43 protein-coding genes and 6 pseudogenes (1 of these 49 running past the window's edge) are annotated in these 57,671 nt (G+C 59.9%); 24 read left to right on the top strand and 25 right to left on the bottom strand.

Annotation, left to right across the window (positions count from 1 at the left end; genetic code table 11):
- Positions 1-10 (top strand): annotated as a pseudogene (locus tag ACFOGH_RS19935) (IS3 family transposase) (it extends 1,235 nt beyond the left edge of the window).
- A 62-nt stretch (positions 11-72) separates the two neighbouring features.
- Here the strand turns inward: ACFOGH_RS19935 and ACFOGH_RS19930 are convergent.
- Together ACFOGH_RS19930 and ctrA are read right to left on the bottom strand one after the other, a co-directional pair.
- Positions 73-1,428, bottom strand: coding sequence for a sensor domain-containing diguanylate cyclase (locus ACFOGH_RS19930; RefSeq protein ID WP_380074957.1), 1,356 nt, complete (start codon positions 1,426-1,428; stop codon positions 73-75).
- Positions 1,429-1,708: 280 nt separating this feature from the next.
- Positions 1,709-2,416: a response regulator transcription factor CtrA gene (gene ctrA / locus ACFOGH_RS19925; RefSeq protein WP_380074956.1), complete on the bottom strand. Its 708-nt coding sequence runs from the start codon at positions 2,414-2,416 to the stop codon at positions 1,709-1,711.
- Between the two features lie 605 nt (positions 2,417-3,021).
- Here ctrA and ACFOGH_RS19920 point away from each other — a divergent pair.
- The 3 genes and pseudogenes from ACFOGH_RS19920 to ACFOGH_RS19910 all read left to right on the top strand — a co-directional run.
- Positions 3,022-3,141: pseudogene (locus tag ACFOGH_RS19920) on the top strand (IS3 family transposase); the annotation flags it as partial.
- Positions 3,142-3,610: 469 nt separating this feature from the next.
- Positions 3,611-5,302 carry a putative bifunctional diguanylate cyclase/phosphodiesterase gene (locus ACFOGH_RS19915; protein ID WP_380074955.1) on the top strand — a complete coding sequence of 564 codons (1,692 nt, stop codon included), beginning with the start codon at positions 3,611-3,613 and terminating at the stop codon, positions 5,300-5,302.
- Positions 5,303-5,465: 163 nt separating this feature from the next.
- Positions 5,466-6,696 (top strand): IS3 family transposase gene (locus tag ACFOGH_RS19910; RefSeq protein WP_380074954.1). Its coding sequence is split into 2 segments (ribosomal slippage): positions 5,466-5,726 and positions 5,728-6,696, totalling 1,230 coding nucleotides; the frame shifts between segments, so codons are not numbered across the junction.
- A 116-nt stretch (positions 6,697-6,812) separates the two neighbouring features.
- On the opposite strand, the gene ACFOGH_RS19905 is transcribed toward ACFOGH_RS19910, so the two are convergent.
- From ACFOGH_RS19905 to ACFOGH_RS19895, 3 genes are all read right to left on the bottom strand, one after another.
- On the bottom strand, positions 6,813-9,152 hold the full coding sequence (locus tag ACFOGH_RS19905; RefSeq protein ID WP_380074953.1) for a calcium-binding protein: 2,340 nt from the start codon (positions 9,150-9,152) through the stop codon (positions 6,813-6,815).
- Between the two features lie 230 nt (positions 9,153-9,382).
- Positions 9,383-10,183, bottom strand: coding sequence for an NAD(P)-dependent oxidoreductase (locus ACFOGH_RS19900; RefSeq protein WP_380074952.1), 801 nt, complete (start codon positions 10,181-10,183; stop codon positions 9,383-9,385).
- Positions 10,173-11,102: an SDR family NAD(P)-dependent oxidoreductase gene (locus ACFOGH_RS19895; RefSeq protein ID WP_380074951.1), complete on the bottom strand. Its 930-nt coding sequence runs from the start codon at positions 11,100-11,102 to the stop codon at positions 10,173-10,175. Before ACFOGH_RS19895 ends, ACFOGH_RS19900 begins: the two co-directional genes overlap by 11 nt.
- A gap of 63 nt (positions 11,103-11,165) precedes the next feature.
- Here ACFOGH_RS19895 and ACFOGH_RS19890 point away from each other — a divergent pair, with 63 nt between their 5' ends.
- The 3 genes from ACFOGH_RS19890 to ACFOGH_RS19880 all read left to right on the top strand — a co-directional run bounded on the left by ACFOGH_RS19890 (position 11,166) and on the right by ACFOGH_RS19880 (position 13,505).
- Complete coding sequence (locus tag ACFOGH_RS19890; RefSeq protein WP_380074950.1) at positions 11,166-12,086, top strand: LysR substrate-binding domain-containing protein; 921 nt, start codon at positions 11,166-11,168, stop codon at positions 12,084-12,086.
- Positions 12,087-12,181: 95 nt separating this feature from the next.
- Positions 12,182-12,655: a carboxymuconolactone decarboxylase family protein gene (locus ACFOGH_RS19885; protein WP_380074949.1), complete on the top strand. Its 474-nt coding sequence runs from the start codon at positions 12,182-12,184 to the stop codon at positions 12,653-12,655.
- The gene (locus ACFOGH_RS19880) at positions 12,645-13,505 is read left to right on the top strand and encodes a sigma-70 family RNA polymerase sigma factor (protein ID WP_380074948.1); all 861 of its coding nucleotides are present in this window, start codon (positions 12,645-12,647) and stop codon (positions 13,503-13,505) included. Before ACFOGH_RS19885 ends, ACFOGH_RS19880 begins: the two co-directional genes overlap by 11 nt.
- A gap of 373 nt (positions 13,506-13,878) precedes the next feature.
- Here the strand turns inward: ACFOGH_RS19880 and ACFOGH_RS19875 are convergent, their stop codons facing one another.
- Positions 13,879-14,724 carry a helix-turn-helix transcriptional regulator gene (locus ACFOGH_RS19875; RefSeq protein WP_380074947.1) on the bottom strand — a complete coding sequence of 282 codons (846 nt, stop codon included), beginning with the start codon at positions 14,722-14,724 and terminating at the stop codon, positions 13,879-13,881.
- 188 nt (positions 14,725-14,912) lie between these two features.
- Here ACFOGH_RS19875 and ACFOGH_RS19870 point away from each other — a divergent pair, with 188 nt between their 5' ends.
- From ACFOGH_RS19870 to ACFOGH_RS19855, 4 genes are all read left to right on the top strand, one after another.
- On the top strand, positions 14,913-15,317 hold the full coding sequence (locus ACFOGH_RS19870; RefSeq protein ID WP_380074946.1) for a DNA breaking-rejoining protein: 405 nt from the start codon (positions 14,913-14,915) through the stop codon (positions 15,315-15,317).
- Between the two features lie 20 nt (positions 15,318-15,337).
- The gene (locus ACFOGH_RS19865) at positions 15,338-15,613 is read left to right on the top strand and encodes a hypothetical protein (RefSeq protein WP_380074945.1); all 276 of its coding nucleotides are present in this window, start codon (positions 15,338-15,340) and stop codon (positions 15,611-15,613) included.
- 172 nt (positions 15,614-15,785) lie between these two features.
- A complete protein-coding gene (locus ACFOGH_RS19860) occupies positions 15,786-16,415 on the top strand; it encodes a CPBP family glutamic-type intramembrane protease (RefSeq protein ID WP_380074944.1) in 630 nt (209 codons plus the stop codon).
- Positions 16,416-16,423: 8 nt separating this feature from the next.
- Positions 16,424-17,491 (top strand): hypothetical protein, encoded by a 1,068-nt coding sequence (locus ACFOGH_RS19855; RefSeq protein WP_380074943.1) that lies wholly within the window; start codon positions 16,424-16,426, stop codon positions 17,489-17,491.
- A gap of 7 nt (positions 17,492-17,498) precedes the next feature.
- On the opposite strand, the gene ACFOGH_RS19850 is transcribed toward ACFOGH_RS19855, so the two are convergent.
- From ACFOGH_RS19850 to ACFOGH_RS19830, 5 genes and pseudogenes are all read right to left on the bottom strand, one after another.
- The gene (locus ACFOGH_RS19850; protein ID WP_380074942.1) at positions 17,499-18,176 is read right to left on the bottom strand and encodes an MFS transporter permease; all 678 of its coding nucleotides are present in this window, start codon (positions 18,174-18,176) and stop codon (positions 17,499-17,501) included.
- 571 nt (positions 18,177-18,747) lie between these two features.
- Positions 18,748-19,584, bottom strand: a pseudogene (locus ACFOGH_RS19845) (IS91 family transposase); the annotation flags it as partial.
- 15 nt (positions 19,585-19,599) lie between these two features.
- Positions 19,600-20,034: pseudogene (locus ACFOGH_RS19840) on the bottom strand (nucleotidyl transferase AbiEii/AbiGii toxin family protein); the annotation flags it as partial.
- Positions 20,027-20,644 (bottom strand): type IV toxin-antitoxin system AbiEi family antitoxin domain-containing protein, encoded by a 618-nt coding sequence (locus ACFOGH_RS19835; RefSeq protein WP_380074941.1) that lies wholly within the window; start codon positions 20,642-20,644, stop codon positions 20,027-20,029. The gene ACFOGH_RS19835 and the pseudogene ACFOGH_RS19840, both read right to left, overlap by 8 nt.
- A 4-nt stretch (positions 20,645-20,648) precedes the next feature.
- Positions 20,649-21,023 (bottom strand): XRE family transcriptional regulator, encoded by a 375-nt coding sequence (locus ACFOGH_RS19830; RefSeq protein WP_380074940.1) that lies wholly within the window; start codon positions 21,021-21,023, stop codon positions 20,649-20,651.
- 126 nt (positions 21,024-21,149) lie between these two features.
- Here ACFOGH_RS19830 and ACFOGH_RS19825 point away from each other — a divergent pair, with 126 nt between their 5' ends.
- From ACFOGH_RS19825 to ACFOGH_RS19815, 3 genes are read left to right on the top strand one after another with little or no spacing between them, the layout of a single operon-like run.
- On the top strand, positions 21,150-22,727 hold the full coding sequence (locus ACFOGH_RS19825; protein ID WP_380074939.1) for a recombinase family protein: 1,578 nt from the start codon (positions 21,150-21,152) through the stop codon (positions 22,725-22,727).
- A complete protein-coding gene (locus tag ACFOGH_RS19820; protein WP_380074938.1) occupies positions 22,721-23,614 on the top strand; it encodes a ParB/RepB/Spo0J family partition protein in 894 nt (297 codons plus the stop codon). Before ACFOGH_RS19825 ends, ACFOGH_RS19820 begins: the two co-directional genes overlap by 7 nt.
- The gene (locus ACFOGH_RS19815) at positions 23,611-24,546 is read left to right on the top strand and encodes a plasmid partitioning protein RepB C-terminal domain-containing protein (protein ID WP_380074937.1); all 936 of its coding nucleotides are present in this window, start codon (positions 23,611-23,613) and stop codon (positions 24,544-24,546) included. Before ACFOGH_RS19820 ends, ACFOGH_RS19815 begins: the two co-directional genes overlap by 4 nt.
- A gap of 256 nt (positions 24,547-24,802) precedes the next feature.
- Here the strand turns inward: ACFOGH_RS19815 and ACFOGH_RS19810 are convergent, their stop codons facing one another.
- From ACFOGH_RS19810 to ACFOGH_RS19800, 3 genes are all read right to left on the bottom strand, one after another.
- Positions 24,803-24,985, bottom strand: coding sequence for a Pam3-gp28 family putative phage holin (locus ACFOGH_RS19810; protein WP_380074936.1), 183 nt, complete (start codon positions 24,983-24,985; stop codon positions 24,803-24,805).
- A 274-nt stretch (positions 24,986-25,259) separates the two neighbouring features.
- Entirely contained in the window at positions 25,260-28,337 is a 3,078-nt protein-coding gene (locus ACFOGH_RS19805) for an SNF2-related protein (protein WP_380074935.1), read from the bottom strand.
- A complete protein-coding gene (locus ACFOGH_RS19800) occupies positions 28,330-31,287 on the bottom strand; it encodes a hypothetical protein (RefSeq protein ID WP_380074934.1) in 2,958 nt (985 codons plus the stop codon). The genes ACFOGH_RS19805 and ACFOGH_RS19800 overlap by 8 nt, the downstream gene beginning before the upstream one ends.
- Before the next feature lie 381 nt (positions 31,288-31,668).
- On the opposite strand from ACFOGH_RS19800, the gene ACFOGH_RS19795 reads away from it, so the two are divergent.
- From ACFOGH_RS19795 to ACFOGH_RS19780, 4 genes are read left to right on the top strand one after another with little or no spacing between them, the layout of a single operon-like run.
- On the top strand, positions 31,669-34,122 hold the full coding sequence (locus ACFOGH_RS19795) for a UvrD-helicase domain-containing protein (protein ID WP_380074933.1): 2,454 nt from the start codon (positions 31,669-31,671) through the stop codon (positions 34,120-34,122).
- Entirely contained in the window at positions 34,119-37,322 is a 3,204-nt protein-coding gene (locus ACFOGH_RS19790; protein ID WP_380074932.1) for a helicase-related protein, read from the top strand. Before ACFOGH_RS19795 ends, ACFOGH_RS19790 begins: the two co-directional genes overlap by 4 nt.
- 16 nt (positions 37,323-37,338) lie before the next feature.
- Entirely contained in the window at positions 37,339-39,195 is a 1,857-nt protein-coding gene (gene drmB, locus ACFOGH_RS19785) for a DrmB family protein (protein WP_380074930.1), read from the top strand.
- Between the two features lie 4 nt (positions 39,196-39,199).
- Positions 39,200-40,879: an AAA family ATPase gene (locus ACFOGH_RS19780; RefSeq protein ID WP_380074929.1), complete on the top strand. Its 1,680-nt coding sequence runs from the start codon at positions 39,200-39,202 to the stop codon at positions 40,877-40,879.
- Between the two features lie 16 nt (positions 40,880-40,895).
- On the opposite strand, the gene ACFOGH_RS19775 is transcribed toward ACFOGH_RS19780, so the two are convergent.
- Positions 40,896-42,449 (bottom strand): DNA cytosine methyltransferase, encoded by a 1,554-nt coding sequence (locus ACFOGH_RS19775; RefSeq protein WP_380074928.1) that lies wholly within the window; start codon positions 42,447-42,449, stop codon positions 40,896-40,898.
- A gap of 67 nt (positions 42,450-42,516) precedes the next feature.
- Between ACFOGH_RS19775 and ACFOGH_RS19770 the strand changes: the two genes are divergently transcribed.
- Both ACFOGH_RS19770 and ACFOGH_RS19765 read left to right on the top strand, forming a co-directional pair.
- Positions 42,517-43,008, top strand: a complete 492-nt coding sequence (locus ACFOGH_RS19770; protein WP_380074927.1) for a very short patch repair endonuclease — start codon at positions 42,517-42,519, stop codon at positions 43,006-43,008.
- Positions 43,009-43,360: 352 nt separating this feature from the next.
- Entirely contained in the window at positions 43,361-43,588 is a 228-nt protein-coding gene (locus ACFOGH_RS19765; RefSeq protein WP_380074926.1) for a hypothetical protein, read from the top strand.
- On the opposite strand, the gene ACFOGH_RS19760 is transcribed toward ACFOGH_RS19765, so the two are convergent.
- A complete protein-coding gene (locus ACFOGH_RS19760; protein WP_380074925.1) occupies positions 43,563-43,793 on the bottom strand; it encodes a hypothetical protein in 231 nt (76 codons plus the stop codon). The two genes, ACFOGH_RS19765 and ACFOGH_RS19760, sit on opposite strands and share 26 nt — an antisense overlap.
- 18 nt (positions 43,794-43,811) lie before the next feature.
- Between ACFOGH_RS19760 and ACFOGH_RS19755 the strand changes: the two genes are divergently transcribed.
- Positions 43,812-44,354 carry a DUF3489 domain-containing protein gene (locus tag ACFOGH_RS19755; protein WP_380074924.1) on the top strand — a complete coding sequence of 181 codons (543 nt, stop codon included), beginning with the start codon at positions 43,812-43,814 and terminating at the stop codon, positions 44,352-44,354.
- Positions 44,355-44,580: 226 nt separating this feature from the next.
- On the top strand, positions 44,581-49,689 hold the full coding sequence (locus ACFOGH_RS19750) for a RecQ family ATP-dependent DNA helicase (protein ID WP_380074923.1): 5,109 nt from the start codon (positions 44,581-44,583) through the stop codon (positions 49,687-49,689).
- Positions 49,690-50,105: 416 nt separating this feature from the next.
- Here ACFOGH_RS19750 and ACFOGH_RS19745 read toward each other — a convergent pair whose 3' ends face one another.
- The 9 genes from ACFOGH_RS19745 to ACFOGH_RS19705 form a co-directional block, all read right to left on the bottom strand.
- Positions 50,106-50,588: a hypothetical protein gene (locus tag ACFOGH_RS19745; RefSeq protein ID WP_380074922.1), complete on the bottom strand. Its 483-nt coding sequence runs from the start codon at positions 50,586-50,588 to the stop codon at positions 50,106-50,108.
- Entirely contained in the window at positions 50,563-50,886 is a 324-nt protein-coding gene (locus ACFOGH_RS19740; RefSeq protein WP_380074921.1) for a hypothetical protein, read from the bottom strand. The genes ACFOGH_RS19745 and ACFOGH_RS19740 overlap by 26 nt, the downstream gene beginning before the upstream one ends.
- Before the next feature lie 127 nt (positions 50,887-51,013).
- A complete protein-coding gene (locus tag ACFOGH_RS19735; RefSeq protein WP_380074920.1) occupies positions 51,014-52,024 on the bottom strand; it encodes an exonuclease domain-containing protein in 1,011 nt (336 codons plus the stop codon).
- 75 nt (positions 52,025-52,099) lie between these two features.
- The gene (locus ACFOGH_RS19730) at positions 52,100-52,999 is read right to left on the bottom strand and encodes a NaeI family type II restriction endonuclease (protein WP_380074919.1); all 900 of its coding nucleotides are present in this window, start codon (positions 52,997-52,999) and stop codon (positions 52,100-52,102) included.
- A gap of 66 nt (positions 53,000-53,065) precedes the next feature.
- The gene (locus ACFOGH_RS19725; RefSeq protein ID WP_380074918.1) at positions 53,066-54,025 is read right to left on the bottom strand and encodes a DNA cytosine methyltransferase; all 960 of its coding nucleotides are present in this window, start codon (positions 54,023-54,025) and stop codon (positions 53,066-53,068) included.
- 184 nt (positions 54,026-54,209) lie between these two features.
- A complete protein-coding gene (locus tag ACFOGH_RS19720; protein WP_380074917.1) occupies positions 54,210-54,869 on the bottom strand; it encodes a hypothetical protein in 660 nt (219 codons plus the stop codon).
- Positions 54,866-55,519, bottom strand: a complete 654-nt coding sequence (locus ACFOGH_RS19715; RefSeq protein WP_380074916.1) for a DNA methyltransferase — start codon at positions 55,517-55,519, stop codon at positions 54,866-54,868. The genes ACFOGH_RS19720 and ACFOGH_RS19715 overlap by 4 nt, the downstream gene beginning before the upstream one ends.
- On the bottom strand, positions 55,470-55,964 hold the full coding sequence (locus ACFOGH_RS19710; RefSeq protein WP_380074915.1) for a DNA cytosine methyltransferase: 495 nt from the start codon (positions 55,962-55,964) through the stop codon (positions 55,470-55,472). The genes ACFOGH_RS19715 and ACFOGH_RS19710 overlap by 50 nt, the downstream gene beginning before the upstream one ends.
- 71 nt (positions 55,965-56,035) lie before the next feature.
- A complete protein-coding gene (locus tag ACFOGH_RS19705; RefSeq protein WP_380074914.1) occupies positions 56,036-57,031 on the bottom strand; it encodes a helix-turn-helix domain-containing protein in 996 nt (331 codons plus the stop codon).
- 278 nt (positions 57,032-57,309) lie between these two features.
- Here ACFOGH_RS19705 and ACFOGH_RS19700 point away from each other — a divergent pair.
- Both ACFOGH_RS19700 and ACFOGH_RS19695 read left to right on the top strand, forming a co-directional pair.
- Positions 57,310-57,510: pseudogene (locus tag ACFOGH_RS19700) on the top strand (type I restriction-modification system subunit M N-terminal domain-containing protein); the annotation flags it as partial.
- Positions 57,511-57,544: 34 nt separating this feature from the next.
- A pseudogene (locus ACFOGH_RS19695) lies at positions 57,545-57,671 on the top strand (IS3 family transposase); the annotation flags it as partial.

Here is a 57,671-nt window from a genome sequence, read left to right as displayed (position 1 = left end):
GGTTGCCTAGTCATTGAACATACCACCACCCGGTAAACCCGAGGCGGTTCAAACAGTTTTGCGGAACCTATGTCAGCTTGAAGCCAACACCGCTGCTGCGCCGCCATTGCGCTTTGCTTCATACATCGCTCGGTCAGCACACGCAAAGAATTCGTCAACTGTTTTAATCCGTAGGCAGCCAATATCGACACCCGCGCTAAGCGTAATCTCATGGCCTATTGCCAAAGACACTTCACGGGCTTTGGCGATGGCAGAGAAGGCAATGGACATCGGCAATGCGTCAGAACCTGGATCTACAACTATTGCAAGAAATTCATCACCGCCAGTCCTTGCCAACAAACCGTGTGGCGAAATTGCACAATCGAGTGCATTTGATACAACCTGTAACAGCTTGTCGCCGAAAGCGTGCCCGTAAGTATCGTTGATCTTCTTAAAATGATCAATATCTAGCATGATGAAAGCAATCTCAGAAGTCTGCCTTTCATCGGATTGAATGCGAACAAGATAGTCGTCCAGAGATCGACGGTTCAGCAGGCCAGTCAAATAGTCACGTCGCGAAATGCGCTCAAGTTTGTCATGCGCTTGGGTTAACTTCTCTAATCGATCTACGGCGATCCGGTTCAGCTCATCTAGACGGACCGACCGCATAAGGTCGTCTGTAACATCCCAATTGACTCCAATAATGCTAAAACCATCGAGTCCATCCTTTATAAAGCCAACTCGGCTACGGATATGTCTAACTTCCCCATCTAATCTTATAATTCTATAATCCAAAAAATAGTCTAGCATTTTCTCTTCACCCTCTTGCGTGGACGCCAAAACTCGGGCACGATCATCCGGATGGATTGATCTCTCCCACATATCACGCGGAAGGGGATCAAGAGTTGCAGGGACGCTGTAGATTTCTCGCATTCGGGCGTCCCAACAGACCGATTCGGTCTGATAATCAAATTTCCAAATGCCAATCCCAGCCATCGTTACCGCGATTTCAAGCTGCTTAGCATTTAGCGCTCGCGCTTGCTCGGCCTCCTTAACTTCTGAAATGTCGCTGTCAATGCCGACGAAACGAGTCGCTCGACCAGAGAAATCGTGGTTAAGCGCTCTTCCCCGACACATAATCCAAATCCATCGGCCATTCCTATTGCGCTCTCGATATTCGAACGAAACTAAATCTGCCAAACCTTGGTTGATCAATTCCGTGTTGTATCTGGCAATGCCTACATCATCAGGGTGAATAGAAGAAAACCATTCCTCGTCGTTCGCCGGAAGTGGATCAGTTGGCGATAAATGGCGAATTTCGCGCCAGATCGACGAATATCGTTTTTCGCCAGTGATCAAGTTGTAGTCCCAAACCCCAAGGGAGGCAGATTTCACGACAGCGTGCCAGTATGAAGCTGCATCTTCAAGTCCGAGGGTTAGATCATCCATTTCGACTCACATTTCAAGGTGAAAAAATCTAGCGCATTTGCCTGACATTTTAGAGCGAAAACTTAAATTAATTCGATGCAGAACATCTACATCGAGTTGCGGCCGCAACTTCAAAATATATCTCTTGGTCAATATTCCACATTGCCTTAAACTGAGTTTCTAGAGCGAATATATGATCGGTTAAATGCAATGGAGCAAGCTAACAGTTGTTCCTCCGCTCTAGTCTCTTACAGATATAGGATCGACATCACCGCTGAGGTGTCAATTGCTACCAGTCCTGCTAAGCGGAAATCTGCAGGCGATTTTCGATTGTGCCAGGATCCCGCATCGCATAGCCTCGGCCCCACACGGTTTCGATGTAACTCTGTCCCCCGGTCGCATCAGACAGCTTCTTGCGAAGTTTACAGATGAAAACGTCAATGATTTTTGTCTCCGGCTCATCCATGCCACCGTAGAGGTGGTTCATAAATGCCTCTTTCGTAAGGGTGGCTCCTCGCCGGAGAGCAAGAAGCTCCAAAATCTGATATTCTTTACTTGTAACCCTCAATCTTACCCCTTCAACGTCGACGGTCTTGGCTTCGATATCGACCAGAATCTTGCCGACGCGGATCAAGGGTTGAGCATGCCCCTTAGAACGCCGGATGATAGCCTTGATACGGGCAACTAACTCTTCACGATTAAACGGTTTAGACATGTAATCATCGGCTCCAAATCCGAAGCCCCTGATTCGATCGTCAATATCGTCAGATCCTGAAAGGATCAGTATGGGCGTTTCGACTCGAGCTTGACGGAGGTGCCGGAGAACATCATAGCCCGACATGTCCGGCAGACTCAGATCCAACACAATCAAGTCATAATTATACAACTTCGCAAAATCGATACCCTCTTCCCCGAGATAAACGCAATCAGCTTTCAAGCTCGCTCGGGTCATCATCATTTCGATGCTGCTCGAGGTTCTAGGATCGTCTTCCACCAACAGGATGCGCATTGTCCAAAATCTCCATTCAGGCCGTCCGTTAACTATTGTGGCGAAGAATAGTTAACAGAGCATTAAGGCAGTTCAGCGGGTGCTTGGTCCCCGCTTGATCAAGCCAAAGCGCCTCTGCCGAAATGGTCGCGCTCTGGAGGATGCACTGCCATCAGGATGTTGCCCCCCCCCCCCACCGGTCGTCCTTAAGCAGTGCATACACCCCATGTTTTAAGGAAATAAGGGGTTTGCGGTGATGGCCTCTGAATAGATGTTGTGGTTGCCGTCAGCCCCGTATCCGCAGGCTGCATCTATGTCATGCTTGTCATGCAGCACATTCAGTGGAGGACGGTCTTCTGTGGTTGCTGTCCTTGAAGCAAGAGGATTTAGACGTTTTGGTCGGATCGAGCACGATCTACTGTCAGGCTTCGTAATGCAGCCCTCTTGAAGGCCGCGGGCCGATATGGCGATCAGCATGATCGGGTCCAAATTTGTTCAGCGAGCTGCAGGGCTCGTCGGTCCTAGCTTGTTTTTCCGATCCTGATCTGTTCGATCATTTCCCATATAATCTAGGTCTTCTCACTCAGTTTTACTTTCTACATAGATGAACGGCTCATGCTGCCATCGAAGCCATCGAGGAGGCACAGGATCATGCCACACAATGGCTATGGCCATACAACAACGACCGCCCAAACATGTGCATCGGCGGCATCACACCCGCCCAGAAACTGGAAATGGTCGCGTAAGTGCTACGAATGCACCCTATCAAAAAATGGGGAGACTACCTCAACGCCGCCTGGCACAAGCTATCAAAATCCGCTCGCTGACAGGTCTTCAACTTCGTTTTGCGTGCTGATCAACGCAATGGTTCTTTCCGCACTGTCCGGCAATGGGGGCGTGGAAGTAGATTTTCACCACTGTTCAAAACAACGCAACTTGCTTTCGATGTTGGCAGAAGGGATACTCTTCGTACTTGACTGTGGCGCTCGTGCCCGATTCACTTGATGGTATTTTCAGAACGTGGGGAAGATTCATTTGAGAGTCCCGCCCAACCCTTCAGAAGAACTCAATCGACTTTTTCGGTTGGAGTATGGCGACCTCACGGAAGTTTCAGCCAGATTTATTGGTGTAACTGTAGGCAGTTGGCTTCTCTTTAGATATACTGGGTGGCGAGGTTCATGGGTCTGGCCAACTTTGTATCTCATTGCTCACGGAGTGTACTACCTGTTTCTGAAGGTGCGAAGACGTCAAGCAACGCGGTGGGACGAGATTATTTCGTCAGTGCTGTTCTTGATAGTCATGGTGAGTTTTCTTTGGATGCCTGCCTTGATGGCGGGTGAAAACGATCGCGCCTTGTCGATATGCGGGGCTGCTTTGATCGGCTGTATGCTCGTGTTTCTTGTTCGACGCAGCGATATTTTGCCAATCATGGTCTACGGCGAAATCGTCGTAGTAGCGGTCGTTATCTTGGCGGTGTTCTTAGAACTGATTCCCCAGTTTACTGATCCATTTGCCAAGCTCGGCCTCATCGCAAGCGGCCTTGCGCTGCTGTATTATTTTGTCGAGGCCGCTCGGGTTTCCAGGCGTTTGCGCGTTGAAGAGGCAAAGGCTACCGCGACACTTTGGCGGGCGGCTCATATCGATGAGCTTTCGGGGTTGGCAAACCGCAGCTGGTTCAACCATCGGCTGGCTGAGCATCTTGCGGCCGCGACAAGCCTACAGGGCAATTTCCATCTGATGCTGTTGGATCTAGATCGCTTTAAGGAGGTCAACGACGCGTATGGACACCCTATCGGTGATGTGGTGATACAGATTGCGGCGCAACGGATTTCCACTTTCTTTGGTAAGGATGCCTTCGTGGGACGATTTGGTGGTGACGAGTTCGCCGTTGTCAAACGTGACACTGGCTCGTCGTCCGGTGAGGTTCACGCCATGCTTGAAAGTCTCTCGGCCGACCTTGGTGCCACGATAAGAGTGGCTGAGATCGAACTGCAAGTCGGCGTTTCAATTGGGCTTGCGCGCTTTCCACAAGATGCGACGTCTCAAGCGGACCTAATCAGATGCGCAGATATGGCATTGCTCCATGCCAAAAGTATACAAAAAGGAACCGCTGCAGTCTTCGACTGGCAAATTCGCGCCGTAGCGGATCGACGCCGCGCTGCTATCGAGCGTGTCCGAAATGCCGCCGCTACTGGAAAGATCGTGGCGTATTATCAACCGCGCATAGATCTCGCGAGCGGATTAATTCGGGGCTATGAGGCGTTGGCACGGATTCTGGAGCCTGGGGGGGAGGTCAGCGACCCATCCGTTTGGGGCGATGCTCTGGATGATCCAGATTGTGCCCGACTGTTAGATCAACAAGTTCTAGAGGCCGTTGTTTCAGATTGGCCGAAGCTGCTCGACAGATTTCAAGAGTCTAAACAACTCCCTCTTGGTAGCATTAGTCTGAATACCTCACATTACAGCCTAAAAGTTAGAAATTTTGTTCCTAACCTATTGGATAAATTAAGCAGGAGCAATATTCCAACTACAGCCATAGAGATCGAGGTGCTGGAAACTGTTCTTGTGGGCAAGTCGAACCCACTTCTCGGGCGGCAGTTGGCATTGTTGCGATCTGCGGGCATTTCCGTCGCGCTGGATGATTTCGGCACAGGTTTCGCCTCGTTAATGCATTTGCGGGATTTGCCGGTTGACCGGATCAAGCTTGACCAATCTTTCGTGCGCGATATGGATCGTGACCCGCGCAACAGACCCATCGTCCGTATTACTGTGGAACTGGCGCATGCTCTTGGCATGAGCATCGTCGCAGAAGGCATTGAGAGTGTTTCCTCGAGGGATTTTCTTCGGTCAATAGGTTGCAATGAGGGGCAGGGATACCTGTTCGGCAGCCCTAGGGCGATTTGGTAGTTAGTCGTTCGCTAGACTTCAATACTTTGGTCTTTGGATGGCATTTGTCAAAGGCCCGGGCAGTTTATATCTGTCACGGGCCTACATGGTCGGTGATCTTGACGTTGCCCCCTCCACCTAATCCAGTTTGAGGTAGACTCTGGCCCAACCGAAAGGACCAGAGATGAAGCGCAGCAGGTTCACCGAAGACCAGATCATCGGCATTCTGAAAGAGCATGAGGCCGAGATTTCCGTCGCCGATCTGTGCCGCAAGCACGGCGTCAGCGATGCGACCGTCTACAAATGGAAGGCCAAGTATGGCGGCATGGATGTCAGCGAGGCCAAGCGTCTGAAGGGTCTTGAAGACGAAAACGCCCGGCTGAAGCGGTTGCTGGCGGATGCGATGCTCGACAATGCCGCGCTGAAGGATCTCTTGGGAAAAAAGAGTGGTGACGCCCGTCGCAAAGCGGCAAGCGGTCGCGCATCTGGTGGCAGATCACGGGATGTGCGAACGGCGGGCGTGTCGGGTGATCGGCTGCTGTCGGATGACCATGCGCTATGAGGTGGTTCGACAGGACGATCCCGAGCTGCGCGAGCGGCTAAAAGAACTTGCCAAGGCTCGACGCCGGTTCGGGTATCGTCGATTACATGTATTCTTTCGGCGCGAGGGCCATGCGGTGAACCACAAGCGACTGTTCCGCATTTACCGTGAAGAGCAGTTGCATGTGCACCGTCGCGGCGGGCGCAGGCGGGCAATGGGCACAAGGGCCCCGATGGTATTGCCGCTGCTGCCTAACCAGCGCTGGTCGCTCGACTTCGTGTCCGACCAGATGACCGACGGTCGCCGCTTCGGGATCATGACCGTGGTCGATGACTGCACGCGGGAATGCCTGGTCCTGATCGCCGACACCTCACTGTCGGGCGCACGGGTGGCGCGGGAATTGGCGACACTCTTCGATACCCGCGGCAAGCCTCAGACGGTAGTCAGTGACAATGGCACCGAGTTCACTTCAAACGCGATCCTGAAGTTCGTGGATGACCGCAAGTTTGACTGGCACTACATCGCACCCCGCTGCCCGGCAGCGGTTTGCATGCAAACCGCGAGAGGGGGAAAGCCGACCCAGAATGCCTTCACCGAAAGCTTCAACGGTCGCCTGCGCGACGAACTCCTGAATGAAACCCTATTCCCGTCCCTGCACCATGCCCGCGTCACGCTCGCCGCCTGGCGCACGGACTCCAACACCGAACGGCCCCACTCCCGCCTCGGCTGGCAGACCCCAGCCGAGTTTGCCCAAACCTTCGCCCCGCAACGGGGCCTGAACCGGCACAATCCACAAAACTCCGCGCCAGCCCCCGTTGCCCAACCCGCCCAAATGGGCAAAACTCAAACCCGGAGTCTCGCTCACGCTGGATAAAAGTTGGGGGCAACGGCAGCTGCATCCCATCAGTCGCGGGCCATGATGCGTGCATGGAGTGCAACAGAAAGGACTAGTGCATTGCGATCTGCCCTGATTCTGCCAAGCAGGTCAGATTACAAGATGATATCTGTTGAATTTAGATGAGTAATGTTTGCTAATAAAACTTCAAAATCATAAACTGAATCACCATTATTGTCAGCGCGAAGCATAACATTTGTGCCGTTTACAGCATACCAAACGGAATTTGCTGCGGCAGTAGTATTGGACCATAAGAACGATTGATCCCCCGCTCTCTGTGTATTCGCATCAATCCTTGAAAGATCTACGTCGTCAATGCCGGAAGCAAAATCAAAGATTTGGTCACGCAACGATTCGCCGCTTCCAGACTCTGACACATTGTTAAAAACAAAAATATCTCTAACTCCGTCCAAGCTACCTCCAAATAAAATATCTTTCCCTAGGCCCCCAGTAACAGTGTCAGATCCCCACTCACTGTAGATTCGGTCATCTCCAGCATCCCCACTGATCAGGTCATTCCCATACGAACCGTATACAGTGTCATTTCCATTGCCGCCAAATACAGTATCGTTACCCGCTCCACTTTCTATGTAATTTGCAACATCGTTACCAATTAACCTATCGCTACCACTTCCCGATGATATGTTCTCAATCGACGTTAGAACATCGATGCCCTCACCGGTGTCTTGGCTCCCAACGACGGAAAGGTTTATTCTTACGCCGCTAGGTGAGGTGTAAACAGCAGTATCATTTCCGATCCCACCCTGAAGCACATCATTTCCAGAACCCCCATTTAAGTGATCATTGCCCTGTTGTCCACCAAGCCTGTCATTTCCGTCATCCCCATAAATAGTATCATCGCCATCCCATCCATCCAATCCATCGTTACCTCTATTTCCATGCAATATATCGTGACCTACTCTCCCAATTATAGAATCATTACCATCTAGCCCATTTATAATATCGTCACCCAGGCCACCGGCCAATCTTTCTGAAAAGTTTGTGCCGTCAACTCGAATATTTCGAGGAATTTCAAATTCGATTTCGATAACTTCAAATGGTTCGAGGTGAAATGATAAATGATCGGCGCGCCCAAGTTGTTGTTGGGTGTAAGTGGTCAGTACAGCTACCGCTGTCGGATCATCTACCGCAAGCCCTGACGCAATACCAATTCTAACACCGGTAATATTTGTGTAGCCCGACACAAGGCTTGATACATTCAATTCGACGTCTTGTGGCGAGTCGCTTCGTGACATCACAAAAAAGACGACCTTGGTGGATGATTTATATGCATCAACTTCTAAGCCGGTTTGCCCAACCGTACCGTTGATCAGCGTCGTCCCGACTAAATCCTCAGCCATTAGCATGAACGCCGCACCCATAGGTGAAAGTGCTGGGGCCGAAGATGATGAGCCGGTCAAGCTAGTTTGCCCGTTCTGCACGGGCCAGGCAAATGCCCCATCTGCCCCCAGTTGAAGCATGTATTGCATCTGTTCAATCATAACAGATGCACCTTTTAAACCGTACTGCACGGTGTTTCCCGACTTTATGCCCCATTCAGTCAAGTAGAGATCAAGTCCATTAAAACCGTTGTTGGACCAGTACGCGAGATCTACATTAATATAGTTCATAGCGGCTGATGTTTGGCTCAGCACATTGCTCGCAACATCATAGTAATAGTGCTCCACAAGTCCTGTAATCGCATCTTTCGCCATTGGATTGGTGATCTGTCCAATTATGTCTAAATTGCTTTGGGCAACACGTTGCAGCCAACTTAGAGAATCGTATAGCCCGCCTTCTTTGTATTGCCGGTCCCACGGTCCTCCCATTTGTATCAACACTTGAGGGTGAGATGCATTTGGGCCAAGAAGGGAATCAAAAAGTTTTTCGAGTTCTGTGCAAAGCACATTTACAAGCTGACCATATTCTTTGGCAGTCATTTGACCGCTGCCCCAATATTCGTTACCGATCTCGATTGTGCCTATCGGTGTGTCCGGCAGCGAACCGGGACCGCTATCGCCATGTGTCAGGAGCTTGGTAACATATGATAATACGTCCTTCAAATATTGCTGATTTATGGCGCGGGGGGCGTCGTGTGATGCATCAAGCTGACCATTGTACATTTTAGCAGTTGGTAGAACAATTGTCGCCGATCGGCCCGTCAAATTAACAAAATTCAGGAAATCAGAAATTCCTACAAAAGGTCGATCGGAAGTATAGGTAAGGGGTCTTGAATCTGGATTTCGTACGTCAAAGTCTGATTCTGTCATTGAGCCGCCCGGGTAGCGAAGACCGGTTACGTGAAGCAAACTCAGTGATTGTGGGTATGATTGGTAGTTTCCTTTTATCAAATTATATTTAAATAGGCAGTTCGCGCCGAACATTGCTTCGCCAACGACAATACCGGAACTTCCATATGATCTAAAATCAAACATTTCGCGCCCACCGTCAATTTATTCCACCATCATAAGGGGGGGGCGTTGCGACATTCAGGAGTTGAAATGGTGACAAGAGCGGGAAGATTGCCTCCAAGTTCGTTATTAATTGTTTTATTTTTTAATTAATTCAAGTATTGACATTTTTTGCAATGATTCAGATCAAGCGAGTAAACTCAAAAATTGGGGATTTGCAATGATCCTGTTGTGTCAATTTTATCTAAATCAAATCAAATTTCTTGAAATTGGGTTTGTTTCGTTGTCTCGGCCGCTGCATGCCATTTAGCCATTCTAGGCTTGGGACGCCGACATACCCCGCGGAAGTTCCCCTGCTGTGATTTAGAGTCTGCCCAACCTGAGAAGGAGCAGACGAGTTGAGTAAAAAAGCTGCCGCCACTGCTGGTGGCTAGTGCTGCTTGCAGCGATAACAGGTTGACGCCAGCCCTCGCGGCGAGGCAAAACACCTCCACCAGATTACGCAGGTTCGACACGGTCAGAGCGTTGTTGAGAAGCTTGGTCATCTGACCCGCCCCGGGGCCGCCCATAAGTCGAATGTTGCTGCTGTGGCGGGCAATCACCGGCGTGCAGAAGCACAGCGTATCCGCATCCCCTCCGACAAAGCAGGTCAGGCTGCGCGACGCGGCAGAGGGGCGTCCGCCGCCCACCGGAGCATCCAAATAACGCAATCCTTTTGCGGTGAGCCTCTCGGCTGTTAGCGCGGCGGTGTCGGGATCGCCCGTCGCGTGATTGATGACGGTGGCCCCATGCGGCAACGCGTCCGCAAGACCGCCGTCGAACACCAGGTCGTGAAGCTCGGCATCGCCGGGCAGGCACAGGCAGAGAACTTCGACCGAGCGTGCCACGGCTTGCGCCGTCTCCATCAAGCGGGCACCTTTATTGGCAAAGCCTGCAAGCATCTTAGGCCGTCGTGCCCAGACATACAGTTCATGTGTTTCGGCCAAAGCTTCGGCCATCGGTCCACCCTGATCACCCAGACCGATGAAACCAACCTTCAGGGTATTACAGCGCACCCCCAATCATCTCTTTCGCCATCGCCCACAGCCGTTCGGCATTCTGCTGATCCAGCGCATAGCGCGCCACGGTGCCAATAGGCTGATCGCGGCGGGCATCGACGGTTTCCGCCTCGGCGCAATCGTCGAAGTAGCGGCCTGTCACTTTGTCCAGCAAGGGCGAGGCCGCAAGAAGAACCGATGTGGCGGCCCCTTGTTGCGGTGTTTTTCGGAAGCGTTCGGGCGTCTTCAATCCGCCGGTGTGGCGTTGCAGGTTGGTGGCGATGGCACCGGGGTTTAGGGCGTTCGACATGATGCCATCGCCCGTCCATTTCGCCGCAATGCCTGCCGACATGAGGATACACGCGGTTTTTGACTGCCCGTAGGCGACGAGGGGATGATAGGGGGTAAAGCGGAAATCCGGGTCATCCCAGAGGATCGGACTCCACAGACTGCCGGTCGAGGAGACGGAGACCACCCGTGCGCCCTGCGCTGCCCGCAACCACGGATGCAGACCGAGGGTCAGGGCGAAGTGGCCCAAATAGTTGGTGGCGAACTGTATCTCGCGCCCGTCTGGCGTCCTCTCCAATTCCGGCAGGGCCATAATGCCCGCGTTGTTGACCAGCGCGTGCAGAGGGCGATCCCATCCCGTAACGAACCGCCGGACTGAGGCGAGATCGGCCACATCCAGCTCGCGCACATCAATAGCGGCGTTACAGGTAGCCTGCCGCAACTCCGCCGCGACCTCTTCCGCTGCATCAGGACGGCGGGCTGCGATGGTCACAGAGGCGCCCGCAGATGCCAGCGCGCGCGCTGTTTCGACCCCAATACCGCTGGCACCGCCAGTGACGATAATGGTCTTGTCATGCAGGTCTACCCCATGCAGCACCTGTGCCGCTGTTGTCGAAAATCCGAAACCTGTCGTGATCCTGTCCATCATTCGCATCCCTTGCTATGTCGCACAAATCTAGCGGTTCGCAATTGTTTGCATTAGACTGCGAATATGGCACGGAGTGATGAGATATTTCGCACAATAGCGCAGCTTGCCCCGGCAGAGTTGGCGGCGTTTCTGGCGGTGGTAGAGCATGGCGGGTATCGTGCAGCCGCGCGGGCGACCGGCAGCAGCCCGTCTGCGCTGAGCCATGCGGTGGCGGGGCTGGAAGCGCGGCTGAAGGTGCAGATGTTCATCCGCACCACGCGGAACGTCTCGCTGACCGAGGCGGGCGAGCGGTTTGCCGAGGCCTTGCGCCCCGCGCTGCATCATCTGGGCGCGGCGCTGGATGCGCTGGACGATTTCAGTGATCAGCCGAACAGCATAATCCGCATTAATGCCTCGGCCGTCGCGGCAGAGGTGGTCATGGTGCCGCTGATCGTAGGCTTCCTGCGACGGCATCCCCAAATGCGGATCGACCTGCGGTCAGACGACGCGCTGATTGATCTTGCGAGCGGCGGGTTTGATTGCGGACTGCGGCTGATTGAACGTGTGCCCCAAGAGATGGTGGCAGTCCCGGTTGGTGGGCAGCAGCAGCACATCGTGGTGGCAGCACCCTCCTATTTGCACGATGCGCCACCGATCCGCACCCCCGCCGATCTGGCTGCGCAGGACTGCATCCAGTTGCGGCTGGCTGAGGCCGCGCGCCTGCGCTGGGACTTCGCCCGCCGGGGCGAGGCGTTCAGCCTGCAGACCGAGGGGCGGTTGGTGCTGGACGATGCGCGTTTGGTTTTGGCGGCGGCACGGGCGGGGTTCGGCGTGGGGTATGTCTCGCGCGCAGCGGCGGCGGCTGATCTGGCTGCGGGGCGTCTGGTGCAGGTGCTGGCGGAATGGACTCCGCCCTATCCGGGTCTGGCGCTGTATTATGTCCGCCACCGGCAAATGAGTGCCGGGATGCGCGCCTTTGTGGCCTTCGCGCGCGGCTTGGCTTGACCCTGTTGGCGGTGTCCAGAAAAAATTCGCCTATCCATGTCACATCCGGCTGTGCTGCCGCGTCATGCTTGTGTCAGATAGATATGGAGACACCAATGACGCCCCGCATGACCGACCATTTCAAACGCGCCGATGCTGGCTTCAAGGCGCTGTTCGCGCTGGAAGCCGCGATCAAGGCCAGCCCGCTGGAGCCGGGCCTGTTGCACCTGATCAAGCTGCGTGCCAGCCAGATCAACGCCTGCGCCTTTTGCGTGCACATGCACACCGCCGAGGCGCTGAAGGATGGCGAGACGCAGCTTCGCCTGCACATGCTGGTGGCTTGGCGCGAAAGCCCGATCTACAGCGCGCGCGAGCGTGCGGCTTTGGGCTGGACCGAGGCGCTGACCCGGCTGGAGCAGACAGGTGCGCCGGACGCGGATTGGGCTGCGGTCACGGCAGCGTTCAACGACGATGAGCGCGCCTGGCTGTCGCTGGCCATCGGGGCGATCAACATCTGGAACCGGGTGCAGGTCGGCTTCCGCGCCAGCCATCCGGCCACGCTGCCAGCCGCTGCCGCACATGCCGCCTGATCCCGGCACCGACATCTTTCAGACGCAGCGGCCCCGGCTGCTGCGTCTGGCCTACCGCATGCTCGGGTCGCGCCATGATGCCGAGGATGTGGTGCAAGAGGCATGGCTGCGCTGGCAGCGTGGCGACCAAAGCAGGGTCGAAGTGCCGGCCGCTTGGCTGACCCGCATCGTGTCGCGCCTCTGTCTGGACCAGATGAAATCGGCGCGCGCGCGGCGCGAAACCTACCCCGGCACGTGGTTGCCCGAACCGCTGATCGAGCCGGAGGATGACGCGCTGCGTCCCGACAACCTTACCTTCACCCTGATGATGGCGCTGGAACGGCTGTCGCCTTTGGAACGCGCCGCCTTCCTTCTGCATGACGTCTTCGGGCAAAGTATGGAGGAGGTGGCCACCACCATCGACCGCAGCGCTGCCGCGACGCGTCAACTGGCGGCGCGCGCCCGCGCGCATGTGCAGATTGACCGTCCGCGCTATGACATGCCGCGTGACGATGCCGAAACGCTGACCCGCGCCTTCTTTGCGGCCTGCAAGACGGGCGATACAGCGGCGTTGGGGGCGATGCTGGCCCAAGGTGCCACGTTCAGCGCCGATGGCGGCGGCAAGGTCACCTCCTATCCCAACATGATCAGGGGTGCAGAAAACCTGATCCGCCTATTTCAAAGCTGGTCGCGCAAATTCGGCCCGCAGATGGAGCTACTGAAATCCGTGCGGATTGACGGGCTGCCCGGTTTTGTCAGCCAGATCGACGGGGTTCTGCAGACGACCGCACTGCAGGTCGAGGCTGGCCGGATTACCGCGATCTATATCACCCGCAACCCTGACAAACTGGAGGGGGTGCTGCGTCATTGAACGAGCGCGCAGCCTGCCGATCTCGGATTCGTGGCACTTAATGTGCGTATGTGCCAAGACCTTGTTCCACCCTGCATCGGGAATCGTCTTTTACTGGCTAGGTCTATCCTTACCTCCGCCCCCATGTTTCTTTTCATGGCGAGTCAGGGAATTCACAAAACACCGAAGCGGAAAGTGCAACGCGTCGGCAGCGGGGCTTTTGCTCGATTTCAGACAGGTAAGGGCGTTTGGGAAACGGGATCGTTCCGCAGGTCTTTTGCGTCTTTGTGGCGAAATATTCGCATTCTGGATAGTCACGCACAGAATACAACCTAAAGTAGTTGCACGTCCCATGGGAGAGACCATGCCTTCAGCCCTGCGCTTGCCACAACTTTCAGCCCATGGCGGCAAGTGTAATGCCCGGGGTCTCGCCGAAGCGGCGGCGGTAGGCATGGGCAAATCGGCCCAGATGACTGATGCCGCTGTCCAGCGCGCATGTGGTGACGCTGCCCTGACCAGACAGCAGTTTCACGCGCGCGGAATCCAGCCGTATCCCGGCGAGAACCGCTTGCGGATTGGCATGTCCCGCCTCGCGGAAGGCAATTTGAAGGCTTCTGACGCTGCATCCAAGGTCGCGCGCCACCGCCGTCATCGAGATCGACTCGGCAAAGTGGCCGCGCATCAGATCAACGGCCTGCCCAACCCGACGCATTCCTGCCGAACGGCCAGGCTGAGCCGGGTCTGCAAGGGCGAGCGCGAGGTCGACAGCCATGTCGCTATGCACTGCTGGCTCCAGAACGCCGGTTGTCAGGGTGTGCCCGGTGCGTTGACGAATGCGCGACATGGCCGCATTCAATACCTTTGGCCGCAATGGAATGGAGCCCGGGCGCAAATTCTCGGCGCGCTGGATATCTTCAAGGACGCGCAGGGGAAGGGTCAGCACATCCGCGATGTATGCACCGTTCTGCGGCGGCTCGACCACGGTTTGCCGACGGTTCGGCGGGAAGGCCAAAATGCCGCCCGCCTCGGCAGCGATGACATCACCCCGCACAGCGCAGGTGATGCGCCCCGCCCAAGGAAACAAGACTGTCAAGCGTTCCGGTTCTTCCAGCGCGATCTCGTGCCCGGTCGACCATACGCGGGCCAACACCAACGCGTCAGGGCAGAGCCTGCGAACGGCGAGTCTTCCGTCTGGCTCCAGAAAGCGGAAACGATCTGTGCGATGGAACAGTTGCGGCACATAGTCTGCGGCCGTGTTCCAAGCTGGTCTTGCAGCATGAGCTTGCATGTTTTCCCGCGCTTTGATGCCCCCGGTGCAACATTGACCCATCGAAGCGGCGAACGAAACAGTTTTCTGCAATCATGGCGTGCATTGATGATTGTAAGCTCAGCAAAACCACATCGGTCTTACCTGAAAGGAACATACCCATGACCCTGCGCAGATTCAGCCGCATCGCGGCCCTGCTTTTGATCGTCGGCGGCTCCCCAGCGCTGGCCGACGATATCCGGCGCGAGGCCGTGCAATTCGCCCGCGGAGCCTCGGGATCGACGATCAAGTCCAAGGTCAAGGGCTACGATTCCGTCCAATACAGCCTTAGGGTGACGGCGGGCCAGAAGATGAGCGTTCAGCTCGATTGCAGCAATGCAAGCCTCTACTTCAATATCACCGCCCCGGGGGCAAGCGAGGCGCTTTACAACAGTTCGATTGACGGAAACGGCGCCACTGTCACCATCCCCTCAAGCGGTAAATATCTCATCGACGTCTATCTGATGCGCAACGCCGCAAGGCGGGGCGAGACAGCGAACTATACCTTGACCCTTTACGTCGAATAACCCCGAAGATGGAGAAGATCATGAAATATCCGCTGTTCCTATTGGGTGCTCTGGCGCTGTCAGCCTGCGTGAATGGAGGCTCAAGCCCCAAGGACTTCCCAGAGGATGTGCAGGCCTGCAAGCAAGCCATGGCCTACCGTGAACTGACCACACCGACCTTTATCGAGGTGGTCAGCGCCGCGCCGCTGCGCGATGGATCCGGGGTTCAGATGTTCCTGACCCACAACGGCAACAACATGACGATCTGCCGCACCGACAACAGCAGCAAGGTGAAAGAGTTGTTGCCCTACGGCTGACGCACGCTGCGGGGGCGCGCGTTCGCCCCCGCCGATCCCATCCCTGCGCGATCAAGGCAGATTTGCGATGACCGACACGCCTGACTTTCCCTATTATGCCGGCCGTCCCGTTCTGCTTTCCGGGCGGGCATGGCTGACCCTGATGGCGTCGCTTGCCTTGGGTTTTGCCGCATTGACCCTGCTGCCGCTACCGGATTTTCCGCTGAATCTGATCCCTGCGCTGCTGTTCCTGATTATTCCGCTTCTGACGCTGATCGGCATTGTTGGGCCACATTGGACGGCGCTTTTTCGCCCGGTCGGGCTGTGGCAGATTGGACAGATGGTGCTGTTTGGCCTGCTGACACTGGCGGGGTCAATGGCCGTGGCTCTGGCGCTGTCGCAGGTCGTGACCTTCAGTGATAACCCGGTGTCTCACGCTGTCGGAGAAATGACTGCCGTGCAATTGGCCGAGCGGCTGCTCCCCACAATCCCGCAATTGATCGGCGAAGAGTTGTTCGGAATTCTGCCCTTCCTCGCCGTGCTTTGGCTTTGCGTGACCATTATGGGCTTTTCACGCCGGGCCGGTATCGGGATTGCGCTGATCATCTCGGCTCTGATCTTCGGCGCCGCACATCTGCCAACTTATGACTGGCACTGGGGACAGGCGCTGATCGGGATCGGATCAGCGCGGATTTTTCTGACACTCAGCTATCTCGTGACGCGTAACCTGTGGGTTTCTGCGGGCGCGCATATTCTCAACGACTGGTCGGGCTTTCTGTTCGCTTTTGCAATCGGCCATGCACCCATCGCCACAGAAAGCTGATCGTTATCATGCCGATGTCCCACGATGCCGCCATACGCCTGACAACGCTGGGTTGGGCGTTGGTTCTGGTGCTGTTCGTGATCGGCGCGCCGCTGCTATGGGCGGCCTCGCCGTTGATTCTTGCAGGTGTTGTGCTGGTTGGGGCAATGATCGGACTGATCGGTCATGGACTGCGCCGCTTGGTCAATGGCGGCAAAAGACAGGCCGGCTCTGGGTTACGATCCATAATGATCGGCGCAGGATTGCTGGTCGGCCTTGTCGCAGCGCCTGTCTGGTGGCTGTTGCTGCAACCCGGGCTGCATCCGCTAGCGGTGCCCCGGGTGACGCTAAGCGATGGCAAGCGGCAGGTGGTATTTCAGGGCATGGTGCATGTCGGATCCGAACAGTTTTACCGGTCCGTCAGTTACGACCTGATCCGCGCAAAGGACGCGGGCTATGTGCTGTTTTTCGAAGGCGTCCAACCCGGCACCCCCGAGGCCAAGGCTTGGCTGGATGCCGTCACGCAGTCTGGTGGCGATCTGAATGCGCAATACGGCAAGATCGGAGATATCTGCGGGCTCAGTTTCCAAGGAGACTACCTGACGTTCCTGCAACGCGATCAGGCGCTCGACCCCGTGCATTTGGTTACGGCGGATGTGACAGAAACCGAGATGTATGAGGAGTGGCAGCGCCAGACTGCGGCGAACCCATCACTGGCCGACGCCATGCCAGAAGGGTCAGGTGGCGACGTTTTTGATCTGTCAGCGCTGCTGGAATTCGCTGCGGGCCTTCAGGGCAGTCAAAAGGATCTGGTCGCGGCGGGCTGTCGGGGAATATTCTCGCTGATCCTGGGTCGTGCCGAAAGCCCTGATGCGCTGAACGGTGTAATCCTCGATTTTCGCAATCGCCGTCTGGCGGACCGTATTGCCGCCTTACCGAACGATGATATCTACATCACCTATGGCAGCGGCCATTTCCCCGGTCTATTCCGCGAAATGCGGGCACGCGACCCGAACTGGCGGATTGCAGGCACGAACTGGACCACGGCGATCTTGCCGCCGGATGATGCGACTGGCCAATTGTTGACGGCACCCTAGCGCCGTTTCAGCCGCCGACGCTGACAGGGCCGCTCAGCAACGACAGAGCAATGGTTGCCGTGAAGCAGATCGCGCCCAGCAGGATAGCCAGAGCGGTCTGCCCGATTGCGCGCAGCTGACTGACATTGCGGTGGATCATGAAGCCTCTCGCCAAGGCCACAGCATACCAGCCAAGACCGATCACGAACAAAGCAAGCGCCCCAGGTCCCGATCCCGGCAGCGGGGCGCTTGCCAGCATGATCGAAAGGTCCAATACCAGCACAAAGGGCACGGTGACGTAGCACTGCGCATAGAACATCGGGCGCAATGTCTGTCGGCTAAGCACCAGCCCCGCCAGTCGGACATGCTGGATTCCCAGAAGCAATGGAAAAAGGCTGAAGGCAACAGCCCGCAAGATCAGCAGGTTGCGCTGATCTGACAGCACGCCTTGGAAAACGGCGGCGTTATGAAAGACGCCGCTTTGCAACATATGTGCGATCACCAGCGTCAGAAAAAGAAAGATCGGCGGACTTAACGCATCGGCGAATTGCACTTCGGGTGGTCGGGTCAGTTCTTGTTCAGCATAGGCAATCATGTCGGTCGGGCGTCTGATGCACCGCCACAGAGTCAGTGGGTAAAACACTAGCCAAGACACCACCTCGTAAAGCAGCAGCTCGGCCGAGCGGAGAAGGTTCATGAAGTCCATATGACGCCTGTTATCTGTTTCGTTTCATGTTAACCGAACCGTGAGCCTTAGCCTACGGTGCCGATGTAGTCTGTCGCGCATCGCCCGTGCAGATGGGTCAGATTTCTGCATCTCTGGTGTAGCACCGCACCTTCGCAAATCACGCCCATGCACCATGCGAGAAATCGACCTGGGGGAATGACTGCTTCCGCGGCATGCTGCAGCAACTACGCGGCACCGCCGTCAGGCAGCTTTCCTGAAGGTTTTTCGACGTGGACCGCGGCGCGACGCCAGCCATCGAGGGGTGGCGGTCCACGTTGACAAACCTCGGAAGGACGAAGCCGCGGGGGCCTAGGCGCTGCCTATGGGGAAAGAGAGCCGGCGCCGGGGGCTGCCACGATGATGGGCGGAGACCATGGGCGTGAGGGCTGCGCGCATCGGGGTCTTTTTCCCGAGGTTACGGATGCGCAAGGCGCTGAATCGAGATGGAGCCCCGCCATTTTCGCGGGTTCGGGCGGTCGCGGACAATCGGCGTTGGTTCGGTCCCTGCATCGGAACCGGTGACAGATCGGCTTGGCTGATGGGCATTCCATCATGCCGCCATCTCCCGGGGCGGTGCCCGTGATTGCGGTTTCTGCCCTCGTCTGAAGATTTCGATGATCCGCATCGGTCCACCGCAGCATGGACACGGCTCACGCAGGGTGAGCGGGATGGGCTCGGCCTCGGTTTTGGGGGCCGCGTCGGGGAGCGCCGCCCCCAGCAGGTTGCGGATCTTCGCGATGTTGGCCTTTCGGGCAGCGCTGCCCAGCAGGCCATAATGCCGGATGCGGTGGAAGCCGTCGGGCAGGACATGAATCAGGAAGCGACGAATGAACTCGTCGGTGGCCAGCCGCATCACCTTCTGTCGGTCGCCGGTCTTGATGCGGTAGTCCTTCCAGTAGAACGCGACGGTCTCGGCATCAGCGCTGATCAGGCGGTTGTTCGAGATCGCCACGCGGTGCGTGTAGCGGCTCAGGTAGGCCAGCACCGCCTCGGGTCCACCGAATGGGGGCTTGGCGTAGACCACCCATTCCGACCTTCGAAACGGGGCCAGCCACGCGGTAAAGGTTTGGGCGTCGACGAGCCCTGACAGATCGCTAAAGAAGGCAAGGGCGCCGGTGTGATGGAGGGCCAGCAGGCCGTCGATGAACAGACGCCGGAATAGCCGTGACAGCACCCGCACGTGCAGGAAGAAACCCGGACTGCACGCGACCCAACGGGAGCCGTCGGGCGACAATCCACCGCCCGGAACGATCATGTGGATGTGCGGGTGGTGGGTCAGTGCCGAGCCCCAGGTGTGCAGCACCGCCGTCATGCCGATCCTTGCACCAAGGCGTTTGGGATCGGCGGCGAGGGTCATCATCGTCTCGGCCGATGCACGGAACAGCAGGTCAAGGGCATCACCGAAGCCGAGGTCGACGGTGATCGGAATCTGGGTTGTTCCCAAGAAGGCAGTCGTGCGGAGCCGCATACCGCCGTACACCTGATCTTCGCGGATCGCGACGGCCGTCAGATTGGCCGTGTCGTAGATCAGCCCATCACGGCCATCGATGGCAAGGATGGCTGAAAACGCTTCCTTCAACTGGGTTTCTTCGTCGGACCCGAATGCCAGGAAATCGATATCCCGTGTGAACCTCCCTGTATCAGCAGTCCACAGCGTCACCAGCATGCCGCCCTTGAGGACGAAGCGGTCACGATATTCGGAAACCGACAGTCGGTATACCAGCCGTTCGAGGCCGAAGGCGACGAGGACAACATCAAACACCTGTCCCTCTTCACGGGCCAAGTTCAGCAGGCGCTGGCGGACAGACGCCGCGATGTCCTTGGGTTGCTTAGCCATTGGAAGTCAGGGCCTCCAGATACGGACGCATCTGGTTCCAGGCCCCGTTTTCTTGCGCGGCCGCTGCCAGTTGCCCCGGGGTTGCCTTCCGGTCGTTTAGCGCCGACTTCATGGCCTCAATTGCAACGGACCGGTCAACCAGCTTCGGGTTCCTGAATGCATCGGCAATCGTCTTGGCGACCGAATAGACCCGCACCTCGACGTCTCGGATTCTATGAACCTCTTGTCCGTTCGCCAGGTAAGGTTCACGGAACCGGACGATGCGGATCTGTGGGTACTCGATCTTGGGTGCCCAATCCGTTGCGCCAATTGCGATCCAGACCTTCCGGGGAAGTTGGTCCGTCAGTTGATGGAAGGACATCGCCGAGGTCAGGCAGATGATGGCTTTGGGCGCACGCTTGGCGATTTCGATCAGTGCCGAATGCAGGTCCGGTTCGCTGTCAGGCAGTTGGTAGAGGCCCCGCCCGATGCGAACTATCGCGCCGTCGGAAACGGCGCGTGAGATGGCTGTGGCGGCCACGCCGATGGCTGCCAGCTCCCTCGAACGGGCCGGAGCATGGGTCTCCATGTAGTCGATCATGCGGGCGCGTTGGCCTGGATCGATCATCATTGAGTTAGAAATCCTCGGACAGATTTGGTTTTTGTCTGAGGTTTTGTAACACGAGAAGACGGTCGGGACAACCGGCACATCTGTGCCGCTCGCCGGACAGCCGCTCGGCCATGGTCAGGATCGTCAGCAACACCGCGTCGCAATGCTGCGCCAACAGGATGAGATGTTCTCCACTTGGCCCCCGTTCTCCTGAAAGCCAGTACTTTACGGTGCGTTCACTCGCCCCTGTCCAGCGCATCGCCGTCTTGATGGCCTGGTGCGTCGGACCCAGTTCAGCCCGCAACGCGGCGGCCACGGCCTCGCGATAACAGGCCTGATCCGCCGCCAGGTGCACAGTTGTGCCCATTTTCGGCACAACTGTGCCCATCTTGATCCGCATCGCTGCGTTCTCCTCCGATAAACCTGTGGAGAAGACATCACAGCGGCAGATTCCGTTTTGCGCCCCAGACATCATCCCGGGTCCAACCAGACGGAGACGCCTGCATGAATTGACCGGGAGACGGACATGGCCGGAATCGATCCGCCCGCATTGAAAGGACCGGCCAAGACCCCGCCAATGCGAAGGGCGGTCGAATATGTCCGCATGTCTACCGACCACCAGAAGTACTCGACCGAAAATCAATCAGACGCGATCCGCAAATACGCAGAGGAACGCGGTTTCGAACTGGTGCGCTCCTATGCCGATGCCGGGAAAAGCGGCCTCAGGATCGAGGGCCGCGAAGCCCTGCAGCAACTGATCCAGGATGTGCAGGACGGCACTGCCGATTTTGAGGTGATCCTCGTCTATGACGTCAGCCGGTGGGGACGGTTTCAGGATGCCGATGAATCTGCCTATTACGAATACATCTGCCGACGCGCCAACAAGCAGGTCGAATACTGCGCCGAGCAATTCGAAAATGACGGCGGCCCGGTTGCAACCATCGTCAAGAGCGTCAAGCGGGCCATGGCAGGCGAGTACAGTCGTGAGTTGTCCCACAAGGTTTTCACCGGGCAGTGCCGCCTGATCGAACTCGGCTATCGACAGGGCGGCCCGGCGGGCTTTGGCCTTCGCCGTGTCCTGCTTGACGAACGCGGCGAGGTGAAGGCCGAGCTGAAGCGTGGCGAACACAAAAGCCTGCAGACTGATCGGGTGATCCTTGTGCCGGGGCCCGAGGCCGAAGTGAAAACCGTTCGCTGGATCTACAGCTGTTTTCTGAAACACGGCCGGTCAGAAACCGAAATCGCGGCCGAACTGAACGAAGGCGGTATCCTGACCGACCTCGGCCGCGTCTGGACCCGCTCGACCGTGCATCAGATCCTGACAAATGAGAAATACATCGGCAACAATGTCTACAACCGGCGCTCCTTCAAGCTGAAGCGCAAGCGGGTCGCCAATGGCCCGGAGATGTGGATACGGTCTGAGGGGGCCTTCGAGGCCATCGTCGAGCCGAAACAGTTTCAGAAGGTGCAGGCGATCATCGCCGCCCGGAACCGCCGGTTTTCGGACGAGGAGATGCTGGATCGGCTGACCCGGCTGCTCCAGCGCCATGGCTATATTTCTGGCCTCGTGATCGACGAAGCAGATGGCATGCCATCCAGCGGCGCCTATGCCCATCGCTTCGGCAGCCTGATCCGGGTTTACTCCCTCGTCGGCTTCACCCCGGACCGGGACTACCACTACATCGAAGTGAACCGGTTGCTGCGGCTGTTCCACGGGGAGGAGGTGGAGCGTGTGATCTGCGAGATCACCCGGATCGGCGGCACGGTGGCACGCAATCCGGTGACCGACCTGCTGACCATCAATGACGAATTCACCACCTCCGTCGTCGTCGCCCGCTGCCGCGAAACCACCACGGGCGGGCTGCGCTGGAAAATCCGCTTCGATGCGGGACTTAGCCCCGACATCACCATCGCCATCCGAATGGACCGAACGAACACTGCCGCGCTCGACTATTACCTGCTGCCCCAATTCGAGATGCGGAGCAAACCCCTGGGGCTTGCCGAGGAGAATGGCCTGATGCTGGACGCTTTCCGATTTCAAACACTGAATTTCTTCTTCGATATGGCCCGGCGCATTCCTGTTACGGAGGTCGCCCCATGGTGACCGAGGTCGAAATGCCGGGCGAAGTGCAGACCATCCCGATTTCCGCCATCACCGTGGAAAACCCACGTGAACGCTCGGAAAAGACCTTCCGCGCACTCGTGGACAGTATCGGCACAGTCGGGCTGAAAAAGCCGATCACCGTTGCCCGGATCGATGATGAGGCAGGGGTCTCGTATCGGGTGGTCTGCGGTCAGGGACGGATGGAGGCTTATGTCGCCCTTGGGGAAACCCACATTCCGGCCATCGTCGTGGACGCGAACGAAGTCGAACGGCTTCTGCGCAGCGTGATCGAAAACATTGCGCGGCGCCAGCAGCGGCCGCTCGAGCTTTTGCAGGACATCACCATCCTGCGCGACCGGGGATATTCGGACCATCAGATCGCCGACAAGACGGGGCTTTCCCTCGCCTATGTCCATGAAATCGGTGAGTTGATCGCCAACGGTGAAGAACGCCTGCTGATCGCGGTCGAGACCGGGCAGATGCCGCTCAGCGTCGCGCTCTACATCACGCGTGCCGAGGAGAAGGATGTGCAGAAGGCGCTTGAGGCCGCCTATGCCTCGGGCGAACTACGCGGGAAGAAGCTTCTGGAAGCACGGCGGCTGGTTGAGTTGCGCCAGCGGCATGGCAAACAGCGGGGTGGCGCGCGTAACAAACAGCCACGCGCGCGAATGACATCTGCGGCGCTGGTCAAAGCCTATCGCGTGGAGGCAGAGCGTCAGCAGGACATGGTTCGGAGGGCACAAGCGACGCGCAGCAGCCTTCTGTTTCTGGACGCGGCCTTTCAATCGCTTTTGAAGGACGAGACCTTTCTGACCCTGCTTCGCGCGGAAGGGCTGGGTAGCCTCCCGAGCATCATCGTTGAAGGGCTGCAGGAGCCAAGAGCATGACACTCATGGGGAAAATGCCGTCGCCAAAGAGTCCCGGGTTCGAGGCAAGCCTGCGACTGATCCCGATTGCCGCAATCCTGCCCGTGAAGCAGCTGTCGACCACCGTGCCCAAGAGCCAGAAGTATGGCCAAATCGCCGCGTCGATCCGCGAGGTCGGCCTGATCGAACCGCCGGTGGTCGCCCGCGCAGCGGGGCAGGACGGATCCTTCATCCTTCTCGACGGCCATGTTCGTCTGCATGTGTTGAAGGAAATAGGTGAGACGTCTGTCATCTGCCTGGTGGCCACCGATGACGAGTCCTTCACCTACAACAAGCGCATCAGCCGTCTGGCCACAATCCAGGAGCACAAGATGATCCTGCGTGCGGTCGAACGCGGCGTATCGGAAGCCCGCATCGCTGCCGCGTTAAATGTGAACATCGCGCTGATCCGGCAAAAGCGCACCTTGCTGAACGGCATATGTCCGGAGGCGGCCGAACTGCTGAAGGCCCGACATTGTCCGATCAACAGTTTCCGCTTCTTGCGCAAGATGAAACCTTTGCGGCAGATTCAGGCAGCAGAACTGATGGTCGCCGCAAACAATTACACGGTGCCCTATGTGGAGGCCATTCTGGCGGCGACCGACTCCGCTGACCTGGTTGACCCGACAGCAAAGAGGGCACCTGCGGGGGTGACTCGCGAGCAGGCTGAGCTGATGCGCTCGGAGATGGCCAACCTCCAGAAGAACATAAAGCTGGTCGAGGGCGCGCTTGGACCGGATCACCTCCGACTCGTTGTGGCAGGCCGATTTGTCGAGCGGCTTCTTCAGAATGACCGCCTCGCACGTTACCTCGACAGGAGTCATGGCGAAATCCTGAGAGAGTTTCGGCAGATCGTCGCCCAGCTGACACAGCATGTGCCCGTGGCGGAGGTAGAAAACGGCGAGAGCGCATAGCTCGCCCATTGCTTTGCAAGTGGACGAAGGGGACCCGGACCCGAAAGCGCGGGGACCGCGGGAGACGCCGGACGGTGGGTCGGATCAAGCGCGGGGTGGGGATGGCGGCGAACCCGCACGAAGCCCACCACGGTCGGCCGACATATGGCCGACCACGCAGGTGTCCCAGCAGGCTGGATGCCTGCGATGCCAGACGGGCGCGCTGTCTTTCTGGGCTGACCACCAGTCGAGGGATGGCGCGCCCGCGTGTGACGACTCATCGCAGCAGTTCTGTGCATCCTCGCTTGTCCGCGACAGACCAGACCACCGACCTGAGGGTCAGAAGCGCGCCGATGACTGGTCGGATGTCCGAGGCTTGTGCGTTGCCCTTGGCGACCAGCGCGGTGCCAGCGACGGTCAGAATTTGGCGGACCAGTGCCAACATTGCAGCTTTCAGCATGGTTTTCTCAAGTTCAGATTTCAGTGGTGGCCGAGCTTATCCAACCCGCTCTTGATCAAGCGGATGGCATCGGTGGAGTCTGTGGTCAGTGGATGGCTCTTTCAGCACAACCTTGGGCAAAAAAACCGGCGTGAGGGCGGGGGTCTGGGATGGTGGTGTTGTGCCGTTCAGGGCCGCTTGCCCAGTCCCCGCGGCGGCGTGTTGGCTTAGCGTGCCTGCAGTTTCAAATTCTTGATAGAGAGGCACAACGCTTCAAAGCGGACGTCCTACACTCCTAGCCGCCTTCAGGCGCGACAAAGCGCAGGCTCGCATGCATCAGGCTGCGGGGATGGGACTGAATAGCTGCGGCAATTGCCGCTCCGGTAAGCTTGATGCGCGTCTGGGCCATAAGAACGGCCAGCGTCGCGCGGCGTTCGTCGGCTTCGACCTGACCGCGCAGGGCATTGACCATGCTTTGGTTGTCCACCCTGCCGCGCGCCGCAGCGCGGTTGCGGAACACTTGGGCTAGCGTCCCACTTTCCGCTTCGATCACTTTCTTGCGGGCGGTCCATGCTGTTATCGCGTAGCGCAGATCCTCGGTTCGCAAATCCCTCAGCTCGGCGTCGATCGCGCTGACGTGTTGGCTGCAGACCGCCGCCGCCGGAGTGAGCAGTCTTTGCATCCGGCCTTGAATGCGGCTTTTGTCGTCCGGATCCGGCCTTGCGCGCAGCAGGATTGCGGTCTGTCGTTGATCAAGTCGGTGCCAGCCTTCCTTGGTCAGGACCGAGGCCATGGCCGAAAAGCGGGTGGGCATCAGGGATTGGATCCAGCGGTGGTCGGCGGCAAGGCCTTCGTCCAGCCGCGCCAGATAGCTTTGTCGGGCCGTGGCTCCGAACCAATCCAGGGCCGCGGCAAATTCCTTTGCAACCCCGGAATGCGGCGATTGGAGAGGGTGGCTGGCCGCAAGAGTGACCACAATCGGCTGACCGTTCCAAGCCAGCGCCGGATGGGTTTCGCCGACCCTGATAACCAACTCGCCCTGCGGCTGTACGGAGAAGTTTGGGCCGCCCAAGCCCAGCCAGCCTTGGCACAGCCCGTCGTGAATGCTGTCGCCATGGTCAAAAAAACGCAGGTCGCGCGTTTGAGTGCCGGCGGCATTGAACTGCACAAAGCGGTGGGGCGGCACCGCCATATGTTTGCGCCGCACCAGCAGCGCCACCTTGTCATCCCATTCGTGACCCAGTGCCATATCGGTCAGCAGGAAGGGTGGTTCGGTTTTTCCAGACGCATACCAAAAGCCCGAATACCGGCGCGGCGGATCGGATTTGTCGGGGCGGCCGGGTTCATAGAGAAAACCGCCCGCTTTTGCACAGGCACGCAGCCAGTCGTCATTCGCCGCTTCGACCCGCTCAGCCGCGCTGGTTTCGTGCTCATCGGCAAGGTGCAGGCGATCTGCGATGTCGCCGACGCGGTCCGCCAATGCCTGCACCTGCGTCCTGGACAAGGGCGCGAAATGGTCAAGGTGCGAGACAAGGCCGCGCCCGGCCCAAGTTGCATTTAGGTCGGACAGGCGTGCCAAGGCTGCGCCTTTGCCGGTCTCGGGATGGGTCAGAAGCTGGGCAATCAGTTGGTTGACCTCGGTCCAGATCTCTTCTGACACCGGAGGTAGCGGGCTGTCAAACACCCCCAGCGCGCCAAGGGCGTTTGACAACCCCTCTTCTGGCGAGCCGCGCATGACCAGCCGCCAAAGTCGGATGCGTGCGGGCATGTGATGGCCATGGCGTGCGGCACGGATCGAACCCTGGCTAAGCCGGTCGATCCGGCCGATCAGCTGATCTACGGCCTGCGGGTCCCAAGGCATGCTGTAAAAGATCATGTTGCGGGCGCTGTGTTGAAGGTTCAGCCCGGCTTGGATCCAGTCGCCGATCAACAGGATGCGCGCAGGGCCTTGAACAAAAGGTTCGATCGCTTGTTGCATGGCGCGGATGTCTTCAAAGCTGCTCTCGCTGGCCGCCATCGACCGGCGCAGGGCCGCGATACCGTCTTGGGCCAAATCGGGAAAGTAGCGCGGCAGGACGGCTTGCAGCATGTCGATGGTGCCCGCATCCCCGGCCACGATTACAATCTTTTCCGGCGCGCGGGCGGGTTTCCCAGTGCGTTCTCGGTCCTTTTCGGCACCAAAGATGTCTGCAAGAATATCCGTCAGGGCCTCAAGACGGGAGTCGCCGAAATCTTCCAACGCGTCTTTGCGCACCTGCACCATACCCGGAACCGTGCGTTCAAATCGGTCGATGGCGTCGCGCACCGAACGGCGCGAGCGAAGCAAACCGCGCACTGTGGTCCAGGGCGCGGCATCAAGGCTGGGGGCGGTTCCCCCATCACCTCGGGTGCGCCCTGCAATAAGCGTCTGGATCAACCTCAGACGGCCGATTTCCGAGGCGTTCGGGTCAAACAGGCAAAGCTGGTTGTCGCGGGCAGGGAAATATGCTCCCCAATCCGCCCTCGTTTGCCGGGTGATGCGGCGGGTCGGCGCCTCGCAGCGGTAAGCGATGGCCCCTTCGTTGGAAATGACGTCCGAAGGCAGGCCAACCAGCGCCTGCGCGGCTTGCAGTTCCCGTTGTTCGATAAAGGCCATGGCGGACAGGCCCAAATCTTGGGCCAGACGGGCCTTTTCCGGTTCCAAGAGCTTAAAGATAATGTCGCGCCAAACTGGATCGCCCAGCCGCGGCGTGGCCGACAGCACCAGCAGCTGGCGATAGGCCGCTTCGTCGTTGCGGCTTTCGTCGGCCTTTTGGCTAAGGCGGTCGAGCACCTCGCGCGGCAGGGATTGCGGCTCGTCGATCACCAGCATGTGCTGGCGCACCGGATCCAGCCAGTCGGGATGATCGGCAATGTCCCGGGGCCGCAGCAAAAGTGCGCTGGCCGTGCGGTGGCGCGCGGCGGGGTGGTCATCGTCGGCGCGCTCAAGTCCAGCGGCCCCGGCCTCAAGCCAGGCCTGCATCCGGGCGCGGTCGGTGTCATCGACGACATGGCCAAGGATATGTCCCCGGGTCCAAAGCTCTTCGTGCCACTGCGCCAATAGGCGTTCGGGAGCGACAATGGCGGTTTGATGGGCCGGGTCGACGCTGCGCAGCGCGTTCAGCACCATGATCGCTTGAATGGTTTTGCCAAGCCCCACCTCGTCGGCAATCAGATGGCGAATGCGCTGATCCGACAAGATATGGGTGACGGTGGCCAGTTGGAACGGCAAGGGTTCGGCTGCGACGCCAAAGGTGGCCCCCATGGCCAGCGCCCCGCGCTCGGCCCTGCGGCGCAGGGCATGGGCGGTGGCAATGAAGACGTGGTAGGGATCAAAGCTGTGCAGATCAGACATGGGTCATCATCCTGTCCGCCGCAGCACGTTCGGCCCGGCCCAGTCGCAGCGCGACATAGCGAATTGCCCGTGCAGTGTGGCGATCGGACAAGAGCCGCGCCAGATGGTCGCGCCAGGCTTCGGTTTCCAGCAGTTGGGTGGGGGCAAGCCACAGCAGCAGTCCGCTCCTCAGCACCTGTGGGCCGACCCAGTCGACCCCGGCGGTTCGGCTGATATCCATGTGGCACCGGGTCAACAGGCTGACCAGATCATCATCGGACAGCCGGGCATAGGTGGTGGCTTGCAAGGATTCCCACCGGCTTTCGGGCAAGATCAGGTGCCGGAATGGCGACTGCGCCTGCTGGGTCCAGCTGCGGTCGGACAGTCTTTGCCAGCGATCGGCAGGGGAATAGGCATCGCTTTCCTCCAGCACGGGTTCGCCGCGTAGTTCAAGGCTCGCCGACAGGTCGGCATAGGCCGCATCCACCGCTGCATCTAACAGCGCCGCCTCGTCTTCGGTCAGCGCCGGTCCGGGGGCGCGATCTGATAGGTTGACAGATGCCAAGGCATTAGCAAAGCGCTGTGTCAGGGCATCGATCAAGTGTGGCTGGTCTTCAGGCGTGATCTGGGGAAACTCGGGGCCCAAGGCCAGCCCTTCGGACACAGCACCTTCGGCCATCTGGCGGGCAAGGCTGTCGGGGCGGCGGCGGTCTTGGGCCTCGGCGGTCAGCCAGTCTTGGCCACAAAGGGCCACAAGAAGGCTGTTTTCAAGAAAGCGGACAATCTCCGTGCGCCGTGCATCAACCAGAAAGCTTGACGCCTCGGCCGACTTCCAGGCTACCAGCGCCTCGCAAAGTGTTGCCAGCCCGTGTTTGTCGCCAATCGGAGCAACCGAACGAGCCAGAGCCAAGGGCGCGGGCTGGGCTGACTGACCGAAAAGCAGGGCCTTGCCCTCGATCAACCCAGCCCGCAGAGCCGCAAGGCCGGGCACATCGGGCAAATAAAGCCGAATGTCGTCCACAGCTTCGGGATGGTTGGCACCATCTTGGCTCAATAGCGGGGCCAGCGCCCGCGCGCCTAGACCCGGCCCGATAATCGCCCTAACCCCGGCCGTATCTTCGCCCCCATCTTCTGCGTTATCAGCGCGCCAGGCGATTTGCCCCGGCACGCGGTCTAGCTCTTGTGGTCGCCGGGGTAACGGGAATGTAAATTCTCCCAGCCCGGGCACTGTGACGGTCAGGGTCCACCATGCCTCTTCATAGGCGGCGGCCTGATAGGCCGCGGCGCGCAGCTCCTCCAATTCAGGGGCGGTAAAGGTTAGGCGGGCCGGTAGGCCAGGCAGGGCGAAGTCTTGCCGGGCAAGTGCTGCACCGTTGCGGGACAAACCGATTTGCAGGATGACCGGGCCAAGCGCCACCGGGCTTGCGAACGACAAGACCAAGGCCCCTGACCGCAGGTCAGCAAGGCTGGGCTGCGCGGGACGCGCATCGCAGGCAAAGGCACGCGGGGCAGCGGATGGGTCGGAGTAGGGGGCGATTTCCCACGTTTCCGCCAAGCCGCTGACTTGTCCGCCTGCCTGCAAATGCAGGGCGATGGCGCCGTCAGAGGCGGGCAGCATTGCAACATCGCCCAGCGCCATGACCGTCCCCACGCTGGCAGCGGTCGCGCCGGGTTTGCCAAGGCTGACCTGCAGTCCCTCACACATCGCCCGCAGGAAAAGCGGCGTGTCGGCGGGGGGCATTAGGCGGGTGCCGTCACGGACAATGCGACCCGCACAGGCAAACTCGGCCAGATGCGAGTCGGCCAAACGCACCCCCGCTTCGGTCAGAGCTATGCGGCAGGTGCTGGCCTCCGCCACCCAAGCCAAAATGCCGTTTGGGCAGTCCAAAACCTGCGCCCCGGCGGGTCTTGCCGGGCCGTCCGGGCGGTCTTGCAGGATTTGCAGCACCAGCTCGCCGGGGTGCACCACATCGTTTCGGCCAAGCGCTGCCAAAAGCCCGCCTGTTTCGGCCCAGCGAAAAACCGAGGGCAGTGCGGGGGTCAGAGCTGCCAGAAGATCTTCAGCGCTGTCTGAACGGCCTGACAGATGAATAAGGGCGGGCTCAAACGCGCGCCCGATGTCGGGCAGGGCCAGGATGGCTCCTTGTAGAAAGTCGCGCAAAAAAACCCGGCTTTGGGCCTGCCCCGCGATAGTCAACAGCGCGCTTTGGTTGGCTGCGACCGCTTCGTCTGACTTGGGCCCCTGCAGCCAAAGTCCGTCCAACACGGGTACGCCCCTACCATCAACGCCGGTCCGGGAAGAGGCCGAGACGGAGGCCAGCCAAGTCGCTCTTGGGGGTATTGCTGCGGATTTGCGGGACGGGTTGCGCAGCACGCGGCGCGCCTGACGCAAGACCTGGCGGCATTCGGCATCCATCCGGATATCCCGCCCGATCCGCGCCAACGCCCCGGATTCCAGCCGGGCCGCACTTTCCTCGCCGGTCAGCAAGCTGCGCCCGAGGGCAATGGCCAGCGTTCGGTCTTCCAACCAGTCTGACAGCCGCCCGGACCACAGCCCCCCGGCAATGCCGACCAGCCGTCGGTAGAACTCGTCGTCATCAAGACCCGGTCCGCCCATCTGTGCCACTTTGCCAAGCGCGGCGGCTAGTGGGCGGTGTATCTCCAGCGGCGCCAGAGCGTTGCGGATCGGCCAAGCGATGTTGCTGTAGTTGCGGGCCCAATCGCTGCGGTGTGGTTGAGGCGTGCCGAGCCGCTGGCTTAGCCGCTCAAACAGCGCGCGCACGGCCAGACGGTCGGCACCTGATATCACCACCCCCAAATCGCGCGACAGACGGGGCCAGAATTCGGTGCCCGTGCCGCGATAGCCATAGCCGGTTTCGGTGATCGCCACGGCGAGGGGCAGGGTTGCATTGGGCCAGCGCGCCGGTGAAAGCCCTTCCATCCGGGCATAGGTGCCGACCAGGTGAAGCATTTCGGCCAAAGCCTCAGGGTCGAGCCCATGTTCGATAAGGAAGACCGGATCGGTGCCGCGCTGGCCGCGCAAGGCCTGAAATTGCGCAACAAGGGCGTGGTCAAACTGTCTGAGCAACTCTAATGCGGAACCAAACATAATCACCCAAATTTGTTTGCGGCAGTTTGGGCGGCGCGCGGAAACTTGTCAATAAGCCACGAAAAAGGCTTGATTTTCGTCCATGGGCTGTATCCAGTGCATTATGTTCCCGCTCTCGCCGGTCAGCCCGGCCGGGGCCGGGACGGGTATGATATTGTTTGGCGGTCGATGCATTTTCATAAACTCCTTGGTCCTGTCCGCCCGCAGCCCGAATTTGAGGCCGAGACCACAGCACTTGAACGCATGATGGCATCTTTGGCCCAGTCGCGTGCCCCTGCGACGCCCGATATGGCCGACGCGGTTTGTGCCTATACCACTTCTGCGCCCTACATGCCTGTAAAGGAAGCCACCGCATGGTTGGCAGGGCTGCTTGGCTGGCACGAGGCTTGGCACAGTCGCGCCGCGATGATTGCGGATGAGATTGTGGCGGCGCTTTTGGCGGTGGGGGTGTTTGGCACGGGCGTGGGGTTTGGCCATTTGCTTTTGGTGCCACTTGCGCCGCGCTGCGTGCTGGTGCCGGGTGTTGGGTCGGTTCATCTGTCCGCTCGTCCCGTTGCGACAAATGCTGGACAAAATGCCGACCAGCAGCAGGGCGCGGTTCCTGGCGGGCTTTTCAAGGCGGCGGATGTGGGCGAAGAGGTGATCTCTTTTGCCGAGGCGATCGGCCTGCCGCCTTTGGACGAGGAGATGCTTGACGCCTTGTCCGGGACAATTGTGCAGGCCCGTGCTGGGGTGGCGTTGCGTGATCTTGGTGCGGATTGGCAAAAGCGCCTGGTAATCTTGTGCTGCGGTTTTGATACGGCGCAGGGCTTGTGGCGGATGGACGCCACGCGGGCGGCGGCGGTTCTGGCTTGGGCGGGTCTTGTGCCCGATATAGAGCCAGGCAAAGCCCACGATCCTGATCAGGCCTTGGTCATTTCCCTGCCTGTCGATCGGCGCGTCATCGTGACCGCGGGTCCGGGCAGCGGCAAGACCCACGTGGTCTGCCAGCGCCTTGCACAGCTTTTGGATGCTGGAACCGCGGCACCTCGGATGTGGCTTTTGTCCTTTACCCGGGTCGCGGTGGAGGAACTGCGCGACCGGATTGCCGCTGCAATCAACCGCCCCGACGAAGCCCGCGCGCTGAATGTTGCGACCTTTGACTCCTTTGCCAACCGTTTGCTGAATGCAACCCTGCCTGCTGGGGCCCAACGCCCCTCAGGTCACGATGCCGCAGTGCGCGCGGCTTTGCAGATGCTGCGTGATCCGCCTGCCGCTGTGACCGGCTTTGTTGCAGGCCTTGCCCATGTTGTGATTGACGAGGCGCAGGATCTGCAGGGCGACAGGCTTGAGCTGATGCGGGCCTTTCTCGAGCTTTTGCCTGCCGGTTGTGGGGTGACGATCCTGGGAGATGCGGCGCAGTCGATCTATGGGTTTTCGACGAGCCCGGTGGGGGATTCTGCTTTGCACAGTTTGCTCGACCCAATGCCCAGCTATGCGACAATGACGCTTGGCACCGATCACCGGACCCGCAATCCTAGGCTGGCGGACTTCTTTGTCGCAACCCGTGCCACTTTGAATGCCAAAGGGCAAAGCGGGCATGTGATCTATGCCCTCACCCGCCAAAGCATCGAGCGCTTTGCAACGCCCGCGCCACGCGGGGTGCTTGACCCGGTTTTGCCTCCCGGGCAGGGCAGCATGGTGCTGTTCCGCGGGCGGCGCGCAATCTTGTCGGAAAGTCATCGGTTGATGCGGGCCGATGTCGCCTTCCGGCTGCGCCCCTCGGGGCATGGCGATTTGATTCAGCCTTGGATTGGCGCAGCTCTGGCTGGGTTGCCGGGCCGCGCAATGGTGGCTTCGGCCGAGATCGCGGCGCGTATTGAAGGGGTGCAGGCCGTTATTCAGGGACGCGATCTGGATCAGCTTTGGACCGACCTGAACCACCTTTCGGACAGCCCCGGCGCGCAGTTGGACATGTCACGTTTGCAACGACGGCTGGGCCAGTCGCTGCCACCGCGCCTGCTGCGGCGGTTTCTTGGCCATGCGGGTCCGCTTTTGGGCACGATCCACGGGGCCAAGGGGCTAGAGGCCGACTCTGTGCTGTTGATGCTGCCCTATGCGCCGCCAGATACGCCCTTTGCAGGCACACAAGACCGTACCAAGGCCGATCCTTTGGAAGAGGCGCGGGTTCTGTATGTCGGGGCAACGCGGGCCAAGTCCAAGCTTTACATTGGCAGCCAAAGGCCAAGCCATATGCAAAAGCTGGCAGGCGGGCGGTTGTGGCGCGGTTACACCGGAGATTTCAGCGTCGAGATCGGGCTTGCGGGCGATGTGCTGCCGATCCTTCCCGCCGCTGATCCCCAAACCCGCGCGGCGGCCTTAATGACTGCCGCCGAAGCGCTGGCTGCACCTGGCCTTTCGCCCAAGGCGGTGCCTGGTGTTGCTTTGCGTGATGAGAAAAACAGGGCTTGGGCGATTTATCGGGCCAATGCGCAGGGCCTTTCCATTGGTCCGCCGTTGGGGCAGCTGTCACGCGAGGCGGTGGCCGACATCGCGCGGATTGCAGGATGCGACGTGGCTGCTCTGCCGGGCCGGATTGGCGGTTTCTTCCTGTCCGGGGCTGCGACCTGCACTTGGACCGATGGTGATGACAGCGGCATCGCCTTGGTTCCCGTGGTGTGCGGCCTTGCCTCAATTTCAATGGAGAGTAATCCGTGAGAGATGACACCGCGCGCCAGTTAATCGTCAACCGTCTGCATGAAGATCTGATTGGCCCGCTGGACGGCGCGCACGAGACTTTTACTGACCGGCCGACCGACAGGTATCTGACCGGAATGCTGTTCCCACCCCGCACCGCAATCGCCCAGATCGAGAATGACGACGCCGAGGCGGCAGGCGTTGATAGCGATACGTCGGTCCAGGACGCCGCAAGTCCGTTTTCATCGGCGCTGCGGCCATCTTCTGCCGGGATGTCCTTTGCTGTCATGGCCTTGGGGGACCGTCCCGCGGCCGTCGATGTCTTTATTTCAGCTGGGGTCTACGTTGCTGCCGACGCTGCTGTAGGGAAAGGCAAAGCGACGACCAAGGGGGAGAGCAAAGCGGCGGGCCAAGCCCGGGTTTGGCACCGTGCCGAGGTGTCGTTTGAAGACACGTTGCCCATCGGCGAGATTGCCAGCAAAGGTGGGGTGCTGCGCATGGACGGTGCCAAACTGGGCATCAGCGGGATGGAGCTTTACATCCGAGCCGCCCAGATTGCCGGCGGGCCGGTGCTGGTGACCTTGGCGGTGTCAAATCTGCACCCGATTTCCAGCGGCACTGATCCTGACGAACAGGTGTTTTTTCAGGTGGAACTGATCGCCCGCCCGGCACCGGGGACGCGGTTCTGCGAAAAACCCGCTTCCTGGCGGCAAGTCGATGTCGAGGACGACGACCTTGCCGCCGCCGCGTTGATCTATCGCGATGTACGCGACTATGTGGTGGGCCATACCTGTGCCGCGCGGTTTGTCGAAGAGGGGGGGGAGGTCACGGAGTTGGCCACCGACTGGCTGCCCACGGCCATTGTGCGCAAACCGCGCGAAACCGGCGATCCGATCTTTGACGCGCTGACCAAAGCCGGGCAGGGAGAGGGACAGGATGGGCCGCTGGATGCCAAATGGCTGTCAGAGGCCCCAGCTGATCAAATGCTGGCCGGGCTTGCCCAGCTTGTGACCCTGTATGAAACTTGGATTGATGCCGAGGGGGTCAAAGGCCGGGCCCTGAGAGACCCTGCGTTGCGCGCCAGGTTCCTGGTGCACGCGGCCACTTGTCGTGCCACTGCGGGACGTATCCGGGCGGGTATAGCCCTTTTGGGCCATGATCCCCATGCCTTGGCAGCGTTCAGGCTGGCCAATCGGGCGATGTGGCTACAAGACCGCTGGAAAAAGGACCGCCAAGACCGAAAGGACCGGCTTACTTGGCGGCCTTTTCAGCTGGCTTTTGTGCTGTTGACGCTGTGTTCGGCCAGCTCGGGCACCGATCCTGACCGCGAAGTGATGGACCTGCTGTGGTTCCCAACGGGGGGCGGCAAGACTGAGGCTTATCTGCTATTGACCGCCTATGTGATCTTCCTGCGACGGTTGCGCGCAGCGGGTGGGCCTGAGGGGGCCGGGGTCACGGTTTTCATGCGCTACACCCTCCGGCTTTTGACGATCCAGCAGTTCCAGCGTGCCGCGGCGGTGATCCTTGCCTGTGATCTGTTGCGCAGAAGTCCCGACCTTACGGGCGCTATACAACTGCCCGGCCACTTTGCCACCGATGAGCCGATTGCGATTGGGTTGTGGGTGGGCGCTGACTCCGTGCCCAACAGACTGGACGAAGCGATTGAGGCCCTGACCCGCGAAAGTCTCGGCGATCAGCCTGCCTCAAACCCACGCCGCTTGATACGCTGCCCCCAGTGCAATGGGTTGCTGCATTGGGCGGCGAATGACGCCAAGACCGACCTGCAGGTGACCTGCCGCAGCGCGCGCTGCAGCCTTGCAGGCGCGCCCTTGCCGGTGGTGACGGTGGACGATCTGATCTATCAGCGCCTGCCCGCCCTGATGATCGGTACCGCAGACAAATACGCCCAACTTGCCCGAGAGCCGAGGACGGGAAAGCTGTTCGGTCTGGACACGAACCACGCCCCGCCCGACCTTATCATACAAGATGAATTGCACCTGATCTCGGGGCCTTTGGGCACCATCTCGGGGCTTTATGAAATCGCCATTGACGAGTTGTGCAGCCATCAGGGCAACCGGCCCAAGGTTATCGGTTCAACGGCCACCATCCGCCGCGCCGAAACACAAATCCGCGCCCTGTTTGACCGCAAGGCCGCGCAGTTTCCGCCGCCCGGTCTGGACCACGGCAATTCGGGGTTTGCCGCCACCGATGAAAGCGATCCGGGTCGGCTTTATGTTGGTGTTACCACGACCGGCCGGTCGGCCAAGTTTACCTTGCAGGCGGTCATGGCCTCTTTGATGCAGGCAGCTGCCAACTCACAGATTCCAGCAGCACAGGCAGATGGCTATTGGACACTGGTAGCTTATTTCAACGCTTTGCGGGAACTGGGCGGCGCGCTGACGCTGGCGCGCGACGACGTTGGCCGGTCAATCAAGCAATATGCCCAAAGGAGACCCGATGAGGATGAGCGTGAGCTGCCGCCCCCGGTCGAACTGACCAGCCGGATCAGCGCGTCCCAGATCAACGAAATCCTGGACCGGCTGGATCAGCCGCGCGGCCATGCCGATTGTGTGTCAATGGTATTGGCTAGCAACATGATCTCGGTCGGCGTCGATGTGGCGCGGCTGGGGGTGATGGTGGTCAACGGTCAGCCAAAGACGATTGCCGAATATATCCAGGCCACCAGCCGGGTCGGGCGCGCCGCAATTCCCGGGTTGGTTGTATCGATTTGCAACGCCAACAAGCCGCGCGACCGCAGCCGCTATGAAAGCTTTCAAAACTGGCACCGTGCGCTTTATCGCGATGTCGAGGCAACCGGCGTCACCCCCTTTGCCGAACGCGCCCGCGAACGTGCCTTGCATGCGGCCTTTGTCATCTGTGCCCGCCACTTGATCCCCGAGCTGCGCCACAGCCCTTCGGGCGCGATGGCGGTGCGACCCGAGCTTGAGGAGATCCTAGGTCGCATCGTGGCGCGTGCGCGCTCGGTTCAACAAAGCCCCGCCGAAACCGCAGGGGCCGAGGGAGAGCTGCGGACCTTCCTTGATCTTTGGGTCAACCGGCCGGACCTGACCGAATACTGGGACAAGTGGAAGAACAGCCTGCTGACTTCTGCCGAAGAGGTGCAGGACAAAAGCCGCACGGCTGGGCTTTTGCCGCGCCCGACCCCCAATTCCCTGCGCTCGGTCGAGGCGTCAACAGCCTTTGCCCTGCGCGACTATTGAATGTGAGTGTTCCCCCATGACCGGAATCGGCAAGATCAGACGCAGCCAGGTGATCGGTACCTACGGCCCCGGCGCGATCATCGACTTTCGCAGCCCCGAAGGCGCGCCGATTTCGGCGGTTTCGGGTGGGCTTGAGCTGTGGGAAGAAGCAAAACTGGACCATCGTCAACGCATCCACGAGGTGCGGTTGCAAGCCAGTCTCAATGTGGATTTCTTCCACCAGCCGCCGGTGGGAAAATACAAGACCGCTGCTAGGGACGCCAAGGGTTATGCCATCGAGGAAGACCGCGAACTGCCCGCCGTCCGTTTCCCCGAATGGTGTTTCTGCCCGTCCTGCGATCGTCTGAAACACATCCGCGACTGGGTCAGCGATCCGGCCAAGCCTGACCGTTGGTGCCCGGTTTGCTCGGGGCAAAAGGGCAAGCCCAAGCGGCAGTTTGTCGTGCCCGTGCGTCTGGTTGCTGCCTGCGAAGCCGGGCATCTGGACGAGTTTCCTTGGGATCGTTGGGTTGGCCATGTCGAAGGCTGCAAGCGGCGCGATCTGAAACTGGTCGGCGAGGCGGCCGGTCTGGCTGGCCTCGTTGTGAAATGTGACGGCTGCGGGGCCGAGAAATCCCTGGCCAAGGCTTACGGCCCCCATGCGCTCGAGCGGATCGGCCACAGTTGCACCGGTCGCCGCCCTTGGCTGCCGCTGGCCCACCGCGAGGCCTGTGGCCATGCCGCCGCCGTCATCCAGCGCGGCGCGTCCAATGCCTGGTTTCCCATCGTGGAAAGCGCCATTGACATCCCGCCCTTCAGCGATGAATTCACGCAATTCATTCGTCAGGAACAGTATTGGAAGGCCTTCAAGGCGCTGGGCGATCCGGCTCATATCCGCGGCGTGATCGAGGATAACGAGTTGATGGAGGAATGGCACGGTCCCCCCATGACCCTGCGCGAGATGGAGGCGCAGATCCGCCGAATTTTTGACCGCGATCAACAAGGACCGGAAACCGACCTGCGCGCCGAAGAATACGCCCGGCTCGTCGCCCCTCCGACCCAAGGCGTCACGGACCGCAACTTCAAGATCGAGGTCGAGGCCATCCCGGACGGGCTGGCGGGGTTTGTGGGCCACCTTGTTCGGGTTGAACGCCTCCGCGAGGTGCGGGTTCTGACCGGTTTTACCCGCCTGACCGCGCTGGGCCAGGAAAAACAGGCCCGCGAACCGGCCAGCCTGTCTGCCAGCAAGAAGAAAAACTGGTTACCCGCCGTCGAAGTATTTGGTGAGGGGATATTCGTCACCCTTGACCTTGTGCGCCTGCGCGAATGGGAGCAGCGGCCCCCGGTGTGCGCGCGCATTGCGGCGCTGAACGCGCAGCTGGAACAGGCGGCCAAAGCGCGGGGCGGAACGCCGGTGGCCCCTTGGCCGCTGACAGCCCGGCGTGTCCTGATCCATACCCTATGTCACGCCGTCATTGACCGTCTGTCCCTTGACTGCGGCTATTCCAGCTCTTCGGTCCGCGAGCGTCTCTACTCCGGGCCCGAGGGCAGCGACATGGCCGGGTTCCTGATCTACACCTCGGCCCCCGGCGCCGACGGCACACTGGGCGGCTTGTCGCGCGAAGGGCGCGCCGAACGCTTTGGCGCGACCCTGCGCAAAGCGATTGATGACACGCGCTGGTGCTCATCTGACCCCTTGTGCTCGGACGGGCTGGCGGCCCTGTTCGACAGCGGCAACCACGCGGCTTGTCATGCTTGCTGCTTTCTGCCTGAAACCGCTTGCGAGCATTTCAATCAATACCTTGACCGCGCCTTGGTGACCGGCACGCCCGAAGAACAGTCGCAACCTGGCGAAACGCCTCTCTCCCTTGCATTCTTCCCGTCAGGATATTGATTTTATGGCAAAGATGGTTCCGTCCGAGATACCAGAGCTTTTGCTGGCCGACCCCAAGCGACGGGCAGAACGGCATGTATATCAATCGCTTGACCGTGAGTTGGGGGGCGATTTCACCGTCTATTGGTCGCGCCCTTGGCACCGCTTTCGTCCTGACGGCACAGGCCGCGATGGCGAGGTTGATTTCGTTGTGGCCCATGCAGATCTGGGGGTTCTGGCGATCGAGGTTAAGGGCGGCACGGTGTCTTGCAACGATCAGGGCCAGTGGGTTTCGGTTTCGGGCAGCGGCACGCCCTATAACCTTAAGCGCAGTCCAGTGACCCAGGCGATGGAAGGCAAGCACGAGCTGAACCGCAGGCTTAAAAGGCTCGCGGCCCTGTCAAGACGGACCCTTAACATGTGTCATGGTGTGGTTCTGCCCGACAACAGCCGCCCCACGAAAGACTTGGGCGCCGACGCCCCGTTGGAGCTCTTTGCCTTTGGCAATGAAATTGGTGCGGGTAAACTGGGGGAGTGGGTGCGCGAGACGCTGATGCGGGGTGCCAAGGCCTGCGATCCGCTTGGCCCTGAGGGCATGAGGGCGCTTCACGAAATCATTGCGGCCGAATTTGAACTGCGTCCGCATCTGGCCAGCGTGCTGGCCCATGACATGAAAAAGATCGAACTTCTGACCGCCGAACAGGCCTATGTGTTGGAATCGCTGGCTGGAAATCCGCAAATGGCCATTGCCGGGGCGGCTGGCACTGGCAAGACCCTGCTTGCGCTGGAAAAGTCCTTGCGTTGTGCCAAAGCAGGCGATCGCACCTTGCTCACGTGCTTTAACAACGCGCTTGCGGCGCATCTGAAGGGACTTGTCGGCGAGGTAGAGAACCTGACAATCGCCGGGTTTCATGAACTTTGCGGCAAGGTGGCCCATCAGGCCAAAGTTTCGGTGCCCGATCTCCAAGGCCCAGTATTCTATAGCAAGACCCTGCCCAATGCGTTGGAACAAGCGATGCAGGCCCGCCCTGACCTTGCCTATGACGCGATCATTGTCGATGAGGGCCAGGACTTTGACCGCGAATGGTATGACACCCTGCGGCTGTCTTTGAAAGACATGGACGCCAGCACATTCCATGTCTTTTTTGATGACAACCAGCGGATCTATGGCGGCGCGCAAAGCTTTGTCGATGAACTGCCAAAACTGTCGTTCCGGTTGATCCGCAATCTGCGCAATACCCGCGCGATTCACCGCTGCCTGACGCCTTGGTATGACGCGCGCGGTGCGATTTCGGCAGGGCCCGCCGGGCAGCCCGTCGATTGGATCGAGGTCAAATCCAAAGAGCAAGCCTATACCAACGCCAGCGCCTTTGTGGCCGATCTTGTCAAGACCGCGCAGCTGCAAGCGTCAGATATCGCGATCCTGACCGGGGGCGCACGCGATAAATGCGGGCTTTTCTCCCACGCGCAAATCGGCGGTGCGGTGCCGATCTCTGCCTCGGACCTGCGCGGTAAAAACCGCATCTGGTGTGACACCGCGCGACGTTTCAAGGGTTTGGAAGCGAAATGCGTGGTGCTTGTCGATATCGATCAGCTGATTGATGATGAACTGATCTATGTCGCCCTAAGCCGCCCGTCGCTTTTGCTTCGGGTGATCGGCCTGCCTGCGGACATATTGCGGTTAAAGGGCGGGTTAGGCAGCTAAGCGGTCAGTTTGCCCGTTACGCTTCGTGGGTGTCCGCTTTTGTGAGAGATGCGTAGATCAACGCTGCGATCTGGCGTGCCAAGAACGGTGGGACTGCATTTCCAACCTGGACGTATTGCTGTGTCCGGTTGCCGAGGAACAGGTAGTCGTCCGGGAAGGTTTGCAGCCGGGCGGCCTCGCGCACTGTCAGGCTGCGACACTGGACCGGATCAGGATGAATGAAGTAGTGCCCGTCTTTGGAGATGTGGCTGGTAACGGTTGTTGCTGCCTCATGGGACAACTGAACCCGGAAGCGGTCGCTGAAAATGCCGCTGTGCCAGTTCTTGTGATCGGGGCTGAGCGCGAGGGGAAAATCTGCCGCCTTCGGACTGTACTGGCGCTTTTCACCAAAGACCGCGGCGAAAAGATAGCGGCCGAGATCCGATGCCATGTGCCCACGCGTTTCGTGCTGGGCAAGGGCTTGCAGTTCCGGACGTTCGAGCCAACGCATCAGGTCGTCGTTGGAGGTCCCGTAGCCCGCGGGCAGGCTCGCGTCCGTGCGTTGCCCGGGCGAGGCTTTCTTCATGCATTTCACAACATCGAGAAAAGCTTGCTGGAGAGCCTCATCTCCATTGCTCTTGCAAATGCTGGCCAGGATGTTTCCAGCCTCAACGACCTCGCGCATCCACGCGGATGGCGTATCGACGTCGCGGCTGATACCGCTGCGAAGGGGCGGCATGTTTCCAATAGTCTCGCCGACCGTGCGTCGTGTGCCCGTGACAGGAATGCTGGTACCCGACATCCGGTTGGCAAGGTCCGACCTTATGCCAACGATGATGACCCGATGGCGGCGCTGTGGCACGCCGAAATCCTCGGCACGCACGATGAAGTCTGACGGCTGTTTCGGCTCCAGCAGCGTCGCCTTGCCGTCCGAAAGACGGATCGCGCGGAGTTCATAGTGGTGTGCATGCCCGGTGCCGAGCGAGGTCAGATCTTCCATCAGCATCTCAAAGACCATCCGGCTTTCGATTGTCGATGACAGCATGCCCTTCACGTTTTCCATCACGAAGGCGGCAGGCCGAAGTCGGTCCAGCACGCGGATGTACTCGCGAAAGAGATAGTGCCGCGCGTCCTCTTCGGGCACATATCCGATCTTTCCGTTGGCACGGGCGCGCCCGACCAGCGAATAGGCCTGGCAGGGAGGGCCACCGATCAGGATCGTGTCGTCGAAGTCCCTTCTCAGACTGGCGATAACGCTGTCGATTGCTTCGGTGGCAGGCTCAGTACCCAGTTCAAGGCAACGCGCCTCATGCGTGGCGTGATCCCATGCAACCGCGTCAACTGTAGACCAGTCCGGTTCTGCTGACCGGCCAGCATGGAAATCGATGTAAGCCGTCGGCAAAGCGCCATGCTTTTCGGCGTAAGCGCGAACAAATGCGCGCATCGTCAGCGTCCTGTGCGCTGATGTCTCTTTTTCGACCGAAATGCCGATCTGAAACGGAGAGTGATCGCCCACACGCAGCGAAGCAAAGCCCTCACCCAATCCACCAGGCCCGGCAAACAGATCGACAATGCCGAAAGTGGCTGGCAAATCAGTGTCCTCTCGAATTCAGATCATTGGCTGTATACTAGGTCCGACAGATGAAGCCAGGAGGCAAATGACAGACATCGTCGACAGCCAGACCCGCTCCCGCATGATGTCCGGGATCCGTGGAAAGAACACGAAGCCCGATCTGGCGCTCCGCCGGTCCCTGCATGCGCTCGGCTTTCGTTATCGCCTTCACGCAATGGGCGTTCCTGGCAAGCCGGACATCGTGATGCCGAATTACCATGCCGTCATCTTCGTGCATGGTTGCTTCTGGCATCGCCACGCAGACTGCCGCTACGCCACGGTTCCGGCAACGCGCCCCGAGTTCTGGGGGGCCAAGTTCGATGCAAATGTAATGAGGGATGTAGCAGTTCAGTCCGCTCTTCGGGAGGCGGGCTGGCGAGTCGGAACAGTCTGGGAGTGCGCCCTGCGGACCGAGACCTCCGTTGCGCAAACACGGGAGATGGTGGCGGCATGGCTTCATGGCAGTGACGCTGTAATTGTGATCGGTGAGGTGGAGGTCCGAAATGCGCCATGCCCCAAACCTGATCATGCGTCGTGATACTAGATCTGGGATATGCGTGGCATGCGCTGGTTGAACGGTTGAGTGCGATGAACATTGAGCCATGACCGAGGTAGTGGCCGATCTCGGCACAGGCCGGACCCGATGTTGTCGAGCATGCATCGAAAGAAAGCGAGGGTCCGCCAGAAGCTTCTGGTGTCATGTCCCACCTGAAGATCGAACTCTCCAACGCCCAACCAAGCACGACCAGCCTCGCGCTGATCGAGATGAGGTCGATTTGAGCGGGTTCATCACAAATCACTGATATTGCTTAAATTTAACTACAATCACAGGCGCCACAGAGCGATGCTGTTTGAACGAAGATTATGCAACTCACCCACGGAGAAATTCCATGACTACCCGCCGCGTGACGCAGAATGACAAGGCCCTCGACGCCTTCATGACCACCAAGTTCCAGATCGACGCGATGCTGGAGCGCCTGAAGGCCCTGAGCGACGACCATTTCGAGACCCACCCTGATGAGATCAACTGGGGCGATGTTGGCACCCTGAACCACTACGCCAGCCTGCTGCGCGAGATCACCGACGGCGCTTTCAAGGAGGGCGAACATGCCGCTTGATCCCGCCCAGCGCCACTAGATCGAACAGGACGCGATCACCGCCGCATGGGAGGCCGAACGCCTCGCCGCCTGCGACGCCGCCATCGCCCTGCTGTACGAGATCGCCGATCTGGACCGCGACGACAATGGTGACGTGATTATCGGCACGGATGCCGACGGCTACAATGACCTGATGTCGCGCATTGCCGCCTTCCTCGCCACGCATGATCAATAGGAGAGTGCCATGCCCAAACTGACAGACACCCAGACTATCATCCTCAGCGCCGGGGCCCAGCGCCCCGAAAACATCGCCCTGCCGCTGCCCAAGGGGCTTGCCGGGGCGGCGGCGAAGATGGCTGTCACCAAGATGATCGAACACGGCTGGCTGCAGGAGGTCGAAGCCGACCTGCGGCGCGGCGAACCGCTGTGGCGCGAAACTGGCGATGGGCATGGCACCATGCTGGTGGTCACCGATGCGGGGCTGCTTGCCATCGGGATCGAACCATTGGCGATGAAAGTGGGTGTGGCAAGCCGTGGCGGTGTCAAGGACCAGCCTGAGGTGAAACACCCTACGTTGCGCACGGGCACAAAGCAGGCGCTGCTGATCGCCATGTTGCAGCGGCCCGATGGGGCGACAATAGCAGAGATTATCGCTGCGACGGGGTGGCAGGCTCAAAGCGCCCGTGGTGCGATGTCGGGCGCGCTGGGCAAGAAACTCGGGCTGGCGGTGGTTTCTGCAAAAGAAGATGCTCGGGGCAGGGTGTATCGCATCGGCCAACCAGCCTAGTGTTTGGCGATCCAGCCTGCGGCGCGGACAGCTGGTCATGCTGACAAGCACACCCTAAGGAAGCAGTCTGCAGTTCGAAGTGGTCGCCTTACGGCAGGGCGGCAGGAAGCGCCTGCCAACACCGAAGAGCAACTCGCGGCTGAAATCTCAGGCTATCGAATCCTGGTGACAAGGTTATCAATGGCTTGGAAGCCTATGTTGGCCTTGGAATTCGGATGCCTGACGTTTGACCTTTGATCCCGCCCCTTTCCTTGCAACTTGCGTTTCGATTGATCTGGAGGTCGATCCAAAGTCTGCGCGGCTGTTTGCCTTTGCGGCGGTGCGGGGTGAGGCGGCGCTGGTTCACAAAGGGGGCCCTTTGGAGGCCGCGCTGGACCGGCTGAATGCGGTGTGCGACGGGGCGGCGCATCTGGTGGGGCACAATATCTTGCGGCACGACCTGCCGCATTTGGTAGCGAACCGGGCGCGGCTGGGGGAGTTGGGGACGGCGCCGATTGACACGCTCTGGCTGAACCCCTTGGCCTTTCCGCGAAATCCCTATCACCATCTGGTCAAGCATTATCAGGACGGGCGGCTGCAGGTCGGGCATGTGAATGACCCCGAACAGGACGCGCGGCTGGCGCTGCAGGTGCTCTCAGACCAGATCGCGGCGTTTACCCGGCTTGGGCAGGAGGCTCCCGATGCCCTGCTGGCCTATCACCATCTGACGACGCAGGGCGAGGCCTCGGCCGGGTTCGATGCGCTGTTCCAAGCCTTACGCGGCCCTGCGCCCGGTGAGGTTGTAGCCCATGCCGCCATTCGCCGCCTGCTGGACGGCCGCGCCTGTAATCATCGGCTGGACCAGACACTCGGCCGCCTGTCCGATCCGCGCAACGGCTGGCCGATGGCCTATGCCTTGTCGTGGATATCGGTGGCGGGTGGGGACTCGGTCATGCCGCCTTGGGTGCGGTTGCAGTTCCCGCAGGCGGGCCGGATCGTGCGGCACCTTCGCGACACCAATTGCGGCGACCCGCGCTGTGCTTGGTGCGTTGAGAAGAACAACCCCAACGCCGCGCTGGAACGGTGGTTCGGCTTTCCGTCCTTCCGCCCACAGCCTGTCGATGACATGGGCCGCCCCTTGCAGGAAAGGATCGTGGCGGAGGCGATGGCGGGCAAATCGGTGCTGGGCATCCTGCCCACTGGCACGGGCAAATCGGTCTGCTATCAGATCCCGGCGCTGTCGCGGTTCGACAAGACCGGGGCGCTTACGGTGGTGATTTCGCCGCTGGTCGCGCTGATGGCCGATCAGGTGCAGGGGCTGGCGCGGGCGGGGATATCGGCGGCGGTCACGGTGAACGGAATGCTGTCGCTTCCTGAACGCCATGACGCGCTGGAAAAGGTGCGGATGGGGGATGCGGCGATGCTGCTGATCTCGCCCGAACAGTTGCGATCACCGTCCATCCGCACGGTCCTGCAACAGCGAGAGGTCGGGCTGTGGGTCTTGGACGAGGCGCATTGCGTCAGCAAATGGGGCCACGATTTCCGGCCCGACTACCGCTATGTCAGCCGCTTCATTAAGGAGTTCTCGGGCGATGAGCCCGCGCCCGTCCTGTGCCTGACCGCCACGGCCAAGCCCGAGGTGGTGCGCGACATCCGTGACCATTTCCAGACCCGCTTGGGCGTCGATCTGATGCTGCTGGACGGCGGCGCGGTGCGGACCAACCTGTCCTTCGCGGTGCTGCCCACGCAGAAGGCCACCAAGCTGACCGATATCCTGTCTGCAATCGAGGCCAACCTGCCGCCCGAAGGAGCCTCTGGAGCCGTGGTTTACTGCGCCACGCGGTCGGCCACGGAAAAGGTGGCCGAATTCCTGAAAGGGCAGGGGCTGTCTGCAGATTTCTTTCACGCCGGGCTGCCGCCAGAGCGCAAGCGCGATGTGCAGGAGGCGTTTCGCACCGGGCAGTTGCGGGTGATCGCCGCGACGAATGCGTTTGGCATGGGTATCGACAAGCCCGACATCCGGCTGGTCGTGCATGGCGATATTCCGGGGTCGCTGGAGAATTACCTGCAAGAGGCAGGCCGTGCAGGCCGCGACCGCGCCCCCGCCAGTTGCGTGCTGCTGTTCAGCCCTGATGACGTGGAACGGCAATTCTCGCTGTCGGCGCGGTCTCGTCTGGCAAGGCATGAGATTGGGGCGATCCTGAAGGCGCTGCGCCGGATGGAAAAGCACAAATCCGGCGAGGTGGTGGCCACCTCCGGCGAGATCGTGCGCGAGGAGAAGGATCAGGATTTCGAGCGCGACAAGACCACCGACGACACCCGCGTGAAAACTGCCGTGGCCTGGCTGGAGGAGGCAACGCTGCTCAGCCGCGAAGAGAACCGGGTGCAGGTCTTCCCCTCATCGCTGCGCATCCGGTCGGTGGATGAGGCGGCAGCGATCCTGGACCGGGCGCAGATCACCGGGGTCAGGCGAACGCAACTGATGGACCTTGTGCGTCATGTGATGAATGCGCCTGTCGATGCCGGGGTTTCGACGGATGAATTGTCTGGGGCCTGTGGCTTGCCGGGGCGCGAACTTCACCGGGCCTTTGCCGATCTAGAGGTGCTGGGCATCGCCAGCAACGACACGGGCATCACGGTCTATGTTCATCTCGGGGTCGAGGATGCTTCGGTCCGCCGTCTGGATCACTCGGCCCGGATGGAAACCGATTTGATCGCCCTGATGCAAGAGGCGGTGCCGGACGCAGAAGGGGCCGAGGCGCAGCCGTTGAACCTGACCGAAACCTGCCAAGCGCTGCGGGACAAGGGCCATGCGCAGGTACGCCCCGATCTGGTGGAGACGATCCTGCGCAGCATGGCGCAGGACGGCCGCGATCAGGACGGCGGGCGGGGCAATCTGACCCTGCGTAAGTTAAGCCGGAACACGATCTTTGTGCGGCTGGAACGGACATGGCCCACCGTCGCCCGCACCGCCGAACTTCGGCGGCAGGGAGCGCAGGCGCTCTTGACCCATCTCACGGGCAAGGTCGCCAAGGGCACACGCGGCAAGGACATTCAGGTCGAAACGACCCTCGGCGCGATGCTGGATGCGTTGAACGGTGACGCGTTGTTGCGTTCCGAGGTCAAGGACATGACCCGCCTGATGGACCGCGCGCTTTTGTGGCTGCACGAACAGCAGGTCGCCACCTTGGGTCGGGGCCTGACGGTGTTCCGCCCGGCGATTACGGTGCATCTGAACCCCAAGGGCGGGCCCTTCACCGTGCAGCATTTCGCACCGCTGGAGGAACACTACAGCGAGACGACGATCCAGACTCATGTGATGGCTGCCTATGCCGAAAAGGGGCTGGAGGCGATGGATCAGGCCCAGCGCCTTTCCGAGGATTACTTCGTGCTGGACCGCGACGCGTTTCTGCGCCGCTGGCTGCCGGGGCGCGGCACGGAAATCCGGCGGCAGACCACAGGCACCTCGTGGAAGACCATTGTCGATGCGCTGGACAACCCGGTGCAGGCCGAGATCGTGCGCGATGACCGCGAGCAGACGAACGTGCTTGTGCTGGCCGGGCCGGGATCGGGCAAGACGCGGGTGCTGGTGCATCGCATCGCTTACCTCATCCGCGTGAAACGCGAGGACCCGCGCGGCATTCTGGTGCTGACCTACAATCGCCATGCTGCCGCCGAGATCCGCGAACGCCTGCGCCGACTGATCGGGGATGATGCGGCGGGGGTGACGGTGTCCACATGTCACGCGCTGGCGATGCGGTTGATGGGGGCGAGCTTTGCGGGCGATCACGAGGGGCCGCGCGACTTTGACGGCATCGTCATGCAGGCGGTGGCACTTTTGCGCGGGGATGGTCTGACCAAGGCAGAGGCCGAGGCGCTGCGCGAGACGCTGATCCAGGGCTATCGCTGGCTTCTGGTGGACGAATACCAGGATATTGGCCCCGAGGAATACACCCTGATTGGCGCGGTGGCAGGCCGGTCGTTGGAGGATGACCTACGCATCAGCCTGTTTGCCGTAGGCGATGACGATCAGAACATCTACGCCTTCGCCGGGGCCAGTATCGACTTCATCCGAAGGTTCGAAGCCGATTACTCCGCCAAACCGGTCTGGCTGACCGAGAACTACCGCTCCTCCGCCCATATCATTGCGGCGGCCAATGCCGTGATCGCTCCCGCTGCTCAGCGCATGAAGGCGGGTCACGATATCACGGTGAACCGCGCCCGCGCCAAGGCGATGCCGGGCGGCGATTGGGCGGCGCTGGACCCGGTGTCGCAAGGGCGGGTCAGCCTGCTGGATGCGGGCGGTGATGTCGCGCAGGCGGTGGCTGCACTGGACGAACTGCAACGCCTGTCACAGCTCGACCCCGATTGGTCCTGGCGCCGCTGTGCCGTGATCGCCCGCGACTGGCGGCGGCTTGAACCCGTGCGCGCCTATGCCGAAACGCTTGGCATCCCTATCGATATGGCGAATGAGAAGCCGCTCAACCTCTGGCGAATGCGCGAGATGCAGGGCTTTATCCGTGCCCTGCTGGCGGATCGGACCCGGCTGCTGACCATCCCTGATCTGGTCGGCATCCTGAACGCGCAGCCGCAATCGCGCTGGACCGACCTGATCGGCGAAGGGATCGGCACTCTGGCCCGCGAACTGGTGGAAAAGGCCGCCCCGGTGCCCGACATCGTGCAATGGGTCGGCGAATGGGCGCGGGATGTGCGCGGCGAACAGCGAGGTCTGCTTCTGATGACCGCCCATCGCGCCAAGGGGTTGGAATTTGATCATGTCGCCATCCTGAACGGCGGCTGGGATCGCCCCTCGCGCGGCGAGGATTCCGACGCCCCGCGCCGCCTGTTCTATGTCGCGATGACGCGGGCGAGGTCCACGCTGACCGTGCTGACCGACGGACCCCATGCCTTTGTCCGCCTAAGCGATGCGGTCCTGTCCCGCCGAGTCACCCCCGACACCGCCGCCCTGCCGCGTGCCCGCCTGCGTTATGTGCCCCCCGATCCCAAGCTGGTGGACTTGTCCTTTGCCGGGCGTCTGCGGCCGGACGACCCGTCGCTGGCCGCCATCGCCGCCGCCAGCCCGGGCGACGCGGTTCAACTTATCCGCGATGGCGACCGCTGGCGGATCGACAACGCCCAAGGCCAAACCCTTGCCCGCCTGTCCCGCGCGTTTGCCCCACCTGAAGGCACCACCTTCTTGCGAGGTGAGGTCGCGGCCATCCTGAACTGGCGGCGCGAGGATGGGGACGAAGAGTATAACCACCTGCTCCGCCGCGACGAGTGGGAGGTGGTCTTGCCTGAACTGGTGTTCGAAGCAGGGGCGCAAGCTGTCATGGCGGATCAGAACGGCAGCTGACTTCCATGATCAGCGGTGGCCTTGGCCAATCCATCATGGATCGAAAAGGGTGGCTTCCGCTTGCTAGATTCTGGCCAAGGTGGCTTCCGAAAAGTGGATTCCCTGGATTCCACAAAAGAATCCAGCACGCCAAGATCGTGATTAATTAACCCTTTGATAACGAGTCGTTTTTTCTGCGATCGTACACCAAGTGGATTCCGCCGGATTCCCCGGTGAAAGTGCCTGTCGCTAGCGAAACGCCGCGCTGCGCCCCCCCGCATACGTTTAGGGCCGGGGAGGAACCATGCCGTGGGGGGCGGGGTAGGCAGCGACAGTTCCCGAGAGGGGCGCCACCCGGAGCCACGACGATTGTCAAAGTGCATGGACCGCACGTGCGGGACGGTGCAACATGCTCCAGACGTAACCAAGACAACTACTTAACGCGCATAGAGCGAAAAGACGCCGCCTTCAAAAAGGTACCAAGCCGATTTGCGGGCATCGTTCGTGACAAATGGATAAAGCACCTGACGATGCAGTGGGTTTCCATTTCCCTCGCAGGTCACTCTGTGAACGAAGATCTTGGCGGCCGAAAGCCGCATCCCATCTTCCTCTGTCTTGAACAGCGCAAATTCTGGATTGGAAAAGAAGTCATCAGGTTCGTAGGTTGTGTAGGTGGATGACAGACCTGCGAAGTCACAGTTGAAGAAAACGCCCTCGGCTGATCCACGATTGAACGTCTGTGTGCGACCAATCACGTCCGTCGTGCTGACAAACCAAGGCTCGCCAGAATAGCCGACAACGGACCATGTGGTGTCAATGAAGTCAGCCTTCGCCATTGAGGCAAAGGCCACAAACATCGGAAGGGCGAGGGCAAAGCTTGCTGCAACAATCACATCAGTATTTGAAGGTCGACGTGCCATTCGCTGCCTCCGTTTCCATCGCAATGCATCCTTCTAGAATTGAATAGGATCCGCCGCTCACGCGACCAACTTCATCACAGTATGATCGCACGCGCCTGGGGATAGAGCCCCATCTCGCTTTTAACCCATTGTAGGCAATCTGCTCCATGTCAACGCAGCCATTGTAGATCATCGCCGATCCACCGCTGACATCAGAAACAGTCTGACAGTAACCAGCGACGTCATAGCGTGGGACTGAATCGGCAGAAGCTGGCGATGCGATGGTCAGCAAAAGCGCTGAGTAGAAAACGGCATTCATAAAATCTTCCCTTCTGTGCACTTGGAAGCGGAAAATCGCAATTCGACCATCGCGGTTCCACAGAGGAGCATAATGCTGGCGCTCGCTCGGCGAACCGTGGTCCGGATTTTCTCTGTCTTTTTGGCATTCATTTGATGCGATGGCCCGCGATAAGACCCTTAAACTCGGTTTCACCCAGGATCCGTATCGGATGGCCAGCAGCGTGCATTTCTTCGGCCTTGCGGTGCTTACTACTTTTGGTGTGCCCAGCAAGCACGCTCAAATCTTGGTCACCGACGACCAGATGGGTTGTTTCTTTGGTTACGCCTCCCTTTACAGACATACCGGCGCGGGCAGCAAGCTCAGCTGCTTCGCTTCGGGACATGCCCAGTGCACCGGTGAAGACCACCACTGAACCTGCTAGCGCACCTTTGGGATCGCCCTCCAAGGTGATGGCTGCTGAGTAGCTTTTCTTGGGTGCCGGTTTGATCAGTTCCTCAAACGGAAGTCGAAGGTGAACCTCGGCATGCAGCACGACCAATGCGGCGGCGCGGGCGTCTTCGCCTGCATCATGGTGATGGAACTGAAGGTTTAGCGAGCGCTTCAAGTTCGCCAACCCATGTCCGCCATTGCCCTTCAGCTCGGGCCAAGCCCGCCTCGCGACCTGGACGCTGTCGCTCCAACGCAAGTCAGGGGCGTCGATGCCACACAAACCGCAGGCGGCATTCATTGCCTGCTTGTCGAAGTTGCTGTGTTGGATGAGGTGGTGACGCGTCAGCAAGGGCAGCAGAGCGGTCAAGGCGTCAGGGAAGCGGGGCGCATCCGCCACATGATCTGGGCCAATGCCGTGGAGCTGGATGTTGAACGCGTCAAACCGGGTGCCGGGATTGACCAGCATGGAGAAGGTCTGGATCTGATTGTCGCGTTGGACGCAGGCCAGGCCGATCTGGCAGATGCTGGCAACATCACTGCATGCTGTTTCCACATCCAGCGCAACAAACCTGAAACTGCCCTCTGGCACACGGAGAGTGTGCGCGAATGTCGGTCTGGCTGGAGCGCGGGCAATGGGGGCGGGCCGAGACTCCTCTCGGGCGCGTTCGGGCTGGTTCTGTTGGGTCGGTTTCGGGGTGCGGCCGAACAGCCAGTCAAAAAGTGCCATGTGAAAACTCGCTGCTTTCAAAAATATAGATCGCACCTCTGGGCTTTCTGAGCAGCCGACTAATCACCCCAAGGCTCATCCGTTCCATGCGAGCAGTATCCCTGCCTTAGCCGCGATTGCTACCTCGGCTTGAACGCGAGGCTTGTACGATACAAATTCGCTGCCGCTGCAAAAGGGTAGGCTCAGCGCCTTTATCAACGGTGCGTCGTAATGGCCCGACAAAAGCAGCACCCCTTCTCGCGCAAGATGGTCCCGCGTCCCTTTGCCGTTGTCCGCGCGTATGCGGCGCATGAAGTCTTGCTGCTGTGCTACGGCCTCGATGACCGATCGAGTGATCGGTACCCGCTGGACCTCTCGGAACAGCGCCATGACCCGGCGATTTCCAGATTTCCCGGCAAAAATGCGATCAATCACATCAGAAGGCACAGTGCGCCAGAAATTTGGCGGGTACGGATGCGCATTCAATAGCCAAATTATGTTCGCAAATCCGAGTGCCGAAATCGACTTCTTTGAATCTTTGTTCTGACCAACGGTAAGATATTCTGGACGAGCAACGATAATTCCAAGGTAGCAGAGCGCACGGACCTCGTCGGCAGCCACCAAGATACAAGGATGCCCCACAGCTTCAGTCGGGATCATCCAGTTGCTTCCCATCGTATTCTTGATGTCCACATCGTGGCCTAAGATGACAGTATCCAGCTTTCCCTTCTTCAAGTTCAGCATTGCCCGAAGTTCGATCTCGACTCGCGTTCCGATGTAGGTTTTCTCGGTTTTTTCGAGTTCGTCATAGGAGCGACGGCCCGTCTTTGGCGTCATGATCACGTCATCGACGCATTGACGCAGCATGGTTGAAAAGCCTTCAGAAAGGGCTGCGGCGCCGCCAGCGCGCTGGATGATCTCCGCTGCAATCGATGAGAGCAGCTGAAAATCCGGGTGTCCGTTGATGACGATGCTTGTGGGAAGGCTTTGCTTCAAGCGTAGGACGCCTCTGAGAAATTATATTTCTCAGAAGTCTGTCACAGGCCTTTGGGATTCGGAAGACTAAGCGCGAATGGCGTGAAGTTGCCGTTGCCTAAGGGCCTTCGAAATTTGTGTGGCAACTGCGCGGGCGACTGGCGGCGGAAAGGCATTGCCAACCTGCTTGTAGGCGTTGGTCTTAGCCCCCGTGAAGTGCCAGTCATCAGGAAAGCCCTGCAGGCGTGCAACCATGGGCACCGTCAGTCGTGGCATCCCGCTGTGGAAAGGATCCGGCGCTTCGGGAGCAATCGTGCGGCCTTCAACACCGAGAGTTGCCCAAGCCGCCCGTGCGCGAGTTGGGCCAAGGTCTGGACCACCATGCTTCTTTGATCCGCCTACGATTGTGGGCGCTATTTCGTCGGCTTGCTCCCGCCAAGCGGTGGCACCATTCCATCCGCGCGCGGCCATAAGTTCATACAGCGTCGCGCCGACCGTTGGCGGATTTTGAGGATTCGGATCAGGCCAGTTGAACAGTTCAGAGCGCGCCTGCTGTACCGCCACGATCACCACGCGCGGGCGCAGTTGTGGGACGCCGTAGTCTGAAGCGTTCAGCAACCGCCAGTCGGTATCATATCCAAGATTCTTGAGCTGTACCTTCAGTCGTTCGCGATAGTCGTGAAAAACCGCATCCAGGAACCCGCGCACGTTCTCAATCATCACAGCCTGCGGACGTGTCGCATCAACTATGTCGATGGCATCGTTGAAAAGATTCCGTTCATCCAACTCGCCGAGTTGTTTTCCAGCGACCGAAAATGGCGGGCAAGGTAAGCCGCCAGCAAGGAGGTCGATCCCCTTGAAATCACCAGAACGGTCTTTGAAGATACGCATATCTTCCTCGAGAACGTTCCACTCAGGGCGATTGTGGCGCAGCGTGTTGCAGCAGTGTCTGTCGATTTCTACGAGGGCGGTATGTGCAAACCCAGCCTGCTCAAGCCCCAGAGCTTGTCCGCCTGCGCCTGCGCAAAGTTCTACCGATGTCAGCATCTTGTCAGCCCTCATTCTGCGCGCACATTATCTAGAACACCTGCAAGAAATCAATGGCCTAAGGCTAAGGCTTTGTTCTTAATTCGTTCTTACTCTGCTCTGGATCGTCAGGCAAGCGAGGTCTCACCTGTGATGACGCCAAACCACTGATTGCTAACGCTGGGCCGAAGGATCGTGCAACGAGTCAACGCGTATTCCAAGGCCTTGGCTTAGGCATTGCCGCCGTCACCTCGACCTCTCGCAGCATCCCACCCGCGATCAGCCCCTCGCGGACCCAGCCCAGCGCCTGCCACCAGTCGCCATAGCCGCGCCGGGCGGACGCGATCTGTTCCGGATGCGGGCGCCAAGTGACGGGGCAGGCAAGGACATCGACCGTTCGCCACTTGCCACGCGTTTTCATCCGCTCGGTGCCGACGACGATGGTTGTTGCCCGCTCGCCATGCTGGTTGCTCTTGGTTTCCAGCGGGACGCAACGCGGGACGACGCCCGGCATCCAGTCTGGCGTTATGCCAGCACGCGTCTGTTCGGCCACCTGGATCGCCATGCGGATGCCGCCGAGGCTGTTGGGCATACCTGCTACAGTCGCAGCGATCACTTCGGCGTCGGGATGGGTGTAGCTGCCCATCTTGTGCTGTCCGCCATCCACTTTGCAGCCAAGCATGGCGCGTTGCAGCAGGACGTATTCCAGGCCGAAGCCGAAGCCTTCCTCGGTCACGTCCCTTGGTGGCGGCAGTTCCAGTTGCGCTTGTTCGACGCGGAATGCCCACTCCAGTGCGGCTTGGACGCCTAGCGACCGCTTGACCTTGGTGCCGCCAATACGGCCAATCCTTCCCTGGAAACTCACCGGTCCATTCCTTCAAAGAGGGACATCTGTGACGGGCGCTGGGCCTGGTCCGTAGGTCGCCAGATCCACGGGCCCGAGGCCATGGGCCGCCGCGAGAGCGCGCCACGCATGTGCTGCTGCCATAGGGTGAACTCCGTTGCCGAGCAGGCGCAAAGCGCGTGCCCGATGGGCCAACCCATCAGCCATCCGACGAAGAGCGGGTTCAGCCGCCGCCGCGATCGGCCCTTCAGAATCCGCCGCGAGACGACGCGCCCATGCGAGGCAATCATCGAAGCCCAAAGCGGGCGCGAGATCGGGGCATGCGAACAGGACCGCTGCCCATCCAGCATGATCGCCGGGTCCGGGCGGGTGAAGCCCTGCTCTGCCCGATAGTGCAGGATATCCATCCGGGATTTGCCGTCTGCCCGGGTGACGCTGGCTTCGCTGGATCCCTTCCAGTTCTGTGCCGCCGGGGTTGGCCATTGCGCCGCCTGCGCGGGAAGGGGCGGTGTCCCTCCCGAACCATAGCTCTGGCCCGGTCCACCCTTCGCGCCATCCGTCGCCTTGGGCGTCGACCAGTTGGTGATGCCCAGCGCCAGCGCCTCTGCTTTCCGCGTGAAGTCACTGTTCCCGGCCGGGTTGTAGTTCGCGGTGCCGGGATGCAGGCTCATCGGTGTGGGCCAGGATGAAGATGCGCATCCGCTGGTGCGGCGCGCCGACTTCTGCCGCAGAGAACAAACCCGCCGCAGGCGCGTAGCCCAATGCCCAAAGCTCTCGCAGGACGGTCTCGAGGCCGAGGGTGACGTGACCGGATACGTTTTCGAGGAAAACCCATTCGGGGCGGCATTCCCCGATGACTCGGGCAACGTCCGGCCAGAGGTGCCGGGGGTCGTCGGCACCGCTGCGCTTTCCAGCGGCACTGAACGGCTGGCAGGGGTAACCGGCAAGGACGATGTCGAACGCACCGCGGAAGGGTCGGGCATCAAAGCTGCGCAGATCGTCCCAAACTGGGGCAGGGGCGAAATACCCAGCGCGCTGGGCGGCGATGAGGACGGTGCGCGGCCACTTTTCCCACTCGACAAAGCACCGGGTGTGGAAACCGGGTTCGGCAAGCATGAGGCCCAGATCAAGGCCTCCGCCGCCTGCGCAGAGGGACAATCCGTGCCGGGGACGTAACACCATGCCATTCACCGGATCCCCCGCTCGCGCAGGCGGTCGGCGGTAACCAGCCCCCGGCCCAGCATGGCATCGCGCATGGTGTTGCTGATGGCGCTGACGGGAAGGTATCCGTCCGCGTTTACGATCTTGGCGTAGAAGGCGGGGAGGTCGGTGATTGGCTTTGCCGCCGGTGCCGGTTCGGATTTGCGCTTGCGACGGTTCTGCCCGGCAGCTTCGACCTTGCGCTGAGCAGCGCGCTGCATCGCCCGGTCCAGCGCCTTCGGCCCATCGGGCGGTTCGGGGTGATCCTGACGGGATGCCTCGGCAGTGGCGACGATTTCCGCCTCCGTCAGCCCCAGCTCGTCGCGCCAGCGCTGGACGTGCAGTCGCGGCGGCCAGCCTTGCCACCAGCCGGGCAGGGCGGTGGCATCGAGGCCCAGCGCAAAAAGCACTTCCCCGAAAAACTGATCAGAGATCGCACTGCGCGCTTGCGCGCCCTCCTCCTCCTTTACAGGTTTACTTAAAGGTTCTCTTACAAGGTTAGTGTCCGGATTTCGGACACGGCTTTCGGCATTTTCCGGACACGGGTCAGGGCAAAAACCGGACACGGCTTTCGGTGAATTTCCGTGTCCGATTTCCGGAGACGGGTCGGCTGGATTGTCGGTGCCGTGGGCGAAAGCCTCATCACCAGAAACCGGCCAATCCCCATGTCCGGAATCCGGACATGGCTCGGGATCATGAGGTGTGCCGCCGTCTTCAAACCCCAGGATGTAGCGTGTCGGCAACTGCCGCTTGGTCACGGGATCAACGCGCGGTACGCGCCGCAGCAGTTTTGCGGTCTCCAGCCGGTCGAGATGGTCGTTCAGGGTGGAGCGGCTGATCTCGCAATCTGCGGCCAATCGGGCCTGAGAGGGAAAGCAGCCGAAGTCAGGGTTGAAGCGGTCGCAGAGATGCCAGAGCACGATCTTGGTCGTGGGCTTCAGCCCGCGCTGCTCGATTGCCCAGAGGGTGGCCTTGTGGCTCATGGCGCAGTCCTCCGAGCCGGAAGCTGCACGCGGCTGGTGAACGAGGGATCAGGACGAGTGGATCATGATCGCGGATATCCCCGAAAGGATTGAGGTGTCGTTGGCAGACCTCGTGATCATGGCCGACGAACCTCGACGACCCGGGCTTCCTCAAGATTGCGCCCTTCAGCGGCATGGGAAGTGTGGTTGAACTCATCCGCGCTTTCGGGGGGAAACCCGGGTTCGAACAAGCCGTCCACAACCTGCAATCTGCCATTTATCAGGAAACCGCATAGCCCATGTCAGTCCGCACCCTCGTAAAATCCATTCAAGATATCATGCGCAAGGATACCGGAGTTGATGGCGATGCGCAGCGTATCAGCCAGCTGTGCTGGATGTTCTTCCTCAAGATCATCGATGATCAGGATCAGGAACTGGAACTTACCAAGGACGGCTACACCTCGCCCATCCCGGCCGACCTGCAGTGGCGGGCCTGGGCGGCGGACCCGGAAGGAATCACTGGCGATGCTTTGCTGGCGTGCCTCGACTTCGATGAAGACCCAGTTCGTGCTCGATGCACTGGAGCAAGCGATCTGGCAAAGAAAGACGCCGGATAACAAGAGCTTGGTTCACCATTCGGACCGTGGATCGCAATACTTGT

Origin of the sequence: Cypionkella sinensis (assembly GCF_042646385.1) — a bacterium.
Lineage (GTDB): Bacteria > Pseudomonadota > Alphaproteobacteria > Rhodobacterales > Rhodobacteraceae > Cypionkella > Cypionkella sinensis.
The sequence above is the reverse complement of the archived record's forward strand: the minus strand, read 5'-3'. Positions and strand labels throughout refer to the sequence as shown.

Excerpts from the sequence above, each read along its gene's own strand:
- ACFOGH_RS19890 (WP_380074950.1), top strand. The coding sequence starts at position 11,166 with ATGGCACGGAGTGATGAGATATTTCGCACAATAGCGCAGCTTGCCCCG.
- ACFOGH_RS19930 (WP_380074957.1), bottom strand. The coding sequence starts at position 1,428 with ATGGATGATCTAACCCTCGGACTTGAAGATGCAGCTTCATACTGGCAC.
- ACFOGH_RS19780 (WP_380074929.1), top strand. The coding sequence starts at position 39,200 with ATGGCAAAGATGGTTCCGTCCGAGATACCAGAGCTTTTGCTGGCCGAC.
- ACFOGH_RS19855 (WP_380074943.1), top strand. The coding sequence starts at position 16,424 with ATGCCGATGTCCCACGATGCCGCCATACGCCTGACAACGCTGGGTTGG.
- ACFOGH_RS19835 (WP_380074941.1), bottom strand. The coding sequence starts at position 20,644 with ATGATGATCGATCCAGGCCAACGCGCCCGCATGATCGACTACATGGAG.
- ACFOGH_RS19800 (WP_380074934.1), bottom strand. The coding sequence starts at position 31,287 with ATGCTTCACCTGGTCGGCACCTATGCCCGGATGGAAGGGCTTTCACCG.
- ACFOGH_RS19885 (WP_380074949.1), top strand. The coding sequence starts at position 12,182 with ATGACGCCCCGCATGACCGACCATTTCAAACGCGCCGATGCTGGCTTC.
- ACFOGH_RS19805 (WP_380074935.1), bottom strand. The coding sequence starts at position 28,337 with ATGTCTGATCTGCACAGCTTTGATCCCTACCACGTCTTCATTGCCACC.
- ACFOGH_RS19830 (WP_380074940.1), bottom strand. The coding sequence starts at position 21,023 with ATGCGGATCAAGATGGGCACAGTTGTGCCGAAAATGGGCACAACTGTG.
- ACFOGH_RS19715 (WP_380074916.1), bottom strand. The coding sequence starts at position 55,519 with ATGAGCCTGCATCCCGGCACCGCGAACTACAACCCGGCCGGGAACAGT.
- ACFOGH_RS19725 (WP_380074918.1), bottom strand. The coding sequence starts at position 54,025 with ATGCTGACATCGGTAGAACTTTGCGCAGGCGCAGGCGGACAAGCTCTG.
- ACFOGH_RS19815 (WP_380074937.1), top strand. The coding sequence starts at position 23,611 with ATGACACTCATGGGGAAAATGCCGTCGCCAAAGAGTCCCGGGTTCGAG.
- ACFOGH_RS19755 (WP_380074924.1), top strand. The coding sequence starts at position 43,812 with ATGCCCAAACTGACAGACACCCAGACTATCATCCTCAGCGCCGGGGCC.
- ACFOGH_RS19770 (WP_380074927.1), top strand. The coding sequence starts at position 42,517 with ATGACAGACATCGTCGACAGCCAGACCCGCTCCCGCATGATGTCCGGG.
- ACFOGH_RS19710 (WP_380074915.1), bottom strand. The coding sequence starts at position 55,964 with ATGCTTGCCGAACCCGGTTTCCACACCCGGTGCTTTGTCGAGTGGGAA.
- ACFOGH_RS19865 (WP_380074945.1), top strand. The coding sequence starts at position 15,338 with ATGAAATATCCGCTGTTCCTATTGGGTGCTCTGGCGCTGTCAGCCTGC.
- drmB (WP_380074930.1), top strand. The coding sequence starts at position 37,339 with ATGACCGGAATCGGCAAGATCAGACGCAGCCAGGTGATCGGTACCTAC.
- ACFOGH_RS19825 (WP_380074939.1), top strand. The coding sequence starts at position 21,150 with ATGGCCGGAATCGATCCGCCCGCATTGAAAGGACCGGCCAAGACCCCG.
- ACFOGH_RS19740 (WP_380074921.1), bottom strand. The coding sequence starts at position 50,886 with ATGAATGCCGTTTTCTACTCAGCGCTTTTGCTGACCATCGCATCGCCA.
- ACFOGH_RS19705 (WP_380074914.1), bottom strand. The coding sequence starts at position 57,031 with ATGAGCCACAAGGCCACCCTCTGGGCAATCGAGCAGCGCGGGCTGAAG.
- ACFOGH_RS19735 (WP_380074920.1), bottom strand. The coding sequence starts at position 52,024 with ATGGCACTTTTTGACTGGCTGTTCGGCCGCACCCCGAAACCGACCCAA.
- ACFOGH_RS19810 (WP_380074936.1), bottom strand. The coding sequence starts at position 24,985 with ATGCTGAAAGCTGCAATGTTGGCACTGGTCCGCCAAATTCTGACCGTC.
- ACFOGH_RS19880 (WP_380074948.1), top strand. The coding sequence starts at position 12,645 with ATGCCGCCTGATCCCGGCACCGACATCTTTCAGACGCAGCGGCCCCGG.
- ACFOGH_RS19760 (WP_380074925.1), bottom strand. The coding sequence starts at position 43,793 with ATGCGTGGCGAGGAAGGCGGCAATGCGCGACATCAGGTCATTGTAGCC.
- ACFOGH_RS19905 (WP_380074953.1), bottom strand. The coding sequence starts at position 9,152 with ATGTTTGATTTTAGATCATATGGAAGTTCCGGTATTGTCGTTGGCGAA.
- ACFOGH_RS19820 (WP_380074938.1), top strand. The coding sequence starts at position 22,721 with ATGGTGACCGAGGTCGAAATGCCGGGCGAAGTGCAGACCATCCCGATT.
- ACFOGH_RS19850 (WP_380074942.1), bottom strand. The coding sequence starts at position 18,176 with ATGGACTTCATGAACCTTCTCCGCTCGGCCGAGCTGCTGCTTTACGAG.
- ACFOGH_RS19765 (WP_380074926.1), top strand. The coding sequence starts at position 43,361 with ATGACTACCCGCCGCGTGACGCAGAATGACAAGGCCCTCGACGCCTTC.
- ACFOGH_RS19870 (WP_380074946.1), top strand. The coding sequence starts at position 14,913 with ATGACCCTGCGCAGATTCAGCCGCATCGCGGCCCTGCTTTTGATCGTC.
- ctrA (WP_380074956.1), bottom strand. The coding sequence starts at position 2,416 with ATGCGCATCCTGTTGGTGGAAGACGATCCTAGAACCTCGAGCAGCATC.
- ACFOGH_RS19745 (WP_380074922.1), bottom strand. The coding sequence starts at position 50,588 with ATGGCACGTCGACCTTCAAATACTGATGTGATTGTTGCAGCAAGCTTT.
- ACFOGH_RS19795 (WP_380074933.1), top strand. The coding sequence starts at position 31,669 with ATGATGGCATCTTTGGCCCAGTCGCGTGCCCCTGCGACGCCCGATATG.
- ACFOGH_RS19895 (WP_380074951.1), bottom strand. The coding sequence starts at position 11,102 with ATGATGGACAGGATCACGACAGGTTTCGGATTTTCGACAACAGCGGCA.